Origin of the sequence: Paenibacillus sp. N3/727, assembly GCF_022637315.1 — a bacterium.
GTDB lineage: Bacteria > Bacillota > Bacilli > Paenibacillales > Paenibacillaceae > Paenibacillus_AQ > Paenibacillus_AQ uliginis.
In genome coordinates, this window is sequence record NZ_CP093336.1 from 142,501 (window position 1) to 199,679 (window position 57,179).

A 57,179-nucleotide genomic window follows, 5' to 3' on the forward strand; every position below is an offset into this window, starting at 1 on the left:
CCGGTAGTGTGAATAGCACGAGGGGGCCGCAGTGAAAAGGCCCAAGCGACTGTTTAACAAAAACACAGGTCTGTGCGAAGCCGTAAGGCGAAGTATACGGGCTGACGCCTGCCCGGTGCTGGAAGGTTAAGGGGAGTGGTTAGGAGCAATCCGAAGCTATGAACCGAAGCCCCAGTAAACGGCGGCCGTAACTATAACGGTCCTAAGGTAGCGAAATTCCTTGTCAGGTAAATTCTGACCCGCACGAATGGCGTAACGATTTGGGCGCTGTCTCAACGAGAGATCCGGTGAAATTTTAATACCTGTGAAGATGCAGGTTACCCGCGACAAGACGGAAAGACCCCATGGAGCTTTACTGCAGCTTGATATTGGATTTGGGTACGATCTGTACAGGATAGGTGGGAGCCTAAGAAACAGGAGCGCAAGCTTCTGTGGAGGCGCCGTTGGGATACCACCCTGATCGTATCTAGGTTCTAACCTAGTACCGTGAACCGGTGCGGGGACAGTGTCTGGTGGGCAGTTTGACTGGGGCGGTCGCCTCCTAAAGAGTAACGGAGGCGCCCCAAGGTTCCCTCAGAATGGTTGGAAATCATTCGAAGAGTGCAAAGGCATAAGGGAGCTTGACTGCGAGACCTACAAGTCGAGCAGGGACGAAAGTCGGGCTTAGTGATCCGGTGGTACCGCATGGAAGGGCCATCGCTCAACGGATAAAAGCTACCCTGGGGATAACAGGCTTATCTCCCCCAAGAGTCCACATCGACGGGGAGGTTTGGCACCTCGATGTCGGCTCATCGCATCCTGGGGCTGAAGTAGGTCCCAAGGGTTGGGCTGTTCGCCCATTAAAGCGGTACGCGAGCTGGGTTCAGAACGTCGTGAGACAGTTCGGTCCCTATCTGTCGTGGGCGTAGGAAATTTGAGAGGAGCTGTCCTTAGTACGAGAGGACCGGGATGGACGTACCGCTGGTGCACCAGTTGTTCCGCCAGGAGCATGGCTGGGTAGCTACGTACGGAAGGGATAAGCGCTGAAAGCATCTAAGCGTGAAGCCCCCCTCAAGATGAGATTTCCCAATTAGTAAGACCCCTTGAAGACGACGAGGTAGATAGGTTGGAGGTGGAAGTGCAGCAATGCATGGAGCTGACCAATACTAATCGGTCGAGGGCTTATCCTAAATATTCGCAAATGATGTTTCGTATCTAGTTTTCAGGGAGTCAATCTCTGTAACTTACAATAAGGTTATGATGGAGAGATACCCAAGTGGCTATAAGGGGACCCTCTGCTAAGGGGTTAGACTGCGAAAGCGGTGCGAGGGTTCGAATCCCTCTCTCTCCGCCATTAATATAACCTGAATGTATCCTGTGTTGATATGGCGGTGTAGCTCAGCTGGCTAGAGCGTACGGTTCATACCCGTGAGGTCGGGGGTTCGATCCCCTCCGCCGCTACCATACATACCTGGAGGCTTAGCTCAGCTGGGAGAGCATCTGCCTTACAAGCAGAGGGTCGGGGGTTCGAACCCCTCAGCCTCCACCATTGATTTTTAGAATTGAATACGCCGGTGTAGCTCAACTGGTAGAGCAACTGACTTGTAATCAGTAGGTTGGGGGTTCAAGTCCTCTCGCCGGCACCAGTTATTTTAAATGCGGAACTGTGGTGTAGAGGCCTAACATGCCTGCCTGTCACGCAGGAGACCGCGGGTTCGAATCCCGTCAGTTCCGCCATTTATTATACTCAATGGTTGGATTCATGTGCGAAGTTAAATCGCTTCACACTGTTTTTTTTGTAAAAACTTAATATGGCTCGGTAGCTCAGTCGGTAGAGCAGAGGACTGAAAATCCTCGTGTCGGCGGTTCGATTCCGTCCCGAGCCACCTTTAATCCTGGAGGATTAGCGAAGTGGCCAAACGCATCAGACTGTAAATCTGCTCCCGTACGGGTTCGGTGGTTCGAATCCATCATCCTCCACCAGTTTTAAGAGCCATTAGCTCAGTTGGTAGAGCACCTGACTTTTAATCAGGGTGTCGAAGGTTCGAGTCCTTCATGGCTCATCACAGAAGTCGTCAACATTGTTGACGGCTTTTTTGTTGCATTTCAGTTGTCTGCGGTAGATATGTTAATATAATAAGAAAATGACAAAGTGGTGGAGTCATCAATGGCGGAGATGGAGCAAATACTTCTGAACTTGAAGAACGCGTTAGGAATTCCTATGGCGCTCAAATTGTTGGATGAGAAAGAGACCAGAATGATGATGGAATCTTTGAAGCAGTCCAGCCTTCAAGAACAGGCATCAGACAGAAAGTCTCATAGCGTATCGCGAATGAAGAATCGTAATAAAGAACTGATTGATGCAGGAGCTGTTTATTATACAGGTCAGGGTGAAGTATGGTTTACAATCCCTGCTCACAATGAATTGCCTGTAGTGATTACAGCACCGGCTGCAATGGTGACGGAGTCCGAAGTGAAGCTGATTGGACTGCTGTTGTCCAGTATAGCGGATAGTGCCTCCTCTGTTAAAGGTCCACGGAACGATGTCAAAGCAGAAGAAGAGCGGAATGCCCAATTGATGGGCGTATGGCTGAATACACGTGTAGATGCGGGGGAATATCAAGTTGGACTGCCAGAGGAATTTTCCGAAAAAGTGGCTATGTCCGAGGAAATGATTCCTTTTCTGCTTGCTAATGAAAGTGAGCATCCGGCAAACACCACCTTTAAATCGCTGCAAAGGCTGCTTCGCAGCTATTTTGGCGGTGAGATTGTATTGGTTCCGTTGAAGGAGAAGGAGTGGCTTGTCCTTGCTGATCCTCAGTTGCTGGATGGACTGACGGATGAGAAGGATGATGCCACAGGCGAAGGAGATCAGGACTTGCTTTCTCTTTTTTGCATGGGATTGTATGAACTGGTTTCGAACGAATGGGTGGGGGACTTTCATATTGCCGCCATTCCGGCTGTGAAAGTGCAGCAAGATCTTCCGGATGGTCTAAGGCAGCTGCGTGAAACGATGATTATCGGACGGACCTTTCAGGTCAAGGAGCATATTCATTTATCGACGGGTCTTCATTTGGAGCGCCTGTTGTTCAGTATTCCGGAACCGCAGCGAAGTCGGTTTTTAGAGGAGTATGCCAGCCATCATACGGATGTGTTTGAAGATACGGAAACTTTGTCTACACTGGAAAGCTTTTTTGATTTAGACTGTAATGTGAGTGAAACGGCCAAGCGCCTTTATATTCACCGGAATACGCTTTTGTACCGTCTGGATAAGATTAAGCAGGAGACGGGCCTGGATGTCCGGAGCTTCGGTGATGCGGTTTTGGTGAAAATTACGCTCCTATTGTATAAAGTAACGAAAAGGAAATAAGTTTTTTGTGCAGATTGTGTATAGCCAGTAAGATGCCTATGGGGTAATATATAGACTATAAAATGTATTCGATTTCATAACACTTAATATGAGGGGGCAACAAGCATGGCAGGCGTACGTTTAGAGCACATTTACAAGAAATATGCAGGATCCGATAAGGCAACAGTAATCGATGTTAACCTCGATATTAAAGATAAAGAGTTTCTGGTTTTGGTAGGACCTTCCGGTTGCGGTAAATCCACAACTTTGCGGATGATCGCTGGACTCGAAGAAATTTCCGAAGGTAAACTCTACATTGGTGACCGTGTAGTTAACGATGTAGCTCCTAAAGACCGTGACATCGCGATGGTATTCCAATCCTACGCCTTGTATCCGCACATGAATGTGTATCAGAACATGGCCTTTGGCTTGAAGCTTCGTAAAGTTAAGAAAGATGAGATCGACAAGCGTGTACGTGAAGCAGCAAAAATTTTGGATATTGAGCATTTGCTGGAGCGTAAGCCAAAAGCTCTCTCCGGTGGTCAGCGTCAGCGTGTTGCCTTGGGCCGTGCGATTGTCCGTGATCCGCAAGTCTTCTTGATGGATGAGCCGCTTTCCAACTTGGACGCTAAATTGCGTGGTCAGATGCGTGCTGAAATTACAAAGCTGGTTAAACGTCTCGAAACCACTTGTATCTATGTAACGCATGACCAGACGGAAGCTATGACGATGGGTGATCGTATCGTAGTTATGCAGGATGGTATTATTCAGCAGGCTGATTCTCCGGAGCAGTTGTACAACAGTCCAAGTAACTTGTTTGTTGCCGGCTTTATTGGTTCCCCGACAATGAACTTTATCAACGGTAAATTGTCCGAGCAAAACGGCGAAGTGTACTTCACAGCTCAAGGGTTGAACGTACAAGTACCAGGTGGTAAAGCACAGCTTCTGAAGAACAAATCCATGATCGGGAAAGAAGTGATTATGGGACTTCGTCCAGAAGATATTCATGAAGAGCCAGTGTTCTTGGAAGCTTCTCCAAACACAATCTTCAGCGCAAAAGTTGACGTTACTGAGAACTTGGGTCACGAAATGCTCTTGTACCTGAGTGGCTTGGGTACTGAAACGGTTATCGGCCGTGTGGACGGACGTTCCACGACTCGTGAAAGTGATAACGTTAAATTGGCAATCGACATGAACAAAGTTCATATCTTTGATAAAGAGTCCGAACTGAACGTTTTGTTGGGAGACTAATTCTCCGACAGTCGGCTTTCCACGAAAAACCGCCCTGTGGGGCGGTTTTTTTAGATATAAGGTAAGATTTAGAGATAATCGCAGAAGATTACCGGACACATATTTAGAGTTTTATGAGATAGTAGGGAGCACCCAGCAAGATTGCAATTAGTGCTAATTTCCTTTAAGATATCAGGAAGTAAGGCTTACATAACTGTTAGTCTAGTGGGCAGATGAATATTCAATCTGTGTGTTATTTGCGGGTTTTTCTTAATTACAAACGATAACATTTGTGAGCGGGCCACCTGTCTGGGCCGCGTTATGATTTTCAACATACGGACGAAAAGGGGTAAGACCATGGCCAAAAAAGTGAAAGTGTCTGAGCTGGTTCAGCAGTTCCAGCTGGAGGTCATCTCAGGTGAAGAAGGCTTGAAACGTCAAATTACAACGGACGATCTCAACCGTCCAGGCTTGGAAATGGCGGGTTATTTTGAATATCATCCACGGGATCGAGTTCAGCTGCTGGGTCGGACCGAATTAGCTTTTTTTGCAATGCTGAAGCCTGAGGAGCGCAGAGAGCGTATGCGCAGTCTTTGCACGGATGAGACACCTTGCATTGTGGTTACACGTTCATTGGAAGTTCCTGAAGAGTTGGTGGAAGTTAGCAATGAAAAAGGTCTGTCTGTGCTGCGAAGCAGTATGGCGACAACAATTTTGACAAGCCGGATCACCGGCTTTTTGGAGCGCAAACTTGCTCCAACGACAACCATCCACGGGGTACTGTGTGATGTCTATGGTGTGGGTATGCTCATTACCGGAACAAGTGGTATTGGTAAGAGTGAAACTGCGCTGGAGCTTGTGAAACGGGGTCACCGTCTGATTGCAGATGATGCGGTAGAAATCCGTCAAACGTCGGACTTTCAGCTGCATGGTACAGCACCGGAATTAATCCGTCACTTGCTGGAGATCCGCGGGGTTGGCATCATTAACGTAATGACACTGTTTGGTGCGGGTGCGGTCCGGAATAACAAACGGATTACGCTCGTTGTACGTCTTGAAGCCTGGCAGCAGGACAAACAGTATGACCGTCTGGGATTGGATGAAGAGACAACGCGCATTATTGATACGGACGTGCCGCTGGTTACGATTCCGGTTCGCCCAGGACGAAACCTGGCCGTTATCATCGAGGTAGCCGGGATGAACTACCGGTTGAAACAAATGGGGCTGAATGCAGCACTGCAGTTTACGAACAAACTAACGGCAACTATTGCCGATGATATGGATGATTTGGACTAGGGGGGAATTCAATGTCAACATTGCTGATCGATCCGATTGCTTTTTCCATTGGATCGCTGCGCGTCCACTGGTATGGAATCATTTTGGGTTTGGGCGCATTGGCAGGACTGCTACTTGTTATCCGTGAAGGGAAACGCTTTGGCATTCCTCAGGAGTTCTTCATGGATCTGTTGCTTTTGGGCGTGCCTTCAGCCATTATTGGAGCAAGAATTTATTATGTTGCCTTCAAATGGGAAGATTATAAAGATAACTTTCTCGATGTATTCAAAATATGGAACGGCGGTATAGCCATTTACGGCGCCCTGATCGGCGCTATCATATGTGCAATTATTTACGTTCGTTATAAAGGATATAAATTTTGGCGGATTGCCGACATGTGTGCACCCGCGCTGCTTTTGGGTCAGATGATTGGACGTTGGGGTAACTTTGTCAATCAGGAAGCCTACGGCGGTCCTGTAGAAGCGTCTTTTCTTCGGGATAAACTTCATCTACCAGACTTTATCGTGAATCAAATGAATGTGGAAGGTGTGTTTCATCATCCGACCTTCCTATATGAATCAATGTGGAATTTCGTAGGGATTCTTCTGTTACTCGTACTTCGCAGACAGAAGTTCCTGCGTATGGGTGAGCTGTTTATTGGATATTTCATCTGGTACTCCATTGGACGATTCTTTATCGAGGCAGTTCGTACGGATAGTTTGGCATTTCAAGGACCATCGGGCCTGGAATCCTTCATCAACGCTCTGTGGAGTCCGATGACCTGGATGGGCTTCGAGCAGGGTTACTTGGATCCGGCGTACGGAAACATCCGTATCTCACAACTGCTGCCAGTAATTATAGTTGTTGCCGGAATCATACTGATTATTGTTCGGCGGGTAACCGGGAGAGCGAATGAACGTTATCTGGACCCGATCGTCTGCACCAAACCAGGAGTAGCTCCAACACCGGAAGCAGCTCTGAACCGTAAACAACAGCAAGTCAGCAAACCGAAGCCAGCACAAACACCATCGCCTAATCCGTCGTCTGTTCATGACAAGAGCGTACTGGATTCGGCCGATAAAGCAGGACCGGATGACTCCCCTCAGGATGAGAACCAACGCTCCAAGAGAGAGGCGGAGGACAAAAAGGAGTAGGACAGCATGATAGAAACTGTACTGTTTGATCTGGATGGAACCATTATAGATACGAATGAATTAATTATATCCTCGTTTATGCATGTATTTGAAAAGGGGCCAAAAGGGCCTCTGACGAGGGAAGGCATTATCCCGCATATGGGTACGACATTGGAATATCAGCTTCAAGCCTTTTCCGGACTTGACGATGTGAGCCAGCTGGTCCCTCTTTACCGTACATACAATCAGCAGCATCATGATGAGATGGTTCGTCCGTTCCCTCATGTGAATGAGGTGGTGGAATGGCTGCATGGTCAAGGAATATCCATGGGTATTGTTACAACAAAAATTCGTCCATCGACACTAATGACATTGGAAAAGTTCAATCTGGAAAAGTATATGTCCGTCGTGGTCACAGTTAACGATGTGGAGAACCCGAAACCGCATCCGGAACCCGTACTGACGGCCGTGAAGAGTCTTGGCTGCAATCCAGAGACTACCTTGATGGTAGGCGACAGTTCTGTAGACATCCAGTCCGCGAAGGCTGCTGGAGTACAAGCTGCCGGAGTAGCTTGGTCACTGAAAGGTGAGCAGCTGCTAAGGGATTACGGCGCGGATTATATTTTAAAAGACATGCGGGACATATTTACAATCATAGGACAGAAACAGGAATAGGAGCCAAGGTGTAATGGCTAGAAAGGTAACCCGCCACCCTGTGGAGGGGCATAACGCGTTGTGGCATATATACCGCACAGTGAGTCCGTTCAAGGGAGTCAAAAACTTTATTTTCGTTCAATTGGCCCGCTACTGTCCTGTGCTCCCGATGAAAAATTGGATCTACCGGAACGTGCTCGGGATGAAAGTTGGCAAGCATACAGCTTTTGGATTAATGGTCATGGTGGATGTATTTTTCCCGGAAAAGATAACGGTTGGCGAAAACTCTGTAATTGGTTATAACACCACAATCCTCGCTCATGAATACCTCATTCGGGAATACCGGCTTGGTGAAGTTATTATTGGTAAAAATGTATTGATTGGTGCCAATACGACGATTTTGCCTGGGGTTACGATTGGTGACGGTGCTGTGGTTGCGGCTGGTGCGGTAGTTCATAAAGATGTGGCTCCGGGCGCTTTTGTGGGCGGTAATCCGCTGCGAGAACTCCGCCGGACAACACCGGAAGAGGAGTCAATTTGAGCCAAAGTGCTGCCTTAGGTTCCAAAATAGCTGTTTTTGTTGTAAAATGAATAAGGTAAACAACACGAGAACAATAAATGAATGGTCCCCCGGGTAAACAGCCTTGTGGGGCTTTTTCCTTGACATAAAGTCTGAGTTTCATCTATCTCTAGTATTACTGGAAATAGCAAACAGCCGCCCCTACACGCTCTGTTGTCGTTAAGCCAAGCTGAGCGTTTTTTATTTTGCCGCTTCGGGTGTCTGTTTCTACTCTATTTTTAAAGGAGAATTAAAACATGGAAGCTACTCAAATCAAGAAAGAACGGTTGCCGCAGCTGGACATATATCGGGCGCTGGCCATTCTCGGCGTACTGCATGTGCATGCGACCTCATTTGCGACCGTGGATGCGATCGACTCTCGCTTCTACTATATTATTAACTTTCTGAATATATTTTTTAAGTACGGGACGCCATCGTTTATCTTTCTAAGCAGTTTTGTCCTGTTCTACAATTATTATGACCGTCCATTGACCAAGAGTCTGATCACCAATTTCTATAAAAGACGGCTGCTGTACATTCTGCTCCCTTATCTGCTTATTTCGATAGGTTATTTCTTCGTCAGACTGTATCAAAATGGTCTTCTGAACAGCTCGCTGGATCTCGGTGCGCAGCTTCCGGTGTTTTTTGAACGACTGGCCAAGGGTCAGAACTACACGCACTTATACTTTGTGTTTATCAGTCTGCAGTTCTACATTCTGTTCCCGTTATTCCTGAAGCTGTTTAAATCGTCGAAATTTCTTGTGCGCTGGGCGGTGCCGATCGGTTTCCTGCTCCAGTGGGGCTTTATCGTATGGAATAAGTATGAGCTGCATTACTCAACGAAAGGCAGTCTTGCGATTTCCTATTTGGCTTACTACATGTTGGGTGCTTATCTGGCGATCAATTACGATAAGTATAAAGTATGGTTAACCTCGGCATGGAAGAAACAGACCTCTCGTCAAAAACGTGCTACGATTGCTCTTTGGGGCGGATGGCTGTTGATGGCGTTGACACATGTGCAGCTTTGGTACAACACGCGACTGCTTGGAGCAAAGTACGACTCGTTATGGTATGAATTTCTATGGAACATGCATACGGTCTTCTCAGCAATAGTTCTGATGCAGGCTGCCAACTGGCTGTATCAAAGCGGTTGGAAAAAGATCATTGCTGTCTTGACGCGGATTGGCGAACTTTCCTTTGCCATTTATCTGGTACATCCGTTGTGGCTTGCGTTCTATCGTCTATATGACTTCAATTTGAATCCGGTGACCGATGATTACCTGATGTGGATCTATGGTGGTATGGTGTCAGCACTTATTGTGAGTGCACTGGTCGTTCAGTTCATTTTGAGACGCATTCCAGGTTCATGGGTTCTACTTGGTAGTGTGCCGCGTTCCCTGAAGCCGAAGGCCCCTTCGAAACCAGAGCGTCAGAAGAAGCAGGAGTCTGTGGCAGGGGAAAGCAAGAAATCGGTTGATTTGTAAGGATCGCAAACTTGATGTCCCTTGTGTATTGCAATCAAAACTTTATATAATTTCAGGCTATCAGCCAGCTTGAAGCCGTCCGGTAATCGGACGGCTTTTTTGCATTGTTGAATATATTCCACTTGTTAGACGAAGGTGGGTTATAATGACAGAATAAACATATTGGATTGACGATGAGGCAAGATCTATGGTAATATAGCCAATATTCTTTACTTTGGTAGTATGGTAGCACTTTAATATAATAAAGAATATCATGATTTGAGGTGTAACGTCATGTCTAAACCAAAAGGCTTTGAAAAACCGGCTGGCGTCCGGGACTATCTCCCACATGCGGTAGCAAGGCTACGCCGGATTGAGCAGCAAGTGCTTGCGTGTATGGACCGCTGGGGATATCGGCAGATCATGACGCCAACGATGGAATATTACGATACGGTTGGTGTCGCAAGTTCGACGTCTGACCAGAAGCTGTTCAAGCTGCTAAACAACCGGGGCACGACGATGGTGCTCCGTTCGGATATAACGGCACCGATTGCCAGAGTGGTGGCATCGCTGCTGAAGGAAGAGCCGCTGCCTATTCGCCTTTCGTACCACGCGAATGTGTTTCGCGCGATTGAAGAAGAGGCTGGTCGGGAGGCCGAGTTCTTTCAGACTGGCGTGGAGTTGGTTGGCGATGATTCACCTGAGGCGGACGCAGAAGTCGTAGCGCTGGCGATTGAATCGCTGCAGGCAGCAGGTGTGGAACGATTCAGAATAGCACTGGGGCATGTAGGATTTCTGAATGGTCTGTTGGAAGAGGTACTTCCTGAACGGTTAGAAGATCAGGAGAGCCTGAAGCACGATTTACTGAATCGGGACTACGTCGGCTACCGGAACACCATTTCCGGCTTGAGGCTGTCCAGCAGTCAAGCTGATAAGCTAGAGGGAATTCTCCGTCTGCGTGGTGGCAGGGAAATCTGTGAACAGGCTCTGGAGCTGAGCGGCAATCCGTTGGCCCGTACTTCTATTGAGCATCTGTACAAGGTGTGGGAAGTACTTGAGGCGTATGATGTCTCGGAGCATGTGCTGGTCGATCTGACGATGATTGGAGATTTTTCCTACTATACGGGGATGACATTTGAAGGGTACGCTGCGGAGATTGGTTCACCTGTAGCGAGCGGCGGACGTTACGACAAGCTGCTGAAGCAGTTTGGACGCAATGTTCCTGCAACAGGCTTTGCACTGAAAACAAACCGCATTTTGGATGGTGTCCGAGTGAAGGAGACATCTAAGCAGCTTCCGGTTCTGGTACAGTACACAGCCGATTATCGTAAAGAAGGCCTTGCGAGGGCTACTCTGCTACGTGGTGAAGGGAAAGTTGTTGTCACCACATTAATAACGGGTGCCAGTGAGGTTCAAGCTCCCGAGCACGGACTGCTCCATCAAGGCTATGAGGAAATCATCACGTTTTCGTAAAATAGATTTGAACGTAAGGAGGTGCGTTAGATGGCGGATATATTGAAAGTGGCTATGCCTAAAGGGCGAATCTATAAAAAGGCATCCGCGTTGTTCCGTTCAGCCGGATTACCGATTCCCATGGATATCGATGATACACGTAAGCTGGTCATCCCTTTGCCGGAAGCAGGAATGGAATTTATTCTGGCGAAGCCGGTTGATGTACCGACTTATGTGGAATATGGCGTTGCGGACATCGGTATTGTGGGCAAGGATGTGCTGATGGAAGAGAACAAGGACGTGTATGAGCTGTTGGATCTCGGAATTGCAAGATGCCGGATGTCGGTTATTGGACTTCCGGATTGGACGCCGGATATTCAGCAGCGAGTAGCAACTAAATATCCGAATGTGGCGTCGCAATACTTCCGGGAGCAAGGGCAGCAGGTTGAGGTCGTGAAGCTGAACGGCTCTATCGAGCTCGCGCCACTCATTGGTTTGGCGGACCGGATTGTGGATATGGTGGAAACCGGACAGACGCTGAAGGAGAACGGCCTTGTGGAAATGACGAGCCTATTTGAAATTACGAGCCGATTAATCGCCAACCGGGTAAGCTACCGGATGAAGAATCGTGAGATTCAGGAGCTGTGTGACCGCCTGCAACAGGTGATACTGGCTGGGGAAGCGAATAGACAGAAAATGTAAATGGACGAAACGAAAAGCATGAAGAGGAGAGGTAAGGGGGAATCTACGGTGAAAGTAGTATCGGTACGAGATTTCAAACTGCAGCGGGAGAGCGATTACGGAACGCCGGAACAGAACGAAACGGTAAAAGCAGTAGTTCAGGCGGTACGTGCGGAAGGAGATGCTGCGCTGCTTCGTTATACGGAACAATTCGATAATATGAAGCTGGAGAGTTATCAACTGCGAGTACCAGAGGCTGAGCTTAAGGCAGCTTATGACCATGTCGAGCCATCTTTTGTGACCGCGATTCGGGCAGCAGCGGATAACATCCGTGCATTCCATATGAAGCAGAAGCGCAGCTCCTGGATGGATCTTCAACCGGACGGCAGCATTCTCGGACAGATCATCAGGCCGCTGAAGCGGGTCGGTGTGTATGTTCCGGGCGGAAAAGCTGCCTACCCCTCCTCTGTGCTCATGAATGTCATTCCGGCACAGGTAGCCGGAGTACCTGAGATCGTCATGGTTACACCGCCGGCAACTCGGGGAAAAGAGGGCATTGATCCTTATATCTTGGTTGCAGCAGCGGAAGCGGGTGTGACCGAGATTTACCGTGTTGGCGGGGCTCAGGCCATTGCCGCGCTCGCTTATGGAACAGACAGTATTTCGTCAGTAGACAAAATTTGCGGTCCCGGCAATATTTATGTGGCTCTCGCTAAACGAGAAGTGTACGGAGTTGTCAACATCGACAGCATGGCAGGGCCGAGTGAAATCGTGGTGCTAGCTGATGATACAGCACAGCCGTCGTTTATAGCGGCTGACCTGCTGTCACAGGCAGAGCATGACGAGATGGCATCAGCGGTGCTGGTAACACCATCACAGTCGCTTGCAGAAGCCGTATCGGCAGAAGTGGAGCGTCAGCTTGAACTGCTACCAAGGCGTGATATAGCCCGAGCATCGGTGGACAGTTATGGCGCGATCATCGTGACCGACACCCTCAAGGAGGGCATCGAGGTAGTGAACCGCTTGGCACCGGAGCATCTTGAGATCATGACAGAAGAGCCGATGGCTCTTGTAGGCCAGATCGAGAACGCCGGGGCTATTTTCCTTGGTCCATACAGCTCGGAGCCGGTAGGTGATTATTTTGCCGGACCGAACCATATCATTCCGACGAACGGGACCGCGAGATTCGCCTCTCCGGTGGATCTGGACGACTTCATTAAGAAGTCGAGCATGATTTACTACAGCAAGGAGGCACTGCTCCGTGACGGTGAGACGATCATGGAGCTGGCCCGGCGGGAAGGACTGGAGGGTCACGCACGGGCGATCAGTGTTCGACTGGAGCAAGAGCAGAAGCAGGAGAAGATGTAGGAGTCAGAGTCATATACAAGGGGGAAAACATCGTGAGCAGCTTTGAAGCGAAAGGGCGGACATCGAGTGTCAGCCGCAAGACGAACGAGACGGACATTTCACTTAAATTTAACGTAGACGGGACCGGTGTATCTGAGCTGGAGACTGATGTTCCTTTTCTGAACCATATGCTAGATCTGTTCACAAAGCACGGACAATTCGATCTCAGTGTGAAAGCGAACGGGGACATCGAGATTGATGATCACCATACGGTGGAGGACATCGGGATCTGCCTTGGCCAGGTGCTGCGTGAAGCTCTGGGGGATAAAAAAGGCATCAAGCGTTATGCGAGTGTGTTTGTGCCGATGGATGAGGCGCTGGCGCAGGTCGTTATCGACATTAGCAACCGCCCGCATTTTGAATACCGTGCAGAGTACCCCTCCCAACAGGTTGGCTCGTTCCATACGGAGCTGGTGCATGAGTTCTTGTGGAAGCTGGCGCTGGAAGCGCGGATGACGCTACACGTCATCGTCCATTACGGACATAACACACACCATATGATTGAGGCCGTGTTCAAAGCGCTTGGCCGTGCTTTGGATGAGGCGACAAGCATTGATCCACGTGTGACGGGAGTACCGTCCACGAAGGGAGTGCTGTAGCCATGGCCATCGCGATTGTGGATTATGGCATGGGCAATTTGCACAGTGTAAGCAAGGCGGTAGAGCGGCTCGGATATGAGCCGCTTGTTACCGGGGAGCGGGAGGCCATCTTGGCGGCAGAGGGTATTATTTTGCCTGGGGTCGGCGCATTTGCCGATGCGATGGAGCATCTGCGCGAGACGGGTCTTGACGCGGTGATGAAAGAGGCAGCATTCGGGCCGAAGCCACTGCTCGGCATATGTCTCGGCATGCAGCTCCTGTTCAGCCAAAGCGAGGAGTATGGACGTCATGAAGGGCTGAATATTTTGCCTGGATCGGTGGTGCGGTTTACCGGCGATGATTACAAGGTGCCTCATATGGGCTGGAATAGCTTGCAGTTCAATAATCCGGAACATCCGCTGTTTGCGGGGCTTGAGGAAGGGCATGTGTATTTTGTGCATTCGTATCATGTCCTTCCTGAGGCGGAGTCCCATCTGCTTGCAGTAACGGATTACGGTCAACCGGTGACAGCGATTGTTGGGAACGGCTCTGTATACGGCATGCAGTTTCACCCCGAGAAAAGCGGGGAACTCGGTATGAGCCTGCTACGTAATTTTTTGGTGCTGACGGATTCAAAAGCTTAATAACTTAGGAAGCGGGGATGAACATGTCATCTTTTATCATATATCCGGCGATTGATATTTTAGGAGGCAAGTGTGTCAGACTTGTACAGGGCGATTATAACCAAGAGACGGTGTATAACGACAGTCCGCTGAATGTGGCGCGTTCTTGGGAGGAGCAGGGCGGCAAGTACATTCATCTGGTGGACCTTGATGGGGCTAAAGTGGGCCATCCTGTGAATGATGCCATTATCGGTGAGATCGCGGCAAAAGCAAATGTTCCTGTGCAGGTGGGTGGCGGACTACGTACGCTTGCTGATGTCGAGCGTCTGTTGTCCATTGGTGTAAGCCGGTTAATCATCGGTACGGCAGCGATTGAAGACCGTGCATTTACCGAGGAAGTACTGGGCAAATACGGTGATAAGGTCGCCATCGGCATTGATGCGCGTAACGGATATGTAGCGACTCGCGGCTGGCTGGAGACGTCCGAGGTACAGGCTGAAATACTTGCAAAAGAGCTGGCTTCTAAAGGTGCAGAGACGTTAATATTCACCGATATATCGCGTGATGGCATGATGCAAGGACCGAATGTGGAGGCCATTGTGTCGCTGGCCAATGCGAGCGGACGAACGGTCATTGCTTCCGGAGGCGTGACCAAGCTGGATGATCTTAAAGCACTCAGCAAGCACCGTTTGGACGGTGTTGGAGGTGCTATTGTTGGTAAGGCGCTGTATACAGGAAGCATTAATCTGAGTGAAGCGGTGAACGTTATTGGCTAGAGTCTAGCCGGGATTAGGCTGCTTTGAGGAATTGGAGACGGTTAATTTTCTAGCGGTTCGATCAAGTTCGGAGATGTTTGGTGAGATTGCGGCATAGGGAAATGTGCCGGTTATGTACAGATTAAAGCGAGTGAAGATAAAGGGAAGAGGGCGAGGATTATGCTGGCCAAGCGGATTATTCCATGTCTGGACGTGAAGGACGGACGGGTTGTAAAAGGAGTTAACTTTGTTAATCTCCGTGATGCGGGCGATCCCGTGGAGCTTGCTGCGCTGTATGACCGGGAAGGGGCCGATGAGCTGGTCTTTCTGGACATTTCAGCGTCCGTTGAGGGTCGCGCTACAATGGAAGAAGTCGTGCGAAGAACGGCAGGGGAAATTGCTATTCCATTCACCGTAGGCGGCGGCATATCGTCGGTAGACGATATGAAACGGATTTTGCGTGCAGGCGCGGACAAAATCGGCATCAACACGGCGGCTGTAAAGCAGCCTGAACTGATCTCGGCCGGTGCGCGCCGATTTGGCTCCCAATGCATTGTCGTAGCGGTAGATGCCAAATACAATGAGGCGTGGGGCGAATGGGAAGTGTATACCCACGGTGGACGAACAGCTTCCGGCATTAAGGCGCTGGAATGGGTAAAGCAGGCGGAAACTCTCGGAGCTGGAGAAATTTTGCTAACAAGCATGGACGCCGATGGCACGAAAGACGGCTTCGACTTGGCACTTACGGCTGCTGTATCCGGCGCAGTGGGAATTCCAGTAGTTGCCTCTGGTGGTGCGGGGAAAGAGGATCATTTTTACGATGTGTTCACCTCAGGTAAAGCGGATGCTGGCCTTGCGGCGACTATATTTCACTATAAGGAAATTTCCATACCGGATCTCAAACAACATTTAAGACAAAAGGGAGTGGACATCAGGTGAGTGAGGATATAAAGCAGGACTTATCGCTGGAGCAGGTTATTGAGCATATCCGATGGGATGAAGCGGGCCTTGTGCCTTCGATCGTTCAAGATTCGACAACCAAACAGGTGCTTATGATGGCCTATATGAATCGGGAATCCCTGCGCCTTACACTGGAGAGCGGAGAAACGTGGTTTTGGAGCCGTTCCCGTCAGGAGCTGTGGCATAAAGGAACAACGTCAGGCAATATCCAATCCGTTGTGTCCGTCGCTTATGACTGTGACGGGGATACACTGTTGGTACAGGTAAATCCGAAGGGACCAGCCTGTCACACCGGTGAATATACATGCTTCTATAACGAAATCACGGTAGAAGGGCAGCCTAGCGTATCGGGCCAAGAAGATACCCCTGCGTTAAGTGACCGTTTTGCAGTGCTGGCAGAGCTTGAAGAGATCATCGCCAAGCGTGAGGTAGAGCGGCCTGAGGGTGCATATACAACGTATTTGTTCGATAAGGGCGTGGATAAAATCCTCAAAAAAGTTGGTGAGGAAGCGTCTGAGACGATCATAGCCGCGAAAAATCGCGATAATGATGAACTGCGCCTGGAGGTCAGCGATCTGATCTACCATCTGCTTGTTCTGCTGCAGGAGCGCAAGCTGCCACTCGATGACATTTTGGATGAGCTGAGCCGACGCCATGAACGGCCCCGCCGCGATTAGGGGAGGCTGAAAGGAATGTACATCGACTACCACACCCATCATGCCCGCTGTGGTCATGCTGTCGGAGAGCTGGAGGAATACGTAAAGCGGGGCATAGAGATGGGCTTGCACCAGATCGGTCTATCTGATCATATGCCTCTCCTTCACGTAAAGCCCGAAGAGTATTATCCGGAGATGGCCATGCCGATGGAGGAGCTTCCCCGCTATGTAGAGGAATGCTTGTCTCTGAAAGAGCGCTACAAAGGCCAGATCGAAGTGCGCGTCGGGATTGAAGGAGATTATATCGAAGGTTATGAGAAGCAGATCGAAAAAATCATACAGGATTATCCGTGGGATTATGTCATCGGTTCGGTTCATTTTCTCGGAGAATGGGATATAACGGATTTCCGACAAACCCATGGCTGGGAAGGGAAGAACCCGCTGGAGGTGTACCGTCAGTATTATGATGCGGTGCAAAAAGCGGCAGCAACCGGTCTGTATGATATTATGGGTCATCTAGATGTGATCAAGCGATTCGGCTTCAGTCCGGACGCAGAACATACCGATGAAGTGATTGCTATGGAGAAGGCGGCTTTAGCAGCGGTTAGCCGCAGTGGAAAAGCGATGGAGCTAAACGCATCAGGCCTTTCGAAAGCATGCGAAGAGATGTTCCCGAGCCGCAGAATGCTGGAGGAAGCGATTAGACTCGGTGTTCCGTTGACACTCGGTTCAGATGCACATCAGCCGCAGAAGCTGGGTGATCATTTGGATAAAGCACGCGATCTACTGTCGGAGCTTGGGGTGGAGAAGGTTGCAACCTTCCAAAACCGGAAAAGGGAAATGGTTCTTTTGAAAGAATAGGATGAACCGATGTATAATAGAAATAAGTACTATACAGTTCGAGTGAATACGGCTGTTTTCGTTACTGTGACACCTTCTATGAAGAGTTGAAACAGATGCGAAGGCGGCCTGCTTTGGCGACAGCGCTTTCTTTTGCAAAAACACATCAATCAGGCAACAGCACAATGAACTGTACTAACCAATTTCGGTACCCGGGAGGACCAAATGTATCGTAAACTTCGGCTATTCGCCGGCTCATCCAACCCGCAGTTGGCCGCGAGCATTAGTGAGAAATTAGGCGTCGAGTTAGGAAAAATCAAAATTTCCCGTTTTCAGAGTGGTGAAATCTATGTTCATTACGAGGAAAGCATTCGCAATTGCGATGTATTTCTCGTTCAGTCATTCTCTCAACCCATCAATGAGATGTTCGTAGAGCTGCTGGTTATGATTGACGCGGCTAAACGGGCCTCTGCCCGGACAGTGAACATTATCGTTCCGTATTACGGATATGCACGGCAGGAGCGCAAGTCGGCACCAAGGGAGCCGATCTCGGCTAAAATGGTAGCGGATGTTCTGACCACAGCTGGTGCAAACCGTGTCATTACGATTGATTTGCACGCACCGGCTATCCAGGGGTTTTTCAATATTCCTGTTGATCATTTGACGGCGCTTGACCTCATTACGGATTATTTAAAGAGCAAAAATATTGAGAATCCGGTCATTGTTTCTCCGGATGCTGGCCGTGCCTCGACAGCAGAGAAGCTGGCGAGTCGTTTGGGATCGCCGTTTGCTATTATGATCAAGCAGCGTCCGGCACATAACGAGTCGGTCATTACACACGTCATTGGGGATGTGAAAGATAGGACTCCGATTATTATTGAAGACTTGATTGATACAGGTTCCACGATTGTTCATGTGGTTGAAGGCTTGAAGGAACGCGGCTCGAGGGATGCTATCGTGTGTGCTACGCACGGTGTATTTTCGGGACAGGCGCTTGATCGGCTGGACCATGCGCATATCGAGGAAATGGTCGTTACGGACTCTATTGCGATTCCTGATCATCATAAGGATTTTCTGAAGGTACTTTCCGTTGCTCCTATGCTGGCTCGAGCCACGCATATCATTACTGAGGGCGGATCGATAGCTACATTATTCAAAGATGCCGGGGTGTGAAAACCGGTGTCTTTTTTTCTGCAAATGACGGAGTAACGTGTTATACTGTTGGGGATAGAGGAGCAAGTTAAAGGAGGTGCCTTGCTTCCGTGAATGGATATCAATCCGGGTCAAATGGCCTGCATAATATTATACCTATCGAAATGAACGCCAACTTTTTCTTTGATCGAGCTGTAAAGTCGCTTGATCGTTACCAATATGACAAGGCACTGAAATATTTTCGCAAAGCTGTTGAATATGAACCGGATAATCCGGTGAACCACTGCAACATGGCGGGTATATTATCAGAGACGGGTGATTACGAAGGCTCGAACGATGTGCTGCAGCATATTTTGGATAAAGTCGATTCTTCCATGACGGAATGTTATTTCTATATGGCGAACAATTACGCTAATATGGAGCTTTTCGAAGAGGCGGAAAAGGCGCTGGTTACGTATTTGGAGGAGGACTCCAGCGGACAATTTATGGACGAGGCGGAAGAATTAATGGAACTTCTCCATTACGAGCTGAATCGTCCAGCGAAGGTGAACCGTATCAAGAGCCGGGAAGGCATGGTTGAGCATGAGCGTGCCAGGGAGCTTCTTGAAGAAGGAAAGTTCGCTCAGGCTGTGAAATTGCTGGAGGAAATTGTAGGAGATTATCCTGAGTTTCTTGCGGCTCGCAACAATTTGGCACTTGCCTATTATTACATGGGCCGGTTCGCTAAAGCGAAGCAAACCATTGAAGAGGTGTTGGAGCAGGAGCCGGGTAACTTGCATGGATTATGCAATTTGGCTATTTTCTTTCAACATGAGGGAAATAACGATCAGCGTAACCGTCTTGTGGAAATGCTGGCCGTCACCGTTCCTTTTCATCAGGAGCATGTGTTTAAACTTGCTACGACGATGGGCATTCTAGGGAAGCACGAAGCGGCTTACAGTCATTTCCGCCGGTTGTTGAAGGACGAAGAGTTCAGCAGTGATCCGAGTCTTTATCATTATACGGCGGTTGCAGCGTGCAACAGCGGTCAGTATGAATCGGCTGCGAATTATTGGCGTCATGCCAAGAAGCTGGATCCGGGGTCGGTTATTCCGGATTTTTATCTCGCTCAGCTGCATCACCGGAAGAAGACTGGAACGATGGTGATGAAGGTAAGCTATCATTATCATCTTCCCTTTGAGGAGCAGTTTAAACGCTGGGAGCATGACGGAGAAGTAATGACGGAAGAAGTGAAACATAATCCACTTATCCGCTCATCCTTCTTCTGGGCGCTGCGTCACGGTGATCCCCATATCAAGCTGCAGGTAATCCGGACACTTGAGCTCATTGCAGATGATGAAGTGCAGCATGCGCTTCAATCCTTCTTGCAGGAGCCGGGCGAGGATGCCGATCTGAAGGATGCGGCGCGTCTCGTGCTGCAGCAGCTTGAGAGTGAGAGAAGCCGTACACAGGACCGGGAAGCCGGTGTAAAAGGTAAGGAAGTATTGCCCGACTGGCATCCGACTTGGCAGGAGGTCGTGGACAAAGCTTCTCAGACGATGGACAAGCGTTCCGATCTCTTCTGGAAACGTGAGCTCGAAACGCTCTGGTCTGACTTTTTGAGCAAGTTGTATCCAGATATTCCGAATATCCGCAATACTTCGGGATGGGCGGCTGCTCTTGAATATATGACGGCAAAAATGCGTGGACGAGCATATACGTATGAAGAGGTAGCATTACGTTACGGAATATCATCATCTACCGTACGCCGATATGCCCGACAGATTGACCAGGTGTGTGGAAATAAAGATCAAAGTGATGACAATTTCCGTCCCTTCACAGAAAATATATAATAAAGTGTGTGTTCAAAAGATGATTTTTTGAACAACCTTTTATAGGGTAAGATAAGTATACTGACGACGTTAAAGGAGGCCTTCAATATGTACAAATCAATCGTAATCGGAACAGGACCTGCCGGTCTGACGGCAGCCATCTACCTGGCACGTGCCAACATGAAGCCGCTCGTGATCGAGGGAATGCAGCCAGGCGGCCAACTGACCACAACGACTGAGGTGGAGAACTTCCCCGGCTTCCCGCAGGGCATTATGGGGCCGGAGCTGATGGACAACATGCGTCAGCAGGCAGAACGTTTCGGAGCCGAGTTTAAAAGCGCTTGGGTTGAATCCGTAGATTTTTCGGAGCGTCCGTTCAAGGTGAACGTAGAGGGAATGGGAGAATTGCTGGCTGAATCTGTCATCATTTCTACTGGAGCATCGGCTAAGTACCTCGGCATTCCTGGTGAGCAGGACAACGTTGGTCGGGGTGTAAGCACATGCGCAACATGTGATGGGTTCTTTTTCCGCGGCAAAAAGATTATTGTCATCGGCGGCGGCGACTCCGCTATGGAAGAAGCGAGCTTCTTGACTCGTTTTGCTTCCAGCGTAACGCTGGTTCACCGTCGTGATGAGCTTCGCGCATCCAAGATTATGCAGGACCGCGCACGGGACAACGAAAAGGTAGAATGGGCTTTGAACCGTACTCCGCTTGAAGTGGTTACTAGTGAAACCGGAGTAAAAGGACTGAAGGTCCACAATAACGAAACAGGTACAGAAGAGTTGATTGAGGCAGAGGGCGTGTTCGTGGCGATCGGTCATACGCCGAACACCGGTTTCCTAGGCGGCCAGATTACGACCGATCCGACAGGATACATTCTCGTTAAGCCAGGTACAACTGAGACGAACATTCCAGGCGTATTCGCGTGTGGTGACGTACAGGATACCCGCTATCGCCAGGCAATTACTGCGGCTGGTTCGGGTTGTATGGCTGCTATGGACTGCGAAAAGTTCATTGAGGGCCATATGATTCATGACTGGAGCGAAACGCTTAACAAGTAACCATCGTGTATATAGACAAGGAGCCGGGCAGCCGGCTTCTTTTTTTGTGGCTGTGCATTTTGGCTGGTATGGATTCACTTTTGTATATTATGGAGCTCTCTATATTTGTTATAATCTAGGAAGATAGGTCGAAACGGAGATACGGATACGAAGGAGGTACTATTGAATGGAGAAGGCCATCAGGTTTAGAGCAGCGATTACGGCGCTTTTTGGGCTCATAGGTTTGGGCCTGGCTATCGTTACCGTATACGTATTCAGATTGGATGAGAATCATGGCAGTGTTAACGTACTTATGCTTTTGACATTGCTGTCTCTTTTTTTTACGGTCGGACATATGACAGCTTTAACTATGATGATTAAGAAAAAGCGGAGGGAAAATCTATGATTCTCTATACGCATAATAAGCTGACGATTCGATATTTGGCTGAAACGGATGCTCCCCTGCTGGCTGTGTGGCTGAGTGATCCGTTAGTCCTTACATATTACGAAGGCCGGGATCGACCGCATGATTTGGAGATGGTTAAGCAGCACTTTTTTGACGATGATGAATCTTGTACCCGCTGTATCGTCCAATATGATGGGCAGGATATCGGATATATCCAGTATTACGCCATAACGGATGAAGAGCGAACAGAATACGGATACGTTAATTTCACAGGTTCGATCTTTGGTATGGATCAATTCATTGGAGAGACGACCTTTTGGAATCAGGGAATTGGTACAGAGCTAATTACCACCATGGTCCGTTATTTGCTGTTCCATGAGGGTGCGGACAAGATCGTCATGGACCCACAGGCGTGGAATGTGCGTGCGCTGAGAGTTTATGAAAAGGTGGGTTTCGTCAGGAAGAAATATCTTCAGGGCCATGAATGGCATGAAGGGGAATATCGCGATTGTTGGATTATTGAATATGAGATGTGAGTGAGGAGAGATGTCTTGAGCATTTACATGAAGAAAAACAAACATTTGCTGATTGTGTTGGCGCCATTAATTATAGGTTGGTTGTTTAACATGCTTATTTTTTATTTGCCGTTCTCGGGAGTGCTGATCTGGACGCTGAACCTGGGCTTTGTGTTGTTCTGGTTCTGGGTAGGCAGCCAGTTTGCACAACTCTCTATGAAAAAAGTGTACAGCTATTTGTTGGGGAACATGCTATGGCTGATATCCTTTTTGCTTTACGTCTGGCAGTTCATCCTGCTGGATGAAGCCTCCCGAAGTATAGCCCTAGCGGGATTGTCGCAGTATTATATGCTGCTTACGATTATCATTGGTACCCAAATTCATATGATGTATTCCGGAGACATCAACTCGACGGAGATCGTGATCATCTCGTATATGGTGATGCTGTTGGTATTCACTATGGGATTCATATATCAATCTGTAAAAGGGAAAAAGAAGTCCTCATAGAGAATTCAGTTAGCGCGGCGGTAACTCTGCTGCAGTGTCGATTGGTTTGGTGTTAAAAGTCTGCATGAGAACAACAGAGAGCCTATGCTGCTAATAAAAAGCAGCATAGGCTCTCTGTTAATTTATAAATCTTGGGATAGACGCACCATGTCATACAGTCGCATGCCGTTCTCATAAATCTCCTCATCATAATGCCGGATAAAAAAATCGCGGTCGATGCTGGTCATTCGGAAGCCACATTTTTGATACAGTGCCAGTTGGCCGACCCCGGTGCTTCCGGTTCCAACCTCAATTGTGGTGAAGCCGAGCTGACGTGCAGACTGTACGGCGTGGTTGACCAGCTGTTTGCCGATGCCTTGCCCATGAAGAGATTCTTCCACAGCGACATTAACGAGTTCCACGGTATCGGGCCGGGTTGGTAGCAGTACGTACACACCAACAATTTCCTCCTCCCGTTCAGCTACAAAGCATTGTCCACGCTGTATGTATTCCTGAACAAGCTGCTCTGAAGGATCTGCTAATAACAGCAGTTCCATGGGGGGCGATTCGCTTGTTTCCAGTCTGCGTATGGTGATCAAGTCTTACAACTCCTGTCCATTCAAATCGAGAATTAAATAACAGAATTATTTTAACACAAGACGGTGCGAAACAGTCTTGAATAAAAAGGCCAACCCACCGTTAGGTTGATTGTCAGTGGGCTGGAATCACATTAATCGGGCTGCAGCATATATTGTTTACAAGCCTGCTCCGTCAAGGAGCACGGGGATACCACCAATGCTCCTGATAGAGACCAGTCTTAGGGTATTTAATTAGCAACGGCAGGATTTACGTCTTCTGGAGCGTTTTTTTTGGGGTTTTTTCTTCTTGGATTTATTGCCACCAGTCCAGTTGCCCCAAGATTTGTGACCGTGAGATTTGTGACCGTGAGATTCGTGGCCTTGAGATTTGTGACCGTGAGATTTGTGGCCTTGAGATTCGTGGCCTTGAGATTTGTGACCGTGAGATTTGTGGCCTTGAGATTCGTGACCGTGAGATTTATGGCCGTGAGACTTGTGGCCTTGAGATTCGTGACCGTGAGATTCGTGGCCTTGAGATTTGTGGCCGGGAGAGCAGTTGCCATGAGATTGGTTGCCGAGTGAGTGATTTCCTTCCCATCCCTCAGGACCGTCATAATTGACCGTGTCATTGCTTCCTATCCAGCTAGGGTACATGTTAAAAGCCATACCTCATTCTCCCTCCCTGACATATTATTTTAGATAAAGCATGATGACTGAAGGGGAGCGGAATTGCTGAACTTCGGCGTCTGTCCATCACGTCTACCTGTTATATATTTATATGTGTCTAGTACTACGAAGGGACTGGTTCAATATAAGAGAAAGCATAAAACCAACGGACGCCTATCAGTCATAAGGAGGTGGTTTTGTGGGATTGCCGGTCTACCAGGTTTTTATTAACAACAAAGAATTTGAGTTATTAAAAAGTGACATCTGGTCTGACAGCTTTGTTCAGGCACAAATGCTGCACGGGAGAAAACGAGTTCCGATCCGTATACGTTACCGGGGTGGACATACCCGTGAGTATCCCAAAAAATCCTACGAAATCCGCACTTCGCGTAGAACCTATCACTTTAATGCTGAATATGATGATCCTTCAATGATGCGGAATGCCCTTTCTTTCCGTTTTTTCGAATCTATAAATGTGCCGAGTCCGGGGACTAAGCACTGTGTACTTTATATTAATAATAAAAATGCTGGCGTTTATCTGCAGATCGAAGGGGTAAAAACACCCTTTTTCCATCGACGGGCTATTCCGGTGCGTAGCATCATCTATGCTGTCAATGATAATGCAGACTTTACCGATAAGAGATTGTCTAAAAAATCATATTTTTCCGGTTATAGTCTAATTAAAGGTGGGGAGCGAGATCGCGCCAAACTGTCCCAGTTCATTCGTGCTATACATGTCCATGAGGGAGAAGAATTACAACGATATTTGGAGCGTAATCTAGATATTAATAATTTTTTGCGCTGGCTTAGCGGGGCTGTACTTACAGGCAATTATGATGGGTTTAATCAGAACTACACGTTGTTTGAACATCGTACACGTAGGGTGTACCGTATGATACCGTGGGATTACGAAGGAACGTGGGGCAGGAACTGCTATGGTAAGCTGGTGGATTCCAATCTGGTAAAAATTCATGGCTACAACAAGCTGACGGAGAAGGTATTGTCTTACAAGGCCTATCGGCAGCAATACAAAAATCTGCTAACCAATTTGTTGGATACGGTATTTACGGTGCGGCGCCAGCTCCCGATTGTGTACCAGATGTATAATAACATCGCGGATGATGTTTACAAGGATCGTAACCAAAAGTGGAGCGCGAAAGTGTTTGATGGCGAACCGGATACGATTCGTCATTATATCGAAAATAGACGTCAGGATATTTCAGACCAGTTACGGAGGCTGGATTCGTGAATAACGCTGTTATATTTGTATCTTGGCAGAATGAAGAGGCACCGCGGCGTATCAGCTACAGTGCCTCTTTTTGAGTATGTGAGGTGTTATTATTTCACTTCAAAATAGGTGACAATTTCATCAAGCAGTAAGTTGGCTGCTTGATATCCGCCTGCAAGGTTCCATACAACCTCGCTCACCTTATGTACTTCGTTGTTCTTAGCCACATTCAGGCTTTTGAAGAGCGGCTCATTCATCCATTCCTGGCTTGCCTTTTCAGCTTCGGTGGAACCTGGATCGTCCTGAGTGAAATAAAACATCACATCTCCGTCCATGGCTGGAATACGTTCTTTGGTCAATTTCTCAATAAATTCATCTTTATCTTGTTCTTCAGGACGTGCAATGCCCAACTGGTCGAGTAAAACACCACTGAAAGTTTGCTTCATGTAAGTCCGAACATCGCCGGCGGTAAAGCGAACAATGGATACTTTGGTATTGGCTTTATCCCCGAGCTTGGACTTCACTTCTTCCACACGTTTATCAAAATCGGCGATGGCTTTTTCGCCTTCGGCTTTTTTGTTGACGGCGTCTGTATATAATGCAAAGTTGATCTTCCAATCACCGGCTAGGTCTTCGGAGAAAACAGTCGGAGCGATCTGCTTCAGTTGGTCATAAATTTTCTCATGTCTAACTTTGTTTCCAATGATGAGATCAGGCTTCAAGCCTGCAATGAGTTCCACGTTCGGTTGAGTTTCTTCACCAACTACTTCGACGCCTTCCATGTCGGCTTTAATATGGTCGTACCACGGATCGCCGACCCAAGATTGGACTGCACCAACGGGCTTCACACCTACCGTCAGCAATGCTTCAGTTCCTTCATTAGTGAGAATGACAACACGCTCCGGGGTACCTTTGATCGTTTCTTCGCCCATAGCGTGCTGGATCGTACGACTTTCTTCGGTTGCTACAGGTGTGCTTTCTTTCGTTTCACTGGTGGTTGAGGCTGGTGTATCCGCTGTCTTGGATCCGCCGCAAGCGGACAGGACGAGCAGAAAAGCTGACAGGGTCAGCATAAGCAACCACGATTTTTTGCGAAATACAGATGACATAACAGTGATTCTCCCCTTTTTTTAAGTTAACTGGTGATAATGGGAATCATTATCAATGTAAATATAAGTTAGAGAGCAAGATGCTGTCAACAATTAAATGAAAATGATTATCATGATCATTGACAGCATATGGATGCGCCTCTACAATAAAACATGTTACAAAACTACTATAGCTACTTGCCCTATATCTTAACCTGAGGGGGATTACATACGCATGGTCTTGTTTAATAGCAGGACATCGAGAACGCTGGGACTAGTTGCAGGGGTGCTGCTTCTGCTGCTTAGCCTGATTGCCAGCGTTCTCTTCGGACTGCAGCATTTCCAAATCGAAATGGTTGTGGATTCATACATATCTTTTAACGGATCAACAGAGCACATGATTATACGGGACGCGAGAGTGCCTCGGGCACTTGTCGGAGCTGTCGTAGGCGCAAGCCTGGCTGTGGCTGGAGCGGTGATGCAGGCCATCACCCGCAATCCGCTGGCTTCACCGTCGGTGTTTGGTATTAATGCGGGCGCTGTTTTGTTTCTAGTTATCGGCATATCGGCGTTAGGCAGCAGGCTGACGATGGACTCTATGATCTGGATTGCTTTTGTGGGCGCTGCAATAACGTCTCTGGTTGTGTTCGCCTTGGGTTCTCGGGGGGCCAGCGGCTTTGCACCGATCAAGCTGACGCTTGCGGGTGCCGCGATTGCAGCTTTTGCCTCTTCAATAACGTCGGGGATTATTCTGGTGGACAAGAAGTCGCTCGATCAGGCTCTATTCTGGATGATCGGTTCGGTGGTCGACCGGGATATAGGACATTTACTGTCTGTGCTGCCATATGTAATTGTAGGTCTGGCGCTGTCCATGATAATTGCACCTTCGTTAAATGTGACTGCGCTCGGTGATGATATTTCCAAGGGACTGGGGATGTCGCTGTTCATCGTTCGGGCAACGGCTTGTGCTGCGGTCGTTCTGCTCGCCGGTAGTTCGGTTGCGGTTGCAGGCCCGATTGCTTTTGTCGGGATGATCATCCCGCATTTGTGCCGCTCGCTTGTTGGACAAGATCACCGCTGGCTTCTACCGTACTGCGCTGTATCCGGTGCACTTCTGCTTGTGGTAGCTGATCTGGCATCGCGTTTCATCATTATGCCAAAAGAGGTGCCCGTTGGAGTCGCAACGGCGGTGCTTGGCGTTCCGTTCCTCATCTACATCGTTCGGAGGAGGAAATATGCTTAATTCAACTTCTCATATGGGATTTATACGTAAAAAAAGAAACTCGGCAACGGTGATCATACTCGGACTTTTAATCCTACTGATATTGTTAATCAGCATCTCGGCCGGGAGTACGACCATACCGCTCAGTGAAGTGGTGAGCTCGCTCTTCGGTCTTAATGAGGGAGGTAGTTCCCTGATCGTCCTGCAGTTCCGCCTGCCGCGAACGCTGGCTGCACTGCTCGTTGGCGCTGCGCTGGCATTGGCGGGTGGGCTGCTTCAGGGCGTTATCAGGAACCCACTCGCCGCCCCCGATATGCTTGGGGTTACAGGTGGTGCATCGGTAGCTGTAGTGGCTTTTATGACACTTTCAGCCGGAGCTTACAGCATTCACTGGGTCCCGTTAATTGCGGTCGTGGGCGCTTTTATTGCAGGGCTAATTAATTATGTGCTGGCTTGGAGAAAGGGAGTATCTCCGCTGCGCCTTGTCCTGATTGGGGTCGGATTATCGACAGCGCTTGGTGCGTTGACCACGTTTCTTCTTATCAGCGGTCCATCCCATTTGGCTTCCCAGATACTGAACTGGACAACGGGTAGTGTGTACGGAACCGGATGGAAACATATCCTGGCGCTTATGCCTTGGCTTACACTGTTCATCCCGATGTCCTTTCTGTTCTCCCGTTCCCTGAACGCACAGTCGATGGGCGATGAGATCGCCACCGGTCTTGGCATCCGCGTGCAGCGCGACCGATTACTTATTATGCTGTGCAGCATTGCCTTAGCGGGAGCGGCCGTCGGTATCGCAGGTACGTTGTCCTTCATCGGCTTGATAGCACCGCATATGGCTAGACGCCTCGTGGGCAGCGCCCATGGTGTAATGCTTCCCGTCTCGGCTATGGTCGGTGCAATTTTACTGATGCTTGCCGATCTGGCGGGTCGGATGCTGTTCCAGCCGCTGGACATCCCGGCGGGTGTATTCACGGCAGCGATTGGCGCGCCATTTTTCTTGTACCTGTTGTACAAGAGGCTGTAGCGGCGCAGAGAAGGTTAAATAGTAGGGCGTCATATTCCGATGGGAATATGGCGTCTTTTTTGTGGGCAGAAGTAGTGGTGAGTATGAAAGTTTTGGTTATTGTTCTGTACTAGTTTATGCAGCGATATACTGTAGCAGGAATGACGGCGGGTGGGGGAATGTAGCTAGTGGAATAGGTGGTTTTATATGAATGGCACTCCCTTTGGGAAGTGTTATTTTTTTATATTGGGATAATGTGGGTTTGTCGATATAATGTAGAGGGATGTCGGTTTTATATGCATTTAAAAGATTATTTGAAACAAATAAAGGGAATATCTTAAAGTCTACTCAAGAGGACGTCGTATAACATGATATTCACGCTGCGGGCTAACGCCCTGGGTCTGCTGAAGAAGAATCGGTGAAGCGGTTGACAGGCAGACAACCCTGTAAGGCTAAGTCTGGCGACCCGTCGCTAATGCGCCTTAAGCCTCTCAAGTTCGTGAATACCTAGACGTTATCAAAAATTCGGGGGAGACCCTAAAAATAAGGAAAAATAAATGAACAGCATTAAAAGCCTTCTAAGAGATGTAAGAGATAATAATTATAAAGTTCCTAAAGGAACAAAAAGTTCATCCCCGAACCAGTCGGGTATGAACTGAAGAATACCAACAACATATTCACGCTTCGGGCCGACTACATCGACCCTGAATGGCGTTATCCTTTAAATTCCTGAACCCATGCATTGTTATAATAAGCAATGCCGATATGGGTATAACTATTATTCAGTATATTTGCTTTGTGGCCTGGGCTATTCATCCAATCCTTCATAACCTGGGTAGGGGTGGTTTGCCCTTTTGCGATGTTTTCTCCAGCGGAATTGAATGTGATCCCGAATTCCTTCATCATATCGAAGGGGGATCCATGTGTTGGAGAATTATGATCAAAGTAATTGTTGTTGTACATGTCCTGTGCCTTAACCATAGCCATATTAGACAATTCTTCACTCATACTCAAAGAACTTAATCCTGCTTTGGACCTTTCTTGATTTACTAGATCCAGAACCTGCTGCCCAAATTGGGATAAATCCTTATTATCCTTAGTATCATTTATACCTTCCTGTGCTTGTCCTGTTGAACCTGTCGGCTCCTTTTTTTCAGGATTTTTGGTAGGTGCCTGGTTTCCTGCATTTCCAGCCGGTGTTTGAATCAGATCCAACCAATCCGAAGTAATTCCATTTTGTGCTTCTTTTGTTGTAATAGATGATCTCTCTGTCCCAGGCGTAGCTGTTGATGATGCCTGAGTTAGGACAGTGTTTGGCGCAGCAATATGAGCATGAGTTGAAATTCGTGTTTGCTTAGGAGTCACTTGCTTTTGCGTCATATTGTTATGGGCCGAACAGCCTGTCACCAATAACAATACTGCTAATAAGAAAAACTTTACCATTAGCCAACCTCCTTGATCCGTTAATTAATGAAGTTACCGGATTAGGATTTCCTGCAAGCCCTTTACTTATTCCTCATTATGGTTTTCTCCTTATCCACATCAAAGACGATCTATCCTCAACAAAGCGTCGTAAACCAAGTAAGATGGGATCAGCAATTTTATATGCACCGTCTAATGTTGATATAGAATACAATTGTTATGCCACATTGGAATGGATTGTTAATAGTTTAGAAAGTCATACAATGGTATTGAATAATTGCGGAGCTGAAGATATGTACTTAAATATAGGTATCTTCTACAGGGGACAATGCAATATGGCATTTGATCCTGATTTACTAAAAAAATATTAAATCTTAATGTACCAACATCGCATTCTCGCATTGGACTTGCGCCCCTGGTCCGCGGAGGCATTTCGAAGAAGAAGATTCAGTTTTATTTTAATAGTAATATATTCAAATGTATATTTAACTAATAAGAAAGGTGGGAATAAAATGGTTTATGACGACATAAATAAAACGATTACTACTGAGAGGCTATTTTTAAGGTTATTCGAAGAATCGGATGCTGAAACTGTTACCAAACTATGTAATAATTACAATATATATAAAAGTACACTCACACTACCGTATCCATACACAATTGATTGTGCTTTGTCATGGATAGAACATCATATTTATAACTTTAATGCTGATAAGTCATATGAATTTGCTATTTGTGATAGGCAAACAGGGACTTTATATGGTGCGATAGCATTATCTAATAATCAACGTTATGAAAATGGTGAATTAGCTTATTGGATTGGTGAAGAGTTTTGGGGAAATGGATATGTGACAGAAGCTTCCAAAGCAATATTAGACTTTGCTTTTAATGTAAAAAAATATCATAAAGTATATGCGCGACACTTTGCTTCTAATCCAGCATCCGGACGAGTTATACAAAAAGTAGGCATGATAAAAGAAGGTATATTGATTGATCATGTAAAGAAAGAAAATCAATATGAGCATCTTATCTACTATGGAGTTGTGAAAAATAAGCTTGGGTAGTGCTATTTTGTAATGTATTTCCATCAGCTAACAATGCATCTACACAAGATCTGCCCCCGAAAGATCATTTGAAGTAACGAAGATTGAGCAATTACATTTGACTTAAAATGGGGAGTGTTCACCAAATGAAAGAGGATGCACAAGAGTGGGCGATATTTGCCGAGAAAATGGTCCGCTTAGCTGGAAAAAAAATCATTGAATTGCGAAAAGAATCCCGCGTTGAGGTAACTATGAAGAGCGCCGGAGAGCTTGTAACCTCAGCAGACTTAGTCTCTGATCATATAATTCGTGACTCTATTGTTACTACTTACCCTGAACATGGTATTCTTTCGGAAGAAACGGTGGGTGGTTCCCTGACTAAAGATAGGTTTAAAGGTCCACTTTGGATCATTGATCCTTTGGACGGTACCGTAAACTACTCTCGTAATTTCCCTCATTTTGCCATCTCTGCTGCGATTGCAGTAGATAGCGTTGTTTGGGCAGGAGCTGTACATGCGCCAGATCTGGGTGTAACTTATGTAGGGGTTCGAGGTGGTGGCGCTTTTTGTAACGGTGAGCAGCTTCAAGTTCAACCTGTGAATACACTATCGGAATCCGTTGTCGGCACTGGCTTCCCTCATGATAAAAGTAAAGTTCATCTGGCGCTTGAAAGAGTCAATCTCTTAGCTACTCATTGCAGAGATATTCGTCGATTGGCCGCACCGGCAATTGATATTTGTTATGTAGCATCCGGCCGTCTAGACGCACATACAGAAAGTTTAGCTCCATGGGACGTTGCAGCAGCAGGTCTCATCGCTCGTGAAGCAGGGGCAATAATGGGTCATGTCGGAGAAGTCTCTGCCGAAATTCCCGTTGAATTGTACGGAGAAGGAGTCGTGATTGCCAGTCCTGGGATTGTTGAAGAACTTCTCTCGTTATTACGTAACGATTTATAAGTAATTTGAAAGACGAAGTGCTGATCAGCTGGTTCCGAAGAACACCTGACCCTCTTTTTATAGAGTGTGATAGGTGTTCTTTTTGTTAAAATGAAATAATTCAATATAAATGGAGTATGATCGCACTTCGTAGTGATGCAGCAGCATGAAAAAAATGTGAACCTTTTCAGAGGGTCATTTGTTTATATTGCATAACGCTAAGAAAGGAGTGCCTTTCATTGACGGAACGCGAGTTATTCGATTCTTACAACAAGGATGTGTACCGCACGTGCTATTACATGCTTCGGAACGCACAAGATGCCGAAGACCTCTGTCATGACGTATTCGTCACCGTATTTCGTCAGAACTGGAGAAGTGTTGAGCATATACGCGCTTGGATCATGCGTATCACGATGAATCATTGCTTAAACTTACTTAAAAAGAATCAGACCAAACGGGAAAAGCAGAACCAGGTTCAGTGGCTTCATGAGCAGACCACGGCGTTGGTCAAGTCTGTAGACACCATCGTATTAGAGAAAGAGGTAGCAGCCGAATGGGAGAAACTGCTGAATCAGCTTCCGGACAAGCTGATGGCCGTGATTACGCTCCGCTACGTCGGCGAGTTGTCGATGGCGGAAGTCGCCGAAACACTGGAAATACCTGTAGGTACAGTGAAATCGAGGCTTCACAAAGCATTGAAGATCATGCGCAAAAAGCTCAAACAAAATCAAAGCTTTTGGTTGAAGGGAGAGAAGCAATTTGGAACGTATTGAAAAGAATCTGAAAGACCAGATGAAGGCTTCGAATACAGTGTCTTATCCTGATTTTGACCGGATGTGGAGCAGTATCCAGCAGAATGAGCTGAAGGTCGTAGGCAGTGAATCGATACCGCTTCGCCCTCGAAGACGAAAACAAACAGCGATTGTCGTTGGAATATCCGTTGCTCTGATGGCTACACCAGTCTATGCAGCATTAACTTATGATTGGTCCAGCCTCCTTTCGTATAGAGCTGGTATTCAGTCCGCCCTAGAACAGGGCCTTGGCCAAACGATTGAGCAATCCGTTACAAACAACGACATCACATTGACCCTGCATACGGCTTTTACCGATGAGAATCGGACCTTTCTGCTCTATAGCCTGGATCCCGGCTCGTCATGGGATGGAAAACAAGTGAGCTTTGATCATATTGGGCTTAAAGATTATCAGGGAAATCTAATTGATGGGAATTATTCTCATAAATGGAATGCGGAGCTTGGTGTATTCCAAGGCTATTTTGAGACGGAGTGGGTCGTGGATGGCAGCAAGGCCGACGTTGAGTTTACGATGGAGAATATTCGTTTCACCGGCGATGGGAAGCAGATCATCAACTTCGACCCTCATAACCCTAAAACGCAAGTATTCCAGATTCAGAAGGATGGTATAGGCAGTGTGACACTGCAGTCTTTTGATCAGTCCGGGGACAAGATGCTGTTGAGATCGGCCGTTACGTTTACTGATCCTGAGCTTCAACACAGAAGCTGGGTACGGATTCAAGCCACGAATGACAAAAATGAGCCTATTATAGAAGCGGGAACTCCTATCTTCGGAACGCCGGGAGATTCCGGAGAATTCTTGAACCAACAAATATTTAAGTCTGATCAATTACGGGCAAAAGGCACTCAGTTCCAGCTTGGTTATGATCGTACGTTGGGAACAGCCAATGGGACATGGAGCGTAAATATGGCTCTTTCCAAGAAACAATTGGAGAGTGGATCATTTAAGGAAGAATTGAATATCCCTCTGGACCAGGCCCCTGGCGGAACGGAGATCCATGAAATGATTGTCACCCCGACCCAGGTCCGCTTGATTTTGACGCATGAAGAGAAATACACAAGGGTTCCGTATATGAAGTATCAGCTGGATGTAGGCGGTACATTGCTAAACGGCGGTATATGGTATGTACCGGACCAATCCGACAGGACGGAGCTGCGTTTTGAAATGACCGGGCTGGACGCAGCCTCCCTGACCAATAAACCCGTTTCCTTGATCGCGAAACACCGCGTCGATGAGCATGCTGGGGACAAGAATCCGATTCGGCTAACCGGCATATCGGGTGAACATCAAAGCCTAACCACCAACATTGCGGGATATCCAATCACATGGACATACTACATGAAGGAGAATAACCTTTATGTGGAATCCTTTAGCTCCGACCCGGCGTTTGGCGGAGTAAATCAAACCTATTATTTTGACGGCAAGGAGCCGAATTACGGAAAATCAGCTATGATAAGTTTGCTAGGGAATGGAAGCAATAAGGAAATGGACGTGTATGAGAATTTCGACAAGTCAGAGCTTGAGATCTACATCTGGCATTATACAACCGAGAAACCGGAAGATGAGCTGCGCGTTCAGCTTAAGAATGGAAAGTAACATGGTGTTGTTAATTCTAAGAAAGTGCGATAGGAAGATCGCTGCTCCATTAAAAAGAAGCCCGGCAAACTGCCGAGCTTCTTTTGATCTACACTGATTTTTTCAAATAATGAACCCATTCCTCATGCAGCTTTGTTTCTGAACAATGGAAAATCTCCTGAAAACCAGCGAGATTTCGAATCAGTTTATTCAGACTATCGATCCCGTATTCCGAAATAATGAATTCGACGATAGTGTATGACAGCTGAAAACCTTTCATCGTTCCAAAATCCCAAGAATCGTTATTAAATTCATGAAACTACGGCACTTCGCCCCGATGGACTAAATCTGCGATGCTGCTTGTAATGAAGCTTGTTGCCATTTGTTTAGCCTCAAACCCACCAATACCTTGGCGCATCCATTTCGGAGCTGCCGGGTTGATATCGCTGATGAGCCACATGGCATATAAGTGTACGGTTGATTTTAAAATCGATTCATACGTATGCTCAGGTCCCGGGTTCAGCGGTGAAACGATTTTTAAGATGTTCTTCTCCATCGTTCCCATGAACCAGTTAGGCGCGTCCTGTTCACCTACTGCTTGATGGAATGTGGGGAGATCGGGATAGATTTCAATCGTTATTTTTGTGGACGGAACATGTTTATACTTCGTATTAATTCTCTCCACATTTTTCTGAAGCTCGTTAATAGGTCTTGATGCACCTTGTTCTTGCCTTCACTTTGCTTATCGTTTGATTCATTTTTATTTACAATAGATATCATATTCTGAATTGACATAATGGCAATGTCACCCCATTCTTTTAATTCAACTTTTAATTTGTCTAATGTTCGATATAGCCGGTTCTTCACGGCGCTTTCACGCATACCTACAATTTCAGAAATTTCTGCAATGGTACAGTCGACGAAAAAACGTAATAAAATGATCTGATTGTCCAAAGGACTTAATTTTTTCAAAGCAGAACCGATGTCAAATCGAATTTCAACATGCTTCGTAAAATCAAGAGAAATCAGCCGTGATTCATAACCCGTAAGATCCGAGGAACTTTCCAGGGTACGGGATATTCTGCGATATTCATTTTTTAGCGTATTTTGGGCGATCTTAAAAATCCATGTAAATAAACTGGACTCATGATTAAAGGAATGAATATTTCCCATAACCTTGATGAAAACCTGTTGTGTTAGATCTTCAGCAGATGCCTCATTCATTTTGAATGAAAAATATTTGCGAATTTTCTCGTGATACTGATGAAATATGATTTCAAAATTTTCCTTGCCGCCCTGCACTTCCGGAATAACAGGGTGTTGTTTGTCATGAGCTCCTGACATGGTTGAACCTCCTCTTGACCTTACACATCATTAGACACCGGGAAAGCAGAAAAAGCCACGTAAGGATCGATATTTTTTGAAAATGGTTGATAACCTGCAAAATCGACAATGTTCATATGTCACAAGTTCGCTTATACTAGAAGCGGTTGATGAAAGTGTATCCAGACAGGATACATCAATAATATCGGAGGGAAGCCATACCTATGAAAGTTGTTGCAGACCTGACCAAAGAGGATTTTTGGAAGTTTAATAAATACGTCATGTTCAATTTACCAAAGTATAAAATATCCATGATCATCAGTTTGCTGAGCATCCCGATTTCTTGTATTGTGATTTCGAAGCTGCTTGGTTCCAGCTGGGTCTATGCTATTGTTGCCGGTGTGATCATTGGAGGATTAGCGGATGTGTTATTTCTGTACAGAATCAAGGGCAGAACGATGAAATTAGTGAAGGCCCACGATGGAATTTTAGGCGAACATCTGATTGAGATCAATGGCGCGGGGCTGTTTGATTCTACGGCTCGAAGTCAGTCAACATGCTTTTGGGACGGAATTCATGAGTTGAGGCAAGACAAGGAGAATATTTATATTTTCGTAAACAATCTTCAGGCCACGATCGTCCCAAGAAGATCTTTCGCTGATCAGGCAGAGGAAGCGGAGTTTATACAGAATGTGCAGCAGTATGCCAAAAAGCAATTTATTTAATTTTTTAAAATAGAGATGAATGAAAGCTCGGCATGTTGCCGGGCTTTTATTTTTTTGTGAAAACATAGTATACTCACCTTTTTGCAATATATATATTGCAATATGACGTATATTCAGTATAATAAGCTTATTAGGAAATATTAACCAGATCTTGCGGGAGGAACCTGATCATGAAATGGTTCAATAGAAAAAGGGTTGAAGACGAGCGCATCGTCAATATGAAGAACAAGATTTACAAAGAGGTTTACATACTGATCATGAGCATCTGTACAATATCGGTTGTCGTGAAAAGTTTTATGCTAAGCGACTGGAAATCTTCTCTGCTAGAATTGGTCATTGTTATAGCGGGGGGACTGTATTTTGGCATCCGGAGCGTGTTACTGGGCATTTATTCAGACGAGGTTGAGGTACATGACAGCAGAAGTAAGGTCTCTTTTAACACTCGCAATATGCTCTGGGGTATAGGAATCGGCGTCTTTATGGCATTGTTTTTCGGTATTCGAAGTACGGTCTTGTATGGAGATGGAACTTGGACAACAGGAGTATGGTATTTCTTTCTTGTCGCTCTTGTATCGCTGATGATCTATATTCCGCTCTTTGCCGGAGGTATGTTGATTGTTCACCAACTCACCAACAGAACGAGTCAGAAGATATCTCAGAAAGACCAGTTCTATTCTTAAGGGAGGGAACGGGTAATATCGCATGAAAAATATGAAATTGAAGATAGCCCGGGTGGAGAAAGACCTTTCCCAGGAAGACTTGGCACATCTTGTTGGCGTCTCAAGGCAGACGATTGGATTAATTGAATTAGGCAAGTACAATCCGTCACTGAGTTTATGTGTTGCTATATGTAAGGCGCTGTCCAGGACGTTAGATGATTTGTTTTGGGAAGAGGATTAATAGCTTGACCAGGGTCAATTATTGAGGGGATGAATGACACACATGTTAAAAAACAAGACAAAACATATGTTAACCGCATTTATACTAACGGCTTCGGTTATTGGAAGTACGGTGTTCACAGGCAACAGCGCATATGCTGCTGTAGAAGCCGTTCAAGGCAAGGTCACGGAAGTCCGTACATCTAATGAAGCCATTGCCGAATGGGAGTCTTGGACCAAGGATCATGCGTACAAGCTGGAGTCCATCCAGCCGGCTGACAGCAAGGGAGGAGCAGGACAGTTCAAGGACTTGGACATGCTAAAGCCTTTGCTGCATGATAAGCGAATAGTTTTTCTCGGGGAAAGCTCCCATGGTGTGAGGGAATTCAATTTGGCGAAGACACGTCTAATCCAGTTCCTGCACCAGGAGATGGGATACAATGTGCTTGCTTTTGAAAGTGGTCTGGGCAATGCTTCACTAGCTTATGGTAAATCGGGCACCCAGAGCGCTGAACAGACGATGAAGGATTCCATCTTTGGTGTATGGTGGGCGCAAGAGACAATGCCGTTATTCGAATACATAAAAACAACCCAAAAATCAGAACAGCCGCTGGCGCTTACCGGCTTTGATATGCAATTGCAATTTCCCCTTCTGGACGGGGATTGGCTGAAAGACGATAAATTGGTCCAGCGCCTGCAAGAGGCAGAGGAGAAGCTATCCGAATATTCCGCCGGAACGGATCTTAAAGCTTACCAGAAAGAGAAGGCCCAGTTGATCCAAGTGTACAAGGATGTTCTGAAAGCTACGGGATCGGAATCTAGCCAAGCCCTCCTGAAAGAGCTGTACCCTACCAATGATAAGCTGCCAGTTCTTCTGGAGAAAAATCTGAATGATCGGATATCCGTTGCCAAGGAATACGTTGAAATATCCATTAAATCGAATGTTGGTATGCCAGAGGGCGAATACACCTGGTTCCTCAAGTCGATGGAATGGCGAGATAAAGCGATGCTGGACAATCTGATGTGGCTTGCAACAGACGTCTATCCGACAGAGAAATTTATTGTATGGGCGCACAATGATCATATCCGTAAAGCGCAAAGTGAAGTGATGGGTTCACCATATCCTGTTAAGTTAATGGGCGAAATGCTCCCTGATGATATGAAAAAATACAGCTACGTGCTCGGCTTGTACCCTGCAAGTGGCGAAACCGCAGACAACATGGGTAATCCGCATGACGTTCTTCCACTGGCACCCGGATCGGTTGAGTCGATCCTGTCTGCAAGCGGCTCACCTTACACCTTCATTGATTTGCGTTACCGTACCAATGAGCGGGGAAATTCATGGATGTTCGAACCGCGTTACACCTACAGCTGGGGCATGATTCCAGAAAGTCTGGTTGCCCGTGACCAATATGACGGTATTCTGCTTATTGATGACGTGAAACCTCCGCTGTATATGAGATCGACTTCTTCAAAGTCTGTGGAATAGCTATAATAATTTTATAAATTCGCTTATAGAACAAACTAGAACCACTGCTGTGTGAACTGCACCTCAATTGTTAGACACCATCTAACCATTGGAGGTGCAGTTTTTCTATTGTCACGATTACAAACAGTACAAGAATCAATGTTGATATGAAATAAAAAGGCCGCAACGGAACATTTTTTCGTTACGGTGTAAATAAAAACATTTACAGTGTAATGGTATAGGAAATCCTCCGTATTAACATGTGAGATTACTTAGCTAAGTAAATCGAGGAAGGAGGGGTGAACAACAAGTGAAACAGCACGCCTTAGTCTATCCATTTCAGGAAAATGAAAAAACCGAAGCTGTATGCAAAGAGCAGGAACTGGAACTTACGGCTATATTCGAGAGCTATTACAAAAGGGTCTATAACTATATTTATTATCGAATACATTGCCATCACACATCCGAAGATTTGACCAGTCAGGTTTTTAATAAAATTATGTTAAGACTCGATACTTACTCGAAGGAGAAATCCCCTTTTGAAGTATGGTTGTTTGCCATTGTTCGAAATGTGGTAAACGACCATTTTAGAAGCTTGAAAAAACAAAAGCTTTTTTCCCTAGATGCCATTAAATCATTGGTATCGAAAGAAAAAAATCCCGAACAGCTCATTGAAATTACGGATACGAATAACAAGCTGGCAAAAGCTCTACTCGTGTTGAGTATGAGGGAACGGAATTTGGTTGCCCTGAAGTTCGGAGCAGATTTAAAAAATAAGGATATTGCCGAAATTATGGGCATAAGTGAAAGCAACGTCGGGGTGATCCTTTATCGGACGATGAAAAAGTTAAAAAAAGAGATGGAGGAGGAATGAAAATGGATAGAAAACAGCAGGAAGTTCAATTTTTTAACGATATGGATGACTACTTAAATAGAGATAAGCATTCTAATCCAATCGCCTCTGACGAATATAAAGAAATGTTGAAGTTAGGCGAACAATTGGCTAATCAAGACTTCAGTCAGCATAGTAACAAAGAAGCAGTGCTCAGGCAATCCTTAAGAAGGATGGAACCCAATAAAGGCGGGTATAACATGAAAAAAAATAATAAAATAAAAAAATTCACTTTAATCGCCGCTTCAATCAGTATTCTTTTCTTTGGTACGATTACTCTGGTACAGCCCTCATTCGCTGAAACGATCGTGAACAGGATTATCCAGACCTTTTCGGCGGGGCAATTGCAAGGGACACAAAGCGAAAGCCCTGAGATGATAGCTGTTCCCGAAGAGCTAAAAGGCAAACTATATGATAAGGATGGCCATATTATCGAAGTCCTTACAAACAATCAACATGAGATGTATACAGCAGACGGGGAGAAAATCGCAGGAATTTCAGAAGATAATGAAATCATAACTGAATCCGAAAAGGCAAAGCTGAATCGTGAAGATGATCAATACTTTGTTGTTACGGATTCGGGCGAACTAAATAAGTATGCTGGCTTTGATGTTATTCTGCCTAGTTACTTACCTGAAGGATATACATTTGATCAAGCAAAATTTATCACAGATGAACAAGGAAACGTTATTGATCAATATCTCTTCATTTCGTTTACGAATCAGCATTCAGGAAAATCATTTACTATAAGTCAAATGTTAGGGATAAAAGAAAATGCCTATGAAATTGGAACATTCGAGGAGATGGAACAAGTACAGGTTAATGGAATCGATGCGATTTTAACGGGTGACAGAAATCTGGACTGGGAATATAATAATGTTTTTTACGGAATACATGGAAAAGAAGCGATTTCAAGTAGTGAGATCATAAAAATTGCGGAATCCATTCGCTAATGTTAAGCTTACCCTGGGACCTGCGCATATGCGTGGGTTCTTTGTTGTATACGGCCGCTACCACCTACTGCTTAGGGAATTTTTAAACTTTTTTTAAACTGAGACTTATCTTCTTTTAACCTTCGGGGTCTACAATAAATGTATATCAAAAAGTGGGGGCGGGTGATCAACGTGCTGGATTATTATTTGTTTCCGATTTCGTATGCGTTTTTGACCTTTCCTATAGCTGCTATGCTGTGTGCCATTCCAATCCTTGTGCTGCAGTACCGGAAGCACGGTTATTTTAATAAATTTCGTGGAGTTCTGTTGTACTTGTTTTTACTTTATCTGATGAACGCATTGTATCTTGTTATTTTGCCTATGCCGGCTTCGAGACACAACGCGCCTATGTCGTCTTATGCGCAGTTGATTCCTTTCAACTTTATTCGAGATATTTTGGCGGAGACACGGGTTGTATGGTCTGATCCATCCACGTATGTTCGGCTAATAAAGGAAAGAGCTTTTTTACAGGTGGTTTTTAATATTGCGCTGGTCGTGCCGTTCGGCATGTTTATGCGTTACTATTTACGGAAGAGCTGGTTGACGTGTCTGGTAGCTTCATTGGGGTTATCGTTGTTTTTTGAAGTAACGCAGGTGACCGGGATCTACGGCTTTTATGATTACCCTTACCGGTTGTTTGATGTGGATGATCTGTTTTTGAACACACTCGGCGGCATGATCGGCTTTGTAATGGCTCGCTGGGCTTCTTCGCATCTGCCGCGGTTGGACCGACTAGATGCGGAAGTGGACCTGTCGCAAAAACGCGTCAGCTATACTCGCCGGTCGATTGCATTCATGATGGACTGGATCGTGATGGTTCCTGTCTTGCTTCTGCTGAATGTATTAAATGTTCCTCTGGCCTATTTTCTCGCAACATCCGTATATTTCATTCTTATTCCTTACCTGAACGGGGGCCGAACCCTTGGTAAATCATTTGTTCGTATTCGTATAACTGGTGCTGGGGGACATTTGCGATTGCGTGAAATCGCGATCCGGTATGGGCTGCTATATCTAGTGTTTGGTGGCGTACATGTGCTATATACGAGTTTGTATTTTCCTGGCATCTTACGGCCTATGTATTTTGTTGGACTATTTCTAATGGATGCTTGTGTCTTTGTGCATGTGCTAGTGTGCCTGTTTGGACGCAAGCAGCGGTTGCTTCATGAACAGAAAAGCGGAACAGATCATGCCATCACGTGATAAGTAACCAATCCGGCATATATCTTCCTTGGAAATTTCAATATTGTGGACATCTAAATTGTTTTATTTGTTACAATATGGAAGAGTGAAGGGGGAGGAGATGATCAACTGAAGATCAAGATCATGTATATCTCAGCTGTTGTACTGGGGCTTCTGCTGCTGTCCTTTCATCATTTGGGTTATTCGCTTGGCGATGATCTATTTAGATGGATTGGGATTTCTCCTTGGACAGATGGGAAAAGTAGGGGCCTGCACCTGCCGGTTTTATTTGGTTTTCTACTGTTGATCTTTGGTGTTGTCGGTGTGTCGAGAATTTATCAATCTCGCTATCCTAAAATCATGAGTCGGCTTATTATCGGCTGTGTCGCGTTTATAATGATCTTTCCGTTCATAACAGAGAATCTTTTCTTTTTAACCAAATTCAATTCAACTGGTGTATCTTCTGTAGCCTTTTCTAAAAAAGACAGTCAGTGTAACTACAGAATGGAAGAAGACAGAACAGTCAAAATAGAGTGCCAGCTTAACCTGTACAATTACGGTAAAGAGCAAATGATCACTATTCGTCCACTGCTTGATGATGAGTTCATGCAGTTTGAAATTGAGCCCCAGGCGATTTCGCTAACCCCGCATACCCAGAGTAATCAGTCGGTGGATTTTTATGGAAAAATAATGAATAGAGATATATCTAGCGCTGGAGGATGGCAGAACGGCATCGGTGTGGAAATCGAAAAAGATGGGGTCAAGAAAAGGTTTGAATAAGGAGAAATGGATAATGGATCTAAACGTTAACAAGTGGTTGATCTTACATCTCTGTTCAAACATCATTCTTTTATTTCTTTCGGTAGGCTTATTTGCTATGCATCACGCTCGTTACACACCTTCGGGATTCGGTTTTTTATATTTCATCGCCATATTATGTTGCTTAGGATTCGTTGTGATGATCCTTACGGATCTTGTAACATCTGCAACGAGACAAATTCACGGACAAATCGTCCACAAACAAGGAAGAACGATCCATGTAAGTAGGAATGACGGAAAGTTGAAGAAGTACAGGGTTCTGGTGCCTGAGGTACTTCAGAAGCTTGAACAAGGGCAATTCGTTAATATTTCGTTGACGAAACTGGCCCATATTCCAAGTTCCATCACCATCGTAGACACTCCGGGTGAGAATGAAAGCAGCTTCCTCCAGGCCCGGTAGATGAAATGATTCCAATCCTCCGTTTTGTAAAAATACCACTTTTGGCATTGATGGTGTTCTTTCTGTGTATATCCACTGTGTCCGCAAGCTGGGCTTATGACTTTGTTGTAAACGAGGGCAGGTTGTATATCCTCACGGAGGGAGCTGTGGAAGAGACACTGATTGGGGAGGTCGTGGGTGAAGTCACTTACTACTCCTCGCAACAGCGATGATACGATTCAGCCCAAACAGCATCTTGAGCTAGCGGCGGATAACGAAATTAATGATAACAGCGTAATTGTGTTAACTGTTCTTTTGGCAGCTTTTGTTGGCTTGATAATTGTTATTGCCGCTGCTGTGATAAACAATCGGAGGATATAGCAAGAGCGGGGGCCCAAAGTTGCCGTTAGTCCATTTCTAAGTTAAGGTGGAATTAGGGATGCCTCTTGTAAAGAAAGACTGCAACCTGATTGTAGACGGAATGAAATTACCGGAGGAAATTGCAGAGCAAATTCATTGCGAATATACATAAATAGAGGAGTAAACCGTTATGAAACCAATCCGAAATTCGGCCAAGGCGGTCATCATACAGAACGAACGAATTCTTTTGACAAAAAACGTAGATCAGGACGGTATTTTCTATTTGTTTCCCGGTGGCGGGCAAGAGAAATATGAGGAGCTGAAGGACGCGGTTGTCAGAGAATGTATTGAAGAAATCGGATGCAGCGTAAAGGTGAAGGATATTCTGTTTATCCGGGAATACATAGGCAAGAACCATCAGTTTGCGGAATGGGATGCGGATATTCATCAGGTGGAGTTTTATTTTGAATGTGAAATGGAGACCAAGGACGAGGTGTTTAACGGCCATAACCCGGATGATGCCCAGATCGGTGTGGAATGGATCGAGCTTGCCCGCATGAACGAAATTCGGGTCTATCCGGATGCGCTGGTGAAGCCGCTCATGGAGGGGATCTCAACACCACGATACATCGGAGACTCCAATTAGGTGATTGCCATTAAACGCTATAACGGAACGAGAAAGGACTCTGACATATGCAGAATACACGATGGATAAAATGGGTTGTTTGGCTTATAGCTGGACTTCTTGCAGCTAACATCCTCACGCTGTACCTGCTCTACTCCCAGAATAATAAGGTTTCCAGTGCAAGCGCGGGTCCAACGGAGATGTATGTGCTGGAGGGGGAGGATTCCGGTGATGCAGCATGGAAAATAGAAAACTATAAAATCATTAAGTCATCTAACGCGTCGATATGGAGAGGCTCCGGGCAGCTGACGTATCTCGGTAATGAAGAGGATGTTGAAGATATCTCTTACGTTGCTTATACATTTTACGAACAGCAAGATGGACACAGTATCGGTGTCCTTGCAAGCGCTCATACTGCTGAAGGCGGCTCGGCTATCCAGAAGGTTACGGACGTTGGCTCCATTTCCGGAGATGCATCCATACCTGAACAGCTGTCGACCCGTGAAGATATCGAGCTATCTTACCTGGAGATCGAGTGGAAGGATCATCTGGGAAAGATGAACAAAGAAAAGATCGAGCTAATGGTAAAAGAATACGTTGCCTTTTAAGTACTGACAAGTTGAGCGGTTTTTAAATAAGGAGGACACGCATGATGGTCCAGTGGGAATATAGAACGGTGAAGTATCAGACCGGCGGTTTTTTGGGCGGAAAAGTGAATGAGGAAGAACTGGACGAACTGCTGAACAAGCACGGGTATGAAGGTTGGGAGCTGGTATCGTGTTTTGATACGAGCCAAACACAGGGACAGTCGAGGGATGTTGTTATGGTGTTTAAGCGACAAGCCTATGTTGGAGGCTGAAGCTAAAAGCTAAGGAGGGAATCCCATGATTATTCGGGAATCTGAAGAGGCTTTTGTGATGACAACGCAGGATGACCATGCACATTTTTCGGAAGAAGTGGCTCGGGGATTCCGGGAGGAATGGTTTCTGGACGGAAAGTACAAGGATGATTGTCTGCTGGCTATCCAGGAGCATGATCGGAGCTGGATCCGGTTGGATGCCATGCCAATATGGAATGACCGTAGTAACGTGCCGTTTTCATTCATAGATTACCCTGTGTTGCCTAAGCTGGTCTTGTATCAAATAGGAGTGGACGAAACCGAGGAGATGAGCCGTTACGCGGCAATGCTCTGCAGCATGCATTATGCGTCATTTTTTCAATCGGATCAGGATTCCAGACAGGAAGCAGAGCTTGCATTCTATCAGCGTGAGCTGGCGCGGCAGGAACGACTGAAAGAGAAGCTGAACTATCCAGATGAGCAGACCATCGCAAGGCATTTCCAGCTGTTGCAGCTATGTGATGATATATCCTTATACGTCTGCATGAACCCGGAAGGAGTCTCTAAAGAGGAGGAGCACCCCTGGTTCAGAGAGGGTTTCAGCAGCTTGGTAGACGGTCAAAAGTTTTCAGCCGCGTGGATCAGCGATCATGAAGTTCGCTTAACTCCTCAACTTTTCGCGCAAGAATGGACGGCTGTGTTACGGAACAAGCATGTTCCGAAAAAGCGGATTAAAGAAGTCGGAGTCCATGAAGCTTATCAGGAGAGCGGTTGGACAGAGCTTAAGGTTACTTTTGTATGAGTTAGTCATGTGGAAGCCACGCGGACAAGGAGGATGGGATGACGGCGTACCGGGGATCGGACCATTATGATCAGGAAGCTTTTTTGGAAAGTTACTTGCAGCGAAGAAGCTGGAGCGAGAATGCTAATGATACGCTGGAGAAGCCGATTATTTATGAAATGATGGGCGATGTACGGCGGAAGTCGATTCTGGACTTGGGCTGCGGTACAGCTACTTATGGCAGTGAGTTGCTTGAGTTGGGTGCGTCACAATATACCGGGCTGGAAGGCTCCATTAACATGGTGGAGCATGCACGGAAGACACTCGATTCTATGTCGAACGGATGCGTGATCCATCTGGCTTTGGAAGATTGGAAGGCACCGGAAGCTGCATATGATCTGGTCGTCTCGCGGCTCGTCATTCATTATGTTGAAGACATCGATGCGCTGTTCAGCCATGTATATACTTCACTGAAGGCCGGCGGGAGCTTTGTGTTCTCCGTAGAGCATCCGGTTATGACATCGTCCTATGGACTGCCGAAACCGGCAGGACAGAAGCAGGATTGGACGATCGACAATTACTTTGTCGCGGGTGGACGCGAACAGGAGTGGCTGGGCCGAACGGTGAAGAAGTTCCATCGAACGGTAGAAGATTATTTTTCAGCGCTGCAGAGAGCAGGGTTCGTGGTGGAACAAATCAGGGAATCACGGCCGGATGAGCGGCATTTCAGTAATCGGGAAACGTATGAACGGAGACTAAGAATTCCGTTGTTCTTTATGATGAAAGGCTATAAAAAGGAGGGCTCATGATGAAACTTGCAGAAGCGTTGGTATTGCGCGCTGACTGTCAGCGCAGGATCGCGCAGTTGAAGCAGCGGCTGGATAGAGTGGTAAAGGTGCAGGAGGGAGAACAGCCAGTTGAGAATCCCACCGAGCTTTTTGTTGAACTCGACCGGACGATGGAAGAATTGTCTAGTTGGATTAAGAAGATCAACAAGACCAATTCACATACCGTGTTCGCTGACGGGAAGAACCTTGCGGATGTTCTCGTAGAGCGGGACAGCATGATGCAAAAGCGAAAAATTTTGGACGAACTGCTGGAAACGGCGTCCATCCGTCAAGAGCGTTATTCGCGGTCAGAGGTGAAGTTCCTTACGGTCATTGAGGTGCCAACCCTTCAAAAACAAATGGATGAGCTGGCTAAGAACTACCGTGAGCTTGATTTCCGCATACAAGAGAAGAACTGGACCATTGATCTAATTGAGGATGTACCGAAGTAACAACCAATCTTAACGATATAACCAAATAAGCATGAGCGTGTAGAGCAGGTAACTCTTGTTCCTTAAAGGTGAGCACAAACCCCTCCAACGGGTGAGGTTGGAAAGATCCAGATGCAGGGCCATATCTGAAATGTTATAAATTAGCCCAGAATTGTTACAGATGCGAGCCATCATGTACAGTGTATTTTTTTAATGTAACTACCACGTGCTGATTTAAGGTTCAGGGTGAGGGTGGGCAAGGGGAACTACACGGCTTTTGTAGGTTAGATTTCGTTGATAGGTGATAGTGATTATTAGAGTAGGAGCGAAAATATGGAACATCCTCTCGAAAAGATTTTAAAGGCATGTGATGATCATAGCGGTAAGTTTCCTAATAGAGAAATTCATCTAGTTCTAGAAGATGGTCATCAAACAGAAGGTGTTATTCATTGGAATCCACCCGCAAATGAGGAAGAGATCACCAATCTTTTTCAAAGTAAGGGATGGTTCCTACCTGATGACTTGCGGCAATTGTATCTGACGCATAATGGAGGAGTGCTCTTCCAACATCCGTATTATGGAGGTGGGACTGAGATACTCAGTTTAGATAAAATATTGAAAATCCATGAGGAAATTATTAATATCCCGGACGAATGGTATCCGATCGCATGGACCGATGTAGTCATTGGCAGCATTTGCATTGATTCGAAAAGATGTGAGCAAAACAATTATCCATATCTGTTTTTTCTAGATGCCATGGATTCCCCAGAGGAAGCGATATCAATACATACAGATTTCACAACTTGGCTGGATCGATTGATCGTATGCCAAGGATCAGAGTATTGGACATGGGAAAAATATAATAAATTCAAGTTTAAATGACCTATTTCTGTTTATATTTCCCCGTTTGCTAACCAAGGAAGAAAACCATCAAGGAAACGCTCCGTCGCTGGCATAAAGTAAGAACCAAAATGATAGTCAGGGTCTAGTGTTGTAACAATCCAAGTACCACGCGTGCTTACTTTATCTACATACAGAACTGCACCGCCATCTTCTGTTATGATGAGCTTTTGTGTACCTTCTATTGGCCAAAAAACGCCATGCTGATGCCAAGTTGCATCCGATAAAGTAATGTAGTTAAAGAGGTCATATTCAGATGAAGTCAAGACAAGACCGCTATTTGCTCCTTTTTCTAACCACCACCAGAAATTCGTTTCTCGATCTTCCCACTTTTGGCTCGGTATCCACTCCCAAGGTTGCGGACCGAATGCAACCACAATGCCCCCTCGCTGTGCAAAATCATTCATTTTCTCCTTGGATTCAAGAAGTAATTTTTCGTTCAATTGAGATGGGACAATCAATACATCATAACTTTCTAAAGAGGTATTTAAAAATTCAGGAAAGTAAATGAGTTCTTGAATGTATTGTCGATACTTAGGTTCGTTGAAAGTACGATGATGTGGCGCATTCCCACTATAAATTACAGCAATTTTTCTCATTGTTTTCCTCCCGAATTTTGTATTGCTTCGTATTCATCATGAATCCATTGAAGAAGTTGTGTACTAATACGATCTGTTGATTTATTTTGCATACGGTAGGCAAAAAGGTCTCGACCCGCATGTACTAAAATGGTTCCTTTGGTTGAATGTCGATCAATATAGGTTACCGGCATATCGTCAGGAAGTGTAAGCAATACTTCGGCTTTGGCTGGAACAGGTAAATGAGTACCGCGAGCGAAAAAACCTGCGACACCTTTGTTATAAGTCATATCATCTGATTTAACGTCTTTAAAAATGGGATGTGGTGCAGCAACAGAAATCTCATAATCTGCGTAAGAATTTATTGTTTTTGGCGTGAAAATTGAACAGCCAGGCAGCCACTCTTTAAACAAATGTCCAGAGAAAATAACAATTTTACCCTCGTCTAAAAACGAAGAAATCTTCCCCTTATGCTTGAACATATATTCTTGATCAATAAAGTCATGGACGATCATACATTTGAATCGTTCTAGATCTAACGTAGCAAAGTCATACTGATCATGTTGGGTAAAGTTCTCTACCAAGAACCGACTTGTACGATTCTGTAGACCAAATGCATGTCCTGGATCTAGCCATAAAATTTCTTTATTTTGAGCCACAAAAAAGGCCTCCTATCGATAATTAATGCAAAATTTCGTAATAACAATTCAAGGAATGACAGTGCCTCTTAATCTCTAATTTAAGAATTAAAGATTGACCAAATAAACTCGTTAAGTTACATTATACAAATGAGTATGATAATCATTATCAATTAAAACACTAACATAACGAGGAGAAAAAATGAAGAGAAACTTAATTTTACCTGTTACTGCGTGCATGCTTTTATTAGCCGGATGCGGCAGTACAGAGACATCTGTGAGTAAAGAACTCGAACCTACGCAAGAAACAAAGCTAATTGTCGACGAATTAAACCGAAAGGTAGAGATCCCCGCAAAAATTGATCGTGTAGTTATGGGGGGGATACTTCCATACTTCTCTACATGGTATATTGCGACCAATTCAACGGATGAAATTGCAGGGATGCACCCGAATTCATATAACGCAGCATCGCATTCGATTCTAAAAGATATTTCTCCAACCATTCTAGATGCAAAAACGAATTTTATTGAAAATGGTGAAGTCAACGTCGAGGAACTGTTATCACTAAATCCTCAAGTGTATTTTGAAATTGCTAACCAAGAAAAGACTGTAAAGAAACTTGAAGAGACCGGTATAACGACCGTTGCTTTGGATACAACAACGACCTCTTTGAACCCGCTCGATACTATAAATCGTTGGTTGAATCTAACCGGTGACATTACAGGTACGACCGAAAGACCAGCAGAAATTATTAAAGAAGGCGAAGCAAATCAAGCCATGATCAACGAAACTCTTGCAGGAGTAAAAGAAGAAGATAAACCTCGTGTCATGTTTCTGCAATATCATAGTAACGGGGAAATTTCGGTACCAGGAGTTAATATGCATGGGAATCGGTGGCTAAATTCTACCGGGGGCATTGATGTCGCTGCGGATGAGATTAATGGAATTAAAGCGGTCAATATGGAACAAATCTATGAATGGAATCCAGACATCATTTACATTACTAATTTCACAGAGACGCAACCAGAAGATTTATATAACAATATTTTTGAAGGACAAGACTGGAGTCAAATAAAAGCAGTACAAGATAAAAAAGTGTACAAAATGCCGCTTGGCATCTATCGTTGGTATCCACCAAGTGGAGATGCTCCTCTGATGCTGAAATGGATGGCACAGAAAAATTATCCGAAACTATTTACTTACGACATGAGTGAGGAAATTAAGGATTATTATAAGCGTTTCTATAATTATGAATTAACGGACGAGCAAGTTCATGAGATCTTAAATCCTCCATCAGAGGCCGCAAAATACTAACTTGAAGGTGGCTTTCAATTGAAATCAAGGTTTATAAAAATATTACTTTGGACTCTGCCACTTATCTGTGGACTTATGTCCATTGGAATCGGTCGTTATCATGTGGATTTTATCGTACAGATTAAAATACTGTTATCACAAATCATTCCTATGGAAACGACGTGGACCCATATGGAAGAAACGGTTGTTATGAATGTCCGGCTCCCACGTATTTTACTTGCCATGCTCATCGGCGGTGGTCTATCCATTGCTGGTGCTGCTTTCCAAGGGATGTTTGCGAATCCTTTAGTTAGTCCTGACATTTTAGGTGTTTCTGCAGGAGCCGGGTTCGGTGCTTCTATTGGCATACTGCTCTTTGGTAATGGCGTGACCATGCAAATTTTCTCATTGGTCATGGGGATGTTAGCTATAGGATTTGCATTCCTGATCAGTGGTTTCAAACGAGAGATGCCTATTTTTATGCTGGTGTTAGCAGGGGTCGTGACAAGCGCCTTGTTCCAGGCTCTAATTTCACTAGTGAAATTTCTTGCCGATCCCGAAGAAAAGCTTCCCTCCATTACTTATTGGCTTATGGGTAGCCTAGGAACAGCAAGCTATTCCGATTTATGGATTGGTGGTCCACTGATCTTAACGGGGATCATTATTCTATATGTATTACGTTGGCGTTTAAATATTTTATCGCTGTCTGATGAAGAAGCAACATCGCTCGGAGTATCGGTAACGAAGATGAAATGGCTCATTATTTTAGGGGCAACGTTAATTACGTCCGCTGCTGTAGCAATAGCCGGCATTATAGGCTGGGTAGGTTTAATTATTCCACACATTGCCCGAATGATTGTAGGTAGTAATAATCAATATGTACTGCCTGCATCGATCTCCATTGGTGCGATATATTTATTACTTATTGATAACTTAGCTCGAAGTTTAACAGCGGCAGAAATCCCATTATCTATCTTAACGGCAATTGTCGGGGCACCCTTCTTTGCATATTTATTACGAAGAACAGGAGGAGGCTGGAGTTGATTTTACAAATAAAAGATGGCAACTATTTTTATAAAAAATCAAAACATAACAAAGAGCAAGCGTATTTATACCGTAACGATATCAACTTTGAACTCCAGTCTGGAGAAATCATGTCCATTCTGGGCCCTAACGGTGCAGGGAAGACAACAATGCTAAAGTGTATCATGGGTCTGCTCAGATGGGAGAAAGGTGAGACCTTATTAAATGGGAAGCCCCTCTCGATCTGTAGTAAAAAAGAAGTATGGCAAACGATTGGTTATGTACCACAGGCATCGAAAATGACATTTGGCTATTCTATTTTAGATTTAGTAACGATGGGAAGAGTATCGTTAATTCATGCTTATGCTCAACCGTCTGGAGCCGATAGACAAGCCGCACTAGATGCACTGGACATGGTAGGTATTCAACATCTAGCAGAACAATCATGTACAGCGGTTAGTGGTGGAGAGCTGCAACTTGCATTAATTGCTCGTACATTGGTATCCGAACCTAAAATTTTAGTATTGGATGAGCCTGAATCACATCTAGACATTAATAAGCAAAAAATCATATTACAAACGATTAAAAAGCTTGTAAAAGAACGTGAATTAGCTTGTGTAATCAATACTCATTACGCGAATCATGCATTTTACTTTGGGGATAAGGTGCTTCTGGTCGCCAAAGAGCAACCTGTTATTACAGGCTCAGTATCTGAGTTGATGACCGAAGACAATATTTTAAACTACTTCAATATCGAAGTTAAAAGGGTGCATCATAAGGTTGATCGATATGAGTACGAAACTATTATCCCGAAATATTTTGGTGTAGAAGTCTGAATTAGAATTCGTGGGCAAGACCCTATTCTATAGACATTGATAAAAAACCTAAGCTATAAGCTGCTTCCGGTACGCTACCGGAGGTAGCTTATTTAGTTTCCGTTGCGACCTACCGATCTTGATACATACATGTCAGTAAAGGAACTCTAACTTAAGGCATAGAATTGTTTATTAATCAATGAGTTGAGAAACGAGAGAAGATGGAATAATAGCGAAGAGCACATCGTATCTAATCCAAAATAAGCGGGGGGGTCGAAGTATGTCCATGCAGGTGAAGATGCTATCGGAACAGGCTTACGAAGTATCGGGTTTAAGCATTCGGGACATACAGCGTCAAAAGTTTTGTGTGTTTAACCTAGAGGCCACCGGCATTCAGGCGGAGACAGAGCGGATTATTCAGATCGGGGCGGTCCGTATGGACAGCAGCGGAGTGAATTCAGAAGAGACATTCAGTACGTACATCAAACCTGCCAAGCCGATTCCAGAAGAGATCGAGACTTTAACCGGCATTTACAATGGTGATGTCGAGAATGCACCGAGGCTGGAAGAGGTATACGGACAATTTCTGGATTTTGCTGAAGGCTGTATTCTTGTAACCCATGCGGGCTACGAGTTTGATCTGCCACTCCTTCAAAGGGAGTGCTCACGTCAAAGCCTGGCTGTGCCGACTAACCCGTGTATCGACACCAAGGCATTGTTCACGTACCTTCATCCGGAAGTGGAAGATATTATTTCTACGGATTTCCTACTGAATTATTACGGATTAGATAGCAAGGGGATGCAAAGACATGATGCATTGGGAGAGAGGCTGCTGATTGGACAGATTTTTCTGGAAATGTTAAGAGAGCTTGAGTCCAGAAAAATAGAACACCTTCAATTCAGCAATCCCGTCTTTGTCAAAATATTTAGACTCCCGCCATTAGCCAATCGGCCGGAATCTAGCACATATCAAAGCTGTTTCCCTGCCCTCACCGGGCAGCAGCGCTCCTTGTTTCTGAGCATCATCGTCCTGTTTCTACTTACGGCATCATTAACCGGGCTGGTCGATATGTTAACATTCCGGCTGAGGTGGAATGGGCATCTTTCGGGTAATGGAAATCCTGCCATGCTGGTGGTGTTTCTCCTTATTCCACTATACATAGCTCTCCTTTATCTGACAGGCATGACATTCAGAAACTTCTTCTATGAAAAAATGAAAGACGGATGGTATTCCAGTGGAATCATAACCTTCCTGATTGTAATGGCTGGGGTTCTTGGTTTTTTTGCTTATGGATATTATCGTTATATTTTTAAGGGGCTGGGGGGAGGTGCTGAAAACCTGGATTCGGCGCTCTTCCGCTGGGGATATTGGAACCAGTACACAAATACCGCTTATATTAACATTCTCACATATAGCTTAGGCCTGGTCTGCTCGATGATTGCAGGTTATGTGGCGGCATGGTTCAATCAAATAAAACAGGTATAAACAAATCCTTTTAAACTCATATTATCAGTAAACTTTTTAAAAGGAGGCTTAAACTTAACATGCAAATCATTGAAGTCATGACCAGACAAGTACAGACCTGCCTAACGAGTGACCCCGTAGAGAAGGCAGCGAAAATCATGGAACAGGGCAATGTCGGTGCAGTACCGATTGTTGATCAGGCAGGTCGGCTGACTGGGATTATGACAGACCGCGATATCGTGCTTCGTGGTGTGGCTAAGAACAAGGATTTAAGAATGACGACATGCGAAGAGCTGATGACAGGCGAGGTCAAATGCTGCGAGCCACACACGGAAATTCATGAGGCAGCAAATATGCTGGCACAGCATCAGATCAGACGTCTGCCTGTAGTGGACAACCAAGGACGCTTAGTCGGTATTTGTGCGATTGGCGATCTTGCTGTACGGGATATTTACATTAATGAATCAGGCGAAGCCTTGAGCCAGATTTCCAAGGGATCGGGAATGATTCAATAACATAGGGGTAACGTGAAAAACCCGCATGGCTCTTCCTAATTAAAGGTGAAGGCCATACGGGTTTTTTGTGATTTCGCGCTCCCCTTTGGTTAGCGGGTTAGCCTCGCGCTCGTACTGAAGCTAAATTAATAACCTGAACATGCTGCCAAATCAATTCGAAATACAGGGGGCTTTACGGATATATTGGGTGTCCAGCACCTGATCAATGAGAAAAGCCGCAATATCCCCATTCGTCATTTTTGTTCCGGGCATATCCGTTAATTTACCCTTGATGTCCCCTGTTTCAGGACCATCTACCACAAACGGTAATCGTATAAGTGTCCAGTCTCGATCACTATTTAGAAGAAGGTTCAGTTCCTTCTTTTTATCAATCATCATCTTGGAAAAAAAGAGCTCGAACAGCTTCTCACCAATTTTGTTGATCAACCTCTTGCTGTCACCGGGTACGTGAAGTGACCCTCCCGTAACACCTATGTATCTATTTACCCCATACTCACTCATGATCGTAAGGATGTTGTTCGTTACACTGCTGTATATCGGTTGTTCTTTAACCGGCTGTCCCAGCGTATTAATTACAGCTTCACAATCTTTAAGCAGCAGCCGGATGGAATCAGTGCTCTGAGCATCCCCTTGTATGATTTCTATTCCAGGATCATTAATTTTAAATTTGTCCGGGTTTCTGGCCAGCATGACGACTCGATAACCGCTTTGTACTGCTTTCATTGCCACATGGCGTCCTACTTTTCCTGTGCCCCCGATGATAGCAATTGTTTTGGTATTATCCATTCCACTTCCCCCAATCTTGATGAGTATATAGTTGTTACGTTACTTATTGACCGTCGTTCCAGATTTTTCAATATCGCCGTTAATCAATATCGATTGGTACGAGATAAGGCCCTGGGCGTCCCAACTTCCACTATTTGCTGCAATCGACGAGTTTTTTCATCACTCTAATAGGCGAATTTGCTCCATATAACGGAACGTGAGTCCGTTTCACATGTGGTCAACGGTCGACTGCCACGCCGGCATAGCAACGCCGCACCGTGCGTGCTACAAAAATCCCCCGCGTCCTCATGATGGACACGGGGGATTCTATTTCACGGGCACGCTTTCACTTGCCCACACGTTTAAATCCAGCCTTTTTCCTCCGCTAAGGCAATAGCCTCAATGCGGTTCTTGGCTTCCAGCTTATTCAGAACTTCAGACATATAGTTACGCACGGTTCCGTATGACAGGTGCAGGATGGAGGCGATTTCGCCGGAGCTGTTGCCCGCTGCTGCCAGCCGCAGGATTTCGCGTTCTCGTTCGGTCAGCGGATTAACTTCACGCACCGTACCGAAGACCAGCTCCGGAGACACCTCGCGGCGTCCTTCCATGACGTGGCGGATGGCCTCTGCCAGGCGTTCGCTTGGCTCGTCCTTTAGCAGGTAGCCTTGGACACCAGCCTGAACGGCGCGCTCGAAGTAACCGGGCCGGGCAAAAGTCGTCAGAATAATGATCCTGCAAGGCAGTCGCAGCCGCTGTAGTTCCTCGGCAACCTCAAGTCCGCTCTTTATCGGCATCTCGATGTCGAGCAGGCAGACGTCCGGCTTCAACTCGGCAATTAAAGCAATTGCCTCCTTGCCATCCCCGGCTTGACCGACAACCTGAATATCCTCTTCAAAATCGAGCAGCAGCGCTAATGCGCCGCGCAGCATACGCTGGTCCTCTGCAATAAACACCCGGATGCTCAACCGGCTTCACACTCCTTCCGGTTCTTAATGACGATTGGGACCTGTACTGTAAGGAGGGTACCCTCCTCTGAAATGATTTTCATTGTACCGCCAATTAGGGCAAGACGTTCAGACATTCCCTTTAGTCCATTTTTCTCCCTTGTTGCTTGACCGTCGGTGCCGGGTGGAACTCCAATTCCGTTATCCTTTACCAACAGCATCCATTCACTCTCAGACTGGCCGAAGCTAAGATGACAGCGGGAAGCCCCGCTGTGCTTCACCACATTGGTGACCGCTTCCCGCAAGCACAGGCTCAGAATGTTGTGTGCTGTGTCTGGAATGCCTTCATATCTCGGATTGCCCTCGTGTGTAAGCTCAATATCTGCGCTTTGCAAAATAATCCGGGCTTCTTTCAGCTCTTCTGTAAGGGTTGCGGTCCGCATATCGGACACCAACTCACGCACCTGACGAAGTGCAGCACGAGAGGTGTTTTGAATTTCCCGTGCTTCAAGCCGGGCCTGCTCTGCATTAACATCTACGAGCTTTTCCACCAGCTGACTCTTCAACGTGATCAGGGACAGGGTATGCCCGAGTGTATCGTGTAAATCCCTTGCGATCCGCATCCTTTCCTCACCTTTAATGAGGTTATGGATTTGTTCATTGGCCTGTGCGAGTTCCTGCTCCAGCTTCTGTCTGCGGTTCATGGATCGGATCCCGAAAGGAGACAGCATCATGATGACCATAAAGGGTATGGTGTACAGAAGGCCTGGATTCCATATCTGATTCAGATGATAGATAAGCGGAATGGTCTCGACCAGAACGAACAGTATAAAGGCCGTCCTGAATTTTTGATGGTCTGAATACCACCCGATAAAATTAGCCGTGAAAAACCCCATAAATAAGTAGTTGCCTTCATACACCATGCAGAAGATAAAAATAATGAGCATTTGAAGTAGCAGCCAATTAAAGAAGGAGGGTTTCCCCTCTGCGAAATAAAGCTGCCGATATGTGACAAGAAACAGGCCGACCATCATATACCCGATGTAAAGCTTCCAGCCTGTTTCAAAGGAAACCAGTTGATAAATTGGCAAGCTTAAATAAACGAGCCATAAATAAGGGAAAAATCCCAATCGATGCG

At 45.9% G+C, this 57,179-nt stretch carries 63 protein-coding genes, 8 tRNA genes and 1 rRNA gene (2 of these 72 only partly in view); 60 read left to right on the forward strand and 12 right to left on the reverse strand.

Annotated elements, in window-relative coordinates; genetic code table 11:
• The 31 genes from MNQ98_RS00680 to MNQ98_RS00830 all read left to right on the forward strand — a co-directional run.
• Positions 1–1,169, forward strand: a 23S ribosomal RNA gene (locus MNQ98_RS00680) (it extends 1,757 nt beyond the left edge of the window).
• A gap of 72 nt (positions 1,170–1,241) precedes the next feature.
• Positions 1,242–1,333, forward strand: a tRNA-Ser gene (locus tag MNQ98_RS00685).
• 33 nt (positions 1,334–1,366) lie between these two features.
• Positions 1,367–1,443, forward strand: a tRNA-Met gene (locus tag MNQ98_RS00690).
• 9 nt (positions 1,444–1,452) lie between these two features.
• A tRNA-Val gene (locus MNQ98_RS00695) sits at positions 1,453–1,528 on the forward strand.
• Between the two features lie 21 nt (positions 1,529–1,549).
• Positions 1,550–1,625, forward strand: a tRNA-Thr gene (locus tag MNQ98_RS00700).
• A gap of 14 nt (positions 1,626–1,639) precedes the next feature.
• Positions 1,640–1,716, forward strand: a tRNA-Asp gene (locus tag MNQ98_RS00705).
• 76 nt (positions 1,717–1,792) lie between these two features.
• Positions 1,793–1,865: transfer RNA gene (locus MNQ98_RS00710), tRNA-Phe, on the forward strand.
• A gap of 11 nt (positions 1,866–1,876) precedes the next feature.
• A tRNA-Tyr gene (locus tag MNQ98_RS00715) sits at positions 1,877–1,962 on the forward strand.
• A 7-nt stretch (positions 1,963–1,969) separates the two neighbouring features.
• A tRNA-Lys gene (locus tag MNQ98_RS00720) sits at positions 1,970–2,042 on the forward strand.
• A gap of 104 nt (positions 2,043–2,146) precedes the next feature.
• Positions 2,147–3,349 carry a PucR family transcriptional regulator gene (locus tag MNQ98_RS00725; protein ID WP_241931450.1) on the forward strand — a complete coding sequence of 401 codons (1,203 nt, stop codon included), beginning with the start codon at positions 2,147–2,149 and terminating at the stop codon, positions 3,347–3,349.
• Between the two features lie 105 nt (positions 3,350–3,454).
• Positions 3,455–4,579, forward strand: a complete 1,125-nt coding sequence (locus tag MNQ98_RS00730; protein ID WP_241931451.1) for an ABC transporter ATP-binding protein — start codon at positions 3,455–3,457, stop codon at positions 4,577–4,579.
• A 336-nt stretch (positions 4,580–4,915) separates the two neighbouring features.
• Complete coding sequence (hprK, locus tag MNQ98_RS00735) at positions 4,916–5,854, forward strand: HPr(Ser) kinase/phosphatase (RefSeq protein WP_241931452.1); 939 nt, start codon at positions 4,916–4,918, stop codon at positions 5,852–5,854.
• Positions 5,855–5,865: 11 nt separating this feature from the next.
• Entirely contained in the window at positions 5,866–6,987 is a 1,122-nt protein-coding gene (lgt, locus tag MNQ98_RS00740) for a prolipoprotein diacylglyceryl transferase (protein WP_241931453.1), read from the forward strand.
• Positions 6,988–6,993: 6 nt separating this feature from the next.
• Positions 6,994–7,641, forward strand: a complete 648-nt coding sequence (gene ppaX, locus MNQ98_RS00745; protein ID WP_241931454.1) for a pyrophosphatase PpaX — start codon at positions 6,994–6,996, stop codon at positions 7,639–7,641.
• A 13-nt stretch (positions 7,642–7,654) separates the two neighbouring features.
• On the forward strand, positions 7,655–8,161 hold the full coding sequence (locus tag MNQ98_RS00750) for an acyltransferase (protein WP_241931455.1): 507 nt from the start codon (positions 7,655–7,657) through the stop codon (positions 8,159–8,161).
• 275 nt (positions 8,162–8,436) lie between these two features.
• On the forward strand, positions 8,437–9,663 hold the full coding sequence (locus tag MNQ98_RS00755) for an acyltransferase (protein ID WP_241931456.1): 1,227 nt from the start codon (positions 8,437–8,439) through the stop codon (positions 9,661–9,663).
• Positions 9,664–9,936: 273 nt separating this feature from the next.
• On the forward strand, positions 9,937–11,115 hold the full coding sequence (locus tag MNQ98_RS00760) for an ATP phosphoribosyltransferase regulatory subunit (RefSeq protein WP_241931457.1): 1,179 nt from the start codon (positions 9,937–9,939) through the stop codon (positions 11,113–11,115).
• A 30-nt stretch (positions 11,116–11,145) separates the two neighbouring features.
• Positions 11,146–11,796, forward strand: a complete 651-nt coding sequence (gene hisG, locus MNQ98_RS00765) for an ATP phosphoribosyltransferase (protein WP_208916584.1) — start codon at positions 11,146–11,148, stop codon at positions 11,794–11,796.
• A 48-nt stretch (positions 11,797–11,844) separates the two neighbouring features.
• Positions 11,845–13,143, forward strand: a complete 1,299-nt coding sequence (hisD, locus tag MNQ98_RS00770) for a histidinol dehydrogenase (RefSeq protein WP_241931458.1) — start codon at positions 11,845–11,847, stop codon at positions 13,141–13,143.
• A 32-nt stretch (positions 13,144–13,175) separates the two neighbouring features.
• Positions 13,176–13,781: an imidazoleglycerol-phosphate dehydratase HisB gene (gene hisB / locus MNQ98_RS00775; protein ID WP_241931459.1), complete on the forward strand. Its 606-nt coding sequence runs from the start codon at positions 13,176–13,178 to the stop codon at positions 13,779–13,781.
• A 2-nt stretch (positions 13,782–13,783) separates the two neighbouring features.
• Complete coding sequence (gene hisH, locus MNQ98_RS00780) at positions 13,784–14,404, forward strand: imidazole glycerol phosphate synthase subunit HisH (protein WP_241931460.1); 621 nt, start codon at positions 13,784–13,786, stop codon at positions 14,402–14,404.
• A gap of 23 nt (positions 14,405–14,427) precedes the next feature.
• Entirely contained in the window at positions 14,428–15,159 is a 732-nt protein-coding gene (gene hisA / locus MNQ98_RS00785; protein ID WP_241933806.1) for a 1-(5-phosphoribosyl)-5-[(5-phosphoribosylamino)methylideneamino]imidazole-4-carboxamide isomerase, read from the forward strand.
• Between the two features lie 159 nt (positions 15,160–15,318).
• On the forward strand, positions 15,319–16,077 hold the full coding sequence (gene hisF, locus MNQ98_RS00790; RefSeq protein ID WP_241931461.1) for an imidazole glycerol phosphate synthase subunit HisF: 759 nt from the start codon (positions 15,319–15,321) through the stop codon (positions 16,075–16,077).
• On the forward strand, positions 16,074–16,775 hold the full coding sequence (hisIE, locus tag MNQ98_RS00795; RefSeq protein ID WP_241931462.1) for a bifunctional phosphoribosyl-AMP cyclohydrolase/phosphoribosyl-ATP diphosphatase HisIE: 702 nt from the start codon (positions 16,074–16,076) through the stop codon (positions 16,773–16,775). The genes hisF and hisIE overlap by 4 nt, the downstream gene beginning before the upstream one ends.
• Before the next feature lie 15 nt (positions 16,776–16,790).
• On the forward strand, positions 16,791–17,615 hold the full coding sequence (hisJ, locus tag MNQ98_RS00800) for a histidinol-phosphatase HisJ (RefSeq protein WP_241931463.1): 825 nt from the start codon (positions 16,791–16,793) through the stop codon (positions 17,613–17,615).
• Positions 17,616–17,819: 204 nt separating this feature from the next.
• Entirely contained in the window at positions 17,820–18,767 is a 948-nt protein-coding gene (locus tag MNQ98_RS00805; protein ID WP_241931464.1) for a ribose-phosphate diphosphokinase, read from the forward strand.
• A 143-nt stretch (positions 18,768–18,910) separates the two neighbouring features.
• Positions 18,911–20,578, forward strand: coding sequence for a tetratricopeptide repeat protein (locus MNQ98_RS00810; protein WP_241933807.1), 1,668 nt, complete (start codon positions 18,911–18,913; stop codon positions 20,576–20,578).
• Between the two features lie 87 nt (positions 20,579–20,665).
• A complete protein-coding gene (gene trxB, locus MNQ98_RS00815) occupies positions 20,666–21,619 on the forward strand; it encodes a thioredoxin-disulfide reductase (protein WP_241931465.1) in 954 nt (317 codons plus the stop codon).
• A gap of 166 nt (positions 21,620–21,785) precedes the next feature.
• Positions 21,786–22,004 carry a hypothetical protein gene (locus tag MNQ98_RS00820; RefSeq protein WP_241931466.1) on the forward strand — a complete coding sequence of 73 codons (219 nt, stop codon included), beginning with the start codon at positions 21,786–21,788 and terminating at the stop codon, positions 22,002–22,004.
• A complete protein-coding gene (locus tag MNQ98_RS00825) occupies positions 22,001–22,540 on the forward strand; it encodes a GNAT family N-acetyltransferase (RefSeq protein WP_241931467.1) in 540 nt (179 codons plus the stop codon). Before MNQ98_RS00820 ends, MNQ98_RS00825 begins: the two co-directional genes overlap by 4 nt.
• Before the next feature lie 15 nt (positions 22,541–22,555).
• Complete coding sequence (locus tag MNQ98_RS00830; RefSeq protein ID WP_241931468.1) at positions 22,556–23,026, forward strand: hypothetical protein; 471 nt, start codon at positions 22,556–22,558, stop codon at positions 23,024–23,026.
• A 122-nt stretch (positions 23,027–23,148) separates the two neighbouring features.
• Here the strand turns inward: MNQ98_RS00830 and MNQ98_RS00835 are convergent, their stop codons facing one another.
• Both MNQ98_RS00835 and MNQ98_RS00840 read right to left on the reverse strand, forming a co-directional pair.
• Positions 23,149–23,601 (reverse strand): GNAT family N-acetyltransferase, encoded by a 453-nt coding sequence (locus MNQ98_RS00835; RefSeq protein WP_241933808.1) that lies wholly within the window; start codon positions 23,599–23,601, stop codon positions 23,149–23,151.
• Positions 23,602–23,831: 230 nt separating this feature from the next.
• Positions 23,832–24,212, reverse strand: coding sequence for a pentapeptide repeat-containing protein (locus MNQ98_RS00840; protein ID WP_241931469.1), 381 nt, complete (start codon positions 24,210–24,212; stop codon positions 23,832–23,834).
• 236 nt (positions 24,213–24,448) lie between these two features.
• Between MNQ98_RS00840 and MNQ98_RS00845 the strand changes: the two genes are divergently transcribed.
• On the forward strand, positions 24,449–25,498 hold the full coding sequence (locus MNQ98_RS00845) for a CotH kinase family protein (RefSeq protein WP_241931470.1): 1,050 nt from the start codon (positions 24,449–24,451) through the stop codon (positions 25,496–25,498).
• A gap of 89 nt (positions 25,499–25,587) precedes the next feature.
• On the opposite strand, the gene MNQ98_RS00850 is transcribed toward MNQ98_RS00845, so the two are convergent.
• A complete protein-coding gene (locus MNQ98_RS00850) occupies positions 25,588–26,586 on the reverse strand; it encodes an ABC transporter substrate-binding protein (RefSeq protein ID WP_241931471.1) in 999 nt (332 codons plus the stop codon).
• A gap of 214 nt (positions 26,587–26,800) precedes the next feature.
• Between MNQ98_RS00850 and MNQ98_RS00855 the strand changes: the two genes are divergently transcribed.
• A complete protein-coding gene (locus MNQ98_RS00855) occupies positions 26,801–27,808 on the forward strand; it encodes a FecCD family ABC transporter permease (RefSeq protein ID WP_241931472.1) in 1,008 nt (335 codons plus the stop codon).
• On the forward strand, positions 27,801–28,817 hold the full coding sequence (locus MNQ98_RS00860; RefSeq protein ID WP_241931473.1) for a FecCD family ABC transporter permease: 1,017 nt from the start codon (positions 27,801–27,803) through the stop codon (positions 28,815–28,817). The genes MNQ98_RS00855 and MNQ98_RS00860 overlap by 8 nt, the downstream gene beginning before the upstream one ends.
• A gap of 693 nt (positions 28,818–29,510) precedes the next feature.
• Here MNQ98_RS00860 and MNQ98_RS00865 read toward each other — a convergent pair.
• Positions 29,511–30,239, reverse strand: coding sequence for a CAP domain-containing protein (locus MNQ98_RS00865; RefSeq protein WP_241931474.1), 729 nt, complete (start codon positions 30,237–30,239; stop codon positions 29,511–29,513).
• Between the two features lie 491 nt (positions 30,240–30,730).
• On the opposite strand from MNQ98_RS00865, the gene MNQ98_RS00870 reads away from it, so the two are divergent.
• From MNQ98_RS00870 to MNQ98_RS00885, 4 genes are all read left to right on the forward strand, one after another.
• Positions 30,731–31,282 (forward strand): GNAT family N-acetyltransferase, encoded by a 552-nt coding sequence (locus MNQ98_RS00870; protein WP_241931475.1) that lies wholly within the window; start codon positions 30,731–30,733, stop codon positions 31,280–31,282.
• Between the two features lie 125 nt (positions 31,283–31,407).
• Complete coding sequence (locus MNQ98_RS00875; protein WP_241931476.1) at positions 31,408–32,217, forward strand: inositol monophosphatase family protein; 810 nt, start codon at positions 31,408–31,410, stop codon at positions 32,215–32,217.
• 218 nt (positions 32,218–32,435) lie between these two features.
• Positions 32,436–32,969 carry an RNA polymerase sigma factor gene (locus MNQ98_RS00880; protein WP_241931477.1) on the forward strand — a complete coding sequence of 178 codons (534 nt, stop codon included), beginning with the start codon at positions 32,436–32,438 and terminating at the stop codon, positions 32,967–32,969.
• On the forward strand, positions 32,956–34,605 hold the full coding sequence (locus MNQ98_RS00885) for a DUF4179 domain-containing protein (RefSeq protein ID WP_241931478.1): 1,650 nt from the start codon (positions 32,956–32,958) through the stop codon (positions 34,603–34,605). Before MNQ98_RS00880 ends, MNQ98_RS00885 begins: the two co-directional genes overlap by 14 nt.
• A gap of 88 nt (positions 34,606–34,693) precedes the next feature.
• Here the strand turns inward: MNQ98_RS00885 and MNQ98_RS00890 are convergent, their stop codons facing one another.
• The 3 genes from MNQ98_RS00890 to MNQ98_RS00900 are packed head-to-tail and all read right to left on the reverse strand — an operon-like array spanning position 34,694 to position 35,928.
• The gene (locus MNQ98_RS00890) at positions 34,694–34,864 is read right to left on the reverse strand and encodes a hypothetical protein (RefSeq protein WP_241931479.1); all 171 of its coding nucleotides are present in this window, start codon (positions 34,862–34,864) and stop codon (positions 34,694–34,696) included.
• A 39-nt stretch (positions 34,865–34,903) separates the two neighbouring features.
• The gene (locus MNQ98_RS00895) at positions 34,904–35,269 is read right to left on the reverse strand and encodes a hypothetical protein (RefSeq protein WP_241931480.1); all 366 of its coding nucleotides are present in this window, start codon (positions 35,267–35,269) and stop codon (positions 34,904–34,906) included.
• Positions 35,221–35,928 carry an RNA polymerase sigma factor gene (locus tag MNQ98_RS00900; RefSeq protein WP_241931481.1) on the reverse strand — a complete coding sequence of 236 codons (708 nt, stop codon included), beginning with the start codon at positions 35,926–35,928 and terminating at the stop codon, positions 35,221–35,223. Before MNQ98_RS00900 ends, MNQ98_RS00895 begins: the two co-directional genes overlap by 49 nt.
• 203 nt (positions 35,929–36,131) lie before the next feature.
• Between MNQ98_RS00900 and MNQ98_RS00905 the strand changes: the two genes are divergently transcribed.
• The 17 genes from MNQ98_RS00905 (at position 36,132) to MNQ98_RS00985 (ending at position 47,983) form a co-directional block, all read left to right on the forward strand.
• Complete coding sequence (locus MNQ98_RS00905; RefSeq protein WP_241931482.1) at positions 36,132–36,632, forward strand: YcxB family protein; 501 nt, start codon at positions 36,132–36,134, stop codon at positions 36,630–36,632.
• A gap of 170 nt (positions 36,633–36,802) precedes the next feature.
• On the forward strand, positions 36,803–37,312 hold the full coding sequence (locus tag MNQ98_RS00910; RefSeq protein WP_241931483.1) for a DUF6773 family protein: 510 nt from the start codon (positions 36,803–36,805) through the stop codon (positions 37,310–37,312).
• 22 nt (positions 37,313–37,334) lie between these two features.
• The gene (locus MNQ98_RS00915) at positions 37,335–37,532 is read left to right on the forward strand and encodes a helix-turn-helix transcriptional regulator (protein ID WP_208916538.1); all 198 of its coding nucleotides are present in this window, start codon (positions 37,335–37,337) and stop codon (positions 37,530–37,532) included.
• Positions 37,533–37,574: 42 nt separating this feature from the next.
• Positions 37,575–38,999, forward strand: a complete 1,425-nt coding sequence (locus MNQ98_RS00920; protein WP_241931484.1) for an erythromycin esterase family protein — start codon at positions 37,575–37,577, stop codon at positions 38,997–38,999.
• Positions 39,000–39,288: 289 nt separating this feature from the next.
• The gene (locus tag MNQ98_RS00925) at positions 39,289–39,852 is read left to right on the forward strand and encodes a sigma-70 family RNA polymerase sigma factor (RefSeq protein WP_208916534.1); all 564 of its coding nucleotides are present in this window, start codon (positions 39,289–39,291) and stop codon (positions 39,850–39,852) included.
• A gap of 2 nt (positions 39,853–39,854) precedes the next feature.
• Positions 39,855–40,823, forward strand: coding sequence for a DUF4367 domain-containing protein (locus MNQ98_RS00930; protein WP_241931485.1), 969 nt, complete (start codon positions 39,855–39,857; stop codon positions 40,821–40,823).
• Positions 40,824–40,994: 171 nt separating this feature from the next.
• A complete protein-coding gene (locus MNQ98_RS00935) occupies positions 40,995–42,062 on the forward strand; it encodes a VanZ family protein (RefSeq protein WP_241933809.1) in 1,068 nt (355 codons plus the stop codon).
• Positions 42,063–42,185: 123 nt separating this feature from the next.
• The gene (locus MNQ98_RS00940) at positions 42,186–42,821 is read left to right on the forward strand and encodes a hypothetical protein (RefSeq protein ID WP_241931486.1); all 636 of its coding nucleotides are present in this window, start codon (positions 42,186–42,188) and stop codon (positions 42,819–42,821) included.
• 13 nt (positions 42,822–42,834) lie between these two features.
• Complete coding sequence (locus tag MNQ98_RS00945) at positions 42,835–43,260, forward strand: hypothetical protein (protein ID WP_241931487.1); 426 nt, start codon at positions 42,835–42,837, stop codon at positions 43,258–43,260.
• Positions 43,261–43,437: 177 nt separating this feature from the next.
• Positions 43,438–43,620 (forward strand): hypothetical protein, encoded by a 183-nt coding sequence (locus MNQ98_RS00950; protein WP_241931488.1) that lies wholly within the window; start codon positions 43,438–43,440, stop codon positions 43,618–43,620.
• Between the two features lie 169 nt (positions 43,621–43,789).
• Complete coding sequence (locus MNQ98_RS00955; RefSeq protein WP_241931489.1) at positions 43,790–44,245, forward strand: NUDIX domain-containing protein; 456 nt, start codon at positions 43,790–43,792, stop codon at positions 44,243–44,245.
• A 47-nt stretch (positions 44,246–44,292) separates the two neighbouring features.
• Entirely contained in the window at positions 44,293–44,832 is a 540-nt protein-coding gene (locus tag MNQ98_RS00960) for a hypothetical protein (RefSeq protein ID WP_241931490.1), read from the forward strand.
• A 41-nt stretch (positions 44,833–44,873) separates the two neighbouring features.
• Entirely contained in the window at positions 44,874–45,083 is a 210-nt protein-coding gene (locus MNQ98_RS00965) for a DUF4177 domain-containing protein (protein ID WP_342193425.1), read from the forward strand.
• A 25-nt stretch (positions 45,084–45,108) separates the two neighbouring features.
• Entirely contained in the window at positions 45,109–45,864 is a 756-nt protein-coding gene (locus MNQ98_RS00970) for a DUF3891 family protein (protein ID WP_241931491.1), read from the forward strand.
• A gap of 38 nt (positions 45,865–45,902) precedes the next feature.
• The gene (locus tag MNQ98_RS00975; RefSeq protein WP_241931492.1) at positions 45,903–46,652 is read left to right on the forward strand and encodes a class I SAM-dependent DNA methyltransferase; all 750 of its coding nucleotides are present in this window, start codon (positions 45,903–45,905) and stop codon (positions 46,650–46,652) included.
• Entirely contained in the window at positions 46,649–47,122 is a 474-nt protein-coding gene (locus tag MNQ98_RS00980; RefSeq protein ID WP_241931493.1) for a DIP1984 family protein, read from the forward strand. Before MNQ98_RS00975 ends, MNQ98_RS00980 begins: the two co-directional genes overlap by 4 nt.
• Before the next feature lie 312 nt (positions 47,123–47,434).
• Positions 47,435–47,983 (forward strand): SMI1/KNR4 family protein, encoded by a 549-nt coding sequence (locus MNQ98_RS00985; RefSeq protein WP_241931494.1) that lies wholly within the window; start codon positions 47,435–47,437, stop codon positions 47,981–47,983.
• A gap of 11 nt (positions 47,984–47,994) precedes the next feature.
• On the opposite strand, the gene MNQ98_RS00990 is transcribed toward MNQ98_RS00985, so the two are convergent.
• Together MNQ98_RS00990 and MNQ98_RS00995 are read right to left on the reverse strand one after the other, a co-directional pair.
• A complete protein-coding gene (locus tag MNQ98_RS00990; protein WP_241931495.1) occupies positions 47,995–48,600 on the reverse strand; it encodes a hypothetical protein in 606 nt (201 codons plus the stop codon).
• A complete protein-coding gene (locus MNQ98_RS00995) occupies positions 48,597–49,238 on the reverse strand; it encodes a phosphate starvation-inducible protein PhoH (protein ID WP_241931496.1) in 642 nt (213 codons plus the stop codon). The genes MNQ98_RS00990 and MNQ98_RS00995 overlap by 4 nt, the downstream gene beginning before the upstream one ends.
• Positions 49,239–49,419: 181 nt before the next feature.
• Between MNQ98_RS00995 and MNQ98_RS01000 the strand changes: the two genes are divergently transcribed.
• The 5 genes from MNQ98_RS01000 (at position 49,420) to MNQ98_RS01020 (ending at position 54,329) form a co-directional block, all read left to right on the forward strand.
• Positions 49,420–50,532 (forward strand): ABC transporter substrate-binding protein, encoded by a 1,113-nt coding sequence (locus MNQ98_RS01000; protein ID WP_241931497.1) that lies wholly within the window; start codon positions 49,420–49,422, stop codon positions 50,530–50,532.
• A gap of 18 nt (positions 50,533–50,550) precedes the next feature.
• Complete coding sequence (locus MNQ98_RS01005) at positions 50,551–51,555, forward strand: FecCD family ABC transporter permease (protein ID WP_208916509.1); 1,005 nt, start codon at positions 50,551–50,553, stop codon at positions 51,553–51,555.
• The gene (locus MNQ98_RS01010; protein WP_241931498.1) at positions 51,552–52,370 is read left to right on the forward strand and encodes an ABC transporter ATP-binding protein; all 819 of its coding nucleotides are present in this window, start codon (positions 51,552–51,554) and stop codon (positions 52,368–52,370) included. Before MNQ98_RS01005 ends, MNQ98_RS01010 begins: the two co-directional genes overlap by 4 nt.
• Positions 52,371–52,629: 259 nt before the next feature.
• The gene (locus MNQ98_RS01015) at positions 52,630–53,835 is read left to right on the forward strand and encodes a 3'-5' exonuclease (RefSeq protein WP_241931499.1); all 1,206 of its coding nucleotides are present in this window, start codon (positions 52,630–52,632) and stop codon (positions 53,833–53,835) included.
• 59 nt (positions 53,836–53,894) lie between these two features.
• Positions 53,895–54,329 carry a CBS domain-containing protein gene (locus MNQ98_RS01020; protein ID WP_241931500.1) on the forward strand — a complete coding sequence of 145 codons (435 nt, stop codon included), beginning with the start codon at positions 53,895–53,897 and terminating at the stop codon, positions 54,327–54,329.
• A 150-nt stretch (positions 54,330–54,479) separates the two neighbouring features.
• Here the strand turns inward: MNQ98_RS01020 and MNQ98_RS01025 are convergent, their stop codons facing one another.
• The 3 genes from MNQ98_RS01025 to MNQ98_RS01035 all read right to left on the reverse strand — a co-directional run.
• Positions 54,480–55,115, reverse strand: coding sequence for an NAD(P)-dependent oxidoreductase (locus MNQ98_RS01025; protein WP_241931501.1), 636 nt, complete (start codon positions 55,113–55,115; stop codon positions 54,480–54,482).
• Between the two features lie 341 nt (positions 55,116–55,456).
• Positions 55,457–56,026, reverse strand: a complete 570-nt coding sequence (locus MNQ98_RS01030; RefSeq protein WP_241933810.1) for a response regulator — start codon at positions 56,024–56,026, stop codon at positions 55,457–55,459.
• Between the two features lie 32 nt (positions 56,027–56,058).
• Positions 56,059–57,179: the 3' portion of a sensor histidine kinase gene (locus MNQ98_RS01035; protein WP_241931502.1), read on the reverse strand. 28 nt of this gene lie beyond the right edge of the window; only the last 1,121 of its 1,149 coding nucleotides appear in the window; its start codon lies beyond the right edge, outside the window; it ends in the stop codon at positions 56,059–56,061.

Bases quoted from the DNA above. Each gene is read 5' to 3' on its own strand.
- MNQ98_RS00725 (WP_241931450.1), top strand. From the start codon at position 2,147: ATGGCGGAGATGGAGCAAATACTTCTGAACTTGAAGAACGCGTTAGGA.
- MNQ98_RS00730 (WP_241931451.1), top strand. From the start codon at position 3,455: ATGGCAGGCGTACGTTTAGAGCACATTTACAAGAAATATGCAGGATCC.
- hprK (WP_241931452.1), top strand. From the start codon at position 4,916: ATGGCCAAAAAAGTGAAAGTGTCTGAGCTGGTTCAGCAGTTCCAGCTG.
- lgt (WP_241931453.1), top strand. From the start codon at position 5,866: ATGTCAACATTGCTGATCGATCCGATTGCTTTTTCCATTGGATCGCTG.
- ppaX (WP_241931454.1), top strand. From the start codon at position 6,994: ATGATAGAAACTGTACTGTTTGATCTGGATGGAACCATTATAGATACG.
- MNQ98_RS00750 (WP_241931455.1), top strand. From the start codon at position 7,655: ATGGCTAGAAAGGTAACCCGCCACCCTGTGGAGGGGCATAACGCGTTG.
- MNQ98_RS00755 (WP_241931456.1), top strand. From the start codon at position 8,437: ATGGAAGCTACTCAAATCAAGAAAGAACGGTTGCCGCAGCTGGACATA.
- MNQ98_RS00760 (WP_241931457.1), top strand. From the start codon at position 9,937: ATGTCTAAACCAAAAGGCTTTGAAAAACCGGCTGGCGTCCGGGACTAT.
- hisG (WP_208916584.1), top strand. From the start codon at position 11,146: ATGGCGGATATATTGAAAGTGGCTATGCCTAAAGGGCGAATCTATAAA.
- hisH (WP_241931460.1), top strand. From the start codon at position 13,784: ATGGCCATCGCGATTGTGGATTATGGCATGGGCAATTTGCACAGTGTA.
- hisA (WP_241933806.1), top strand. From the start codon at position 14,428: ATGTCATCTTTTATCATATATCCGGCGATTGATATTTTAGGAGGCAAG.
- hisF (WP_241931461.1), top strand. From the start codon at position 15,319: ATGCTGGCCAAGCGGATTATTCCATGTCTGGACGTGAAGGACGGACGG.
- hisJ (WP_241931463.1), top strand. From the start codon at position 16,791: ATGTACATCGACTACCACACCCATCATGCCCGCTGTGGTCATGCTGTC.
- MNQ98_RS00805 (WP_241931464.1), top strand. From the start codon at position 17,820: ATGTATCGTAAACTTCGGCTATTCGCCGGCTCATCCAACCCGCAGTTG.
- MNQ98_RS00810 (WP_241933807.1), top strand. From the start codon at position 18,911: ATGAACGCCAACTTTTTCTTTGATCGAGCTGTAAAGTCGCTTGATCGT.
- trxB (WP_241931465.1), top strand. From the start codon at position 20,666: ATGTACAAATCAATCGTAATCGGAACAGGACCTGCCGGTCTGACGGCA.
- MNQ98_RS00820 (WP_241931466.1), top strand. From the start codon at position 21,786: ATGGAGAAGGCCATCAGGTTTAGAGCAGCGATTACGGCGCTTTTTGGG.
- MNQ98_RS00825 (WP_241931467.1), top strand. From the start codon at position 22,001: ATGATTCTCTATACGCATAATAAGCTGACGATTCGATATTTGGCTGAA.
- MNQ98_RS00840 (WP_241931469.1), bottom strand. From the start codon at position 24,212: ATGACACGGTCAATTATGACGGTCCTGAGGGATGGGAAGGAAATCACT.
- MNQ98_RS00850 (WP_241931471.1), bottom strand. From the start codon at position 26,586: ATGTCATCTGTATTTCGCAAAAAATCGTGGTTGCTTATGCTGACCCTG.
- MNQ98_RS00855 (WP_241931472.1), top strand. From the start codon at position 26,801: ATGGTCTTGTTTAATAGCAGGACATCGAGAACGCTGGGACTAGTTGCA.
- MNQ98_RS00860 (WP_241931473.1), top strand. From the start codon at position 27,801: ATGCTTAATTCAACTTCTCATATGGGATTTATACGTAAAAAAAGAAAC.
- MNQ98_RS00865 (WP_241931474.1), bottom strand. From the start codon at position 30,239: ATGGTAAAGTTTTTCTTATTAGCAGTATTGTTATTGGTGACAGGCTGT.
- MNQ98_RS00870 (WP_241931475.1), top strand. From the start codon at position 30,731: ATGGTTTATGACGACATAAATAAAACGATTACTACTGAGAGGCTATTT.
- MNQ98_RS00875 (WP_241931476.1), top strand. From the start codon at position 31,408: ATGAAAGAGGATGCACAAGAGTGGGCGATATTTGCCGAGAAAATGGTC.
- MNQ98_RS00890 (WP_241931479.1), bottom strand. From the start codon at position 34,864: ATGAAAGGTTTTCAGCTGTCATACACTATCGTCGAATTCATTATTTCG.
- MNQ98_RS00900 (WP_241931481.1), bottom strand. From the start codon at position 35,928: ATGTCAGGAGCTCATGACAAACAACACCCTGTTATTCCGGAAGTGCAG.
- MNQ98_RS00905 (WP_241931482.1), top strand. From the start codon at position 36,132: ATGAAAGTTGTTGCAGACCTGACCAAAGAGGATTTTTGGAAGTTTAAT.
- MNQ98_RS00910 (WP_241931483.1), top strand. From the start codon at position 36,803: ATGAAATGGTTCAATAGAAAAAGGGTTGAAGACGAGCGCATCGTCAAT.
- MNQ98_RS00915 (WP_208916538.1), top strand. From the start codon at position 37,335: ATGAAAAATATGAAATTGAAGATAGCCCGGGTGGAGAAAGACCTTTCC.
- MNQ98_RS00920 (WP_241931484.1), top strand. From the start codon at position 37,575: ATGTTAAAAAACAAGACAAAACATATGTTAACCGCATTTATACTAACG.
- MNQ98_RS00930 (WP_241931485.1), top strand. From the start codon at position 39,855: ATGGATAGAAAACAGCAGGAAGTTCAATTTTTTAACGATATGGATGAC.
- MNQ98_RS00940 (WP_241931486.1), top strand. From the start codon at position 42,186: ATGTATATCTCAGCTGTTGTACTGGGGCTTCTGCTGCTGTCCTTTCAT.
- MNQ98_RS00945 (WP_241931487.1), top strand. From the start codon at position 42,835: ATGGATCTAAACGTTAACAAGTGGTTGATCTTACATCTCTGTTCAAAC.
- MNQ98_RS00955 (WP_241931489.1), top strand. From the start codon at position 43,790: ATGAAACCAATCCGAAATTCGGCCAAGGCGGTCATCATACAGAACGAA.
- MNQ98_RS00960 (WP_241931490.1), top strand. From the start codon at position 44,293: ATGCAGAATACACGATGGATAAAATGGGTTGTTTGGCTTATAGCTGGA.
- MNQ98_RS00965 (WP_342193425.1), top strand. From the start codon at position 44,874: ATGATGGTCCAGTGGGAATATAGAACGGTGAAGTATCAGACCGGCGGT.
- MNQ98_RS00970 (WP_241931491.1), top strand. From the start codon at position 45,109: ATGATTATTCGGGAATCTGAAGAGGCTTTTGTGATGACAACGCAGGAT.
- MNQ98_RS00975 (WP_241931492.1), top strand. From the start codon at position 45,903: ATGACGGCGTACCGGGGATCGGACCATTATGATCAGGAAGCTTTTTTG.
- MNQ98_RS00980 (WP_241931493.1), top strand. From the start codon at position 46,649: ATGATGAAACTTGCAGAAGCGTTGGTATTGCGCGCTGACTGTCAGCGC.
- MNQ98_RS00985 (WP_241931494.1), top strand. From the start codon at position 47,435: ATGGAACATCCTCTCGAAAAGATTTTAAAGGCATGTGATGATCATAGC.
- MNQ98_RS00990 (WP_241931495.1), bottom strand. From the start codon at position 48,600: ATGAGAAAAATTGCTGTAATTTATAGTGGGAATGCGCCACATCATCGT.
- MNQ98_RS01000 (WP_241931497.1), top strand. From the start codon at position 49,420: ATGAAGAGAAACTTAATTTTACCTGTTACTGCGTGCATGCTTTTATTA.
- MNQ98_RS01015 (WP_241931499.1), top strand. From the start codon at position 52,630: ATGTCCATGCAGGTGAAGATGCTATCGGAACAGGCTTACGAAGTATCG.
- MNQ98_RS01020 (WP_241931500.1), top strand. From the start codon at position 53,895: ATGCAAATCATTGAAGTCATGACCAGACAAGTACAGACCTGCCTAACG.
- MNQ98_RS01025 (WP_241931501.1), bottom strand. From the start codon at position 55,115: ATGGATAATACCAAAACAATTGCTATCATCGGGGGCACAGGAAAAGTA.
- MNQ98_RS01030 (WP_241933810.1), bottom strand. From the start codon at position 56,026: ATGCTGCGCGGCGCATTAGCGCTGCTGCTCGATTTTGAAGAGGATATT.